Source organism: Sphingomonas sp. BAUL-RG-20F-R05-02 (genome assembly GCF_022662305.1).
Taxonomy (GTDB): domain Bacteria; phylum Pseudomonadota; class Alphaproteobacteria; order Sphingomonadales; family Sphingomonadaceae; genus Sphingomonas.
Map to the genome: position 1 here is coordinate 1 of NZ_JAKNQH010000017.1, position 54,959 is coordinate 54,959.

The following is a 54,959-nucleotide window of genomic DNA, read 5'->3' on the forward strand; positions in this document are numbered from 1 at the left end:
CCACCCGGCAACCCAGATCAAGTTATCGAGCCGGCATCTGTGCGTGAAGTCGTCGTACATCATCGCCCAGAGCCTACGAAACCCTGCGGGACCATGCTTTCCCCACCAGAACCAGTCTCCGCTGAATTCATGGAAAGGTCGCCATAGCACAGGGACGCGTGCATCACGGAGGATCGCCAGTTGCCCGGCGATCTCTGCCATCTGAGACGTCATGAGCCGATGCTGCGGCGTGCCCGGGGTAAGCGCCGCGTCCACGTCGAAACGCGGTTTGGAATTCTCATAGCCTGTGCCGATATCGGGCGCGCCCCAATGCCAACACAGCGGCACGAAACCACCGGCGCGATGTCAGTCAATCGCACGTTGAGCAACGCCCCGCCATTCGGCGGGATCAATGCAATCAAGGTCGAGCAGCGCGGGCTTCCTGCCAGTAGCCCCCACCAGATAATCAAACTCGGTTCTCGGCGGCGCCGGGCACTCTTGCTGACCGGTTAAAGTGCGGCGACCGTAGATCGACCATAGGTATGCGTATAGCGACCGCGCTTCCGCCGAAGCATGCGGGTTGCTCAGCCTACGAGCCCCGGTGACAGCCTTCGCGGGCCCTGACAAAGCCAACGTCGTCGCGCCCGCAACCACTTCCCGCCGAGTGAACATCGTCAGAGTTCCTGATGGAACGATCTGGTCTCACCTATTCCCATGGAACAACATTGGCCGAGCACCGAGCCGCGCCTTCAGCGACTCACGCACGCATTCGAAGGTGACCTCAAGTCGCCTCCATCCGCGCTCCGAGATCGTCCAGCTTGAGCTGTTTGGTCTCCGGGAAGAACCGCCACACGACCAGCAGCTGCACCGCCATCGCACCCGCGAAGATCGCGAACGGCAGCCCGGCGGAGTGAACGACGAGGATCGGGAATATCTGGGCGATCACCGCGTTCATCAGCCAATGCGTGCTTGCGCCCAGTCCGCTGCCCCTCGCACGGACCGGAGTCGGGAAGATCTCCGAAAGATAGACCCAGATCACCGCTCCCTGACTCGTTGCGAAGAACGCGATGAAGCCGATCAGGGCCGGCAGCAGCCAGCCTCTGGCCAGTGCCCCGTACATCACTGCGGCCGCCGCGGCGTGACACGCCACCATGCCCGCCGCACCCGCCATTAACAGGGTCCGGCGCCCGACGCGGTCGATCAGCACCATGCCAAGCATTGTGAAAACGAGATTGGCGAGCCCGATCAGCACCGCCTGTCGGTCGGGCGACAGGCTGCCCGCCCGAGCAAAGATGTCGTTCAGATAGTACAGCACCGCATTGATACCAGCGAGCTGGTTGAACGCTGCCACCAAGATCGCGAGCACGATCGGACGACGATGGCGCGACCACGAGAGTCGCTCGCCACCGGCAGCGCCAGCAGAGCGCGCCGCTGCGATCTCAGCGTCGGCTTGCGAGCGGGAGACGCCGATCCGGGTCAGTACGTCAGCCGCCTCTCGTTCCCGTCCCTTCGCGGCAAGCCAGCGTGGACTGTCGGGGATGCGGAACAGCAGAAGGAGCAGGATCAGCGCCGGCGCCGCCGTCACTCCGAGCTTCCAGCGCCACGCGATGCCGCTCGCCACGAGGCCGCCGACAATCGCATTGCTCAGATAGGCGAACAGGATGCCGAGCACGATCATCCACTGGAACAGCCCTACGAGCATTCCACGCCTAGCAGGTGGCGCGATCTCGGCGATGTAGACCGGAGCGAGAACGGACGAGCCGCCGATTGCCAACCCACAGGCGAAGCGGAACAGCAGGAAGAGTGGCCAGTTCGAGGCCAGAGCGCAGCCAAGGCCCGCCAGAAGATAGAAGAAGGCGAGCAGGCGAAGCACGGTGCGACTTCCGTACCGGTCGCCTGGCGCCCCGGCGCCGACCGCGCCGACAAGCGTGCCCCACAAGGCCGCCGACACGGTCACGCCGAGGGTCTCGGGCGTCAGCCGGAACAACCGGGTGAGATCGGCGGTCACACCCGCGATCACCGCCGTGTCGAAGCCGAACAGCAGCCCTGCCAGCGCTGCGGTCGCGATGCTGGCACCAAGCAGACCCCGCCCGCCGGTCATCGTGCCGCGCCGATCCGCACCGCCGCGCCCCCAGCGCGTGACAGGCGCAACGTCAGCGCGTCGTCACGCGATACGTCACGTTCAGAAATGGCGAGAGCGGCCGGCGTCGCGCCATCGGCCCAGATCCGCGCAGGATGCGCACCCGGGCCGAGAAAATCGAGCGGCACGGTCACGGTGCGCGCCGCATCGGTCATCGCGCCGAGATACCAGCTCTGGCCCTTGCGCCGCGCGATGACGATGCTTTCGCCCGGTGCACCGGACAGGACGCGCGTCTCGTCCCATTGGGTTGGCACCTCCTGAATGAAGTCGAACCCGTCCTCCCAGCCGCCCCCGGGCTTGCGATACACGTCCGGAGTGTCAGCTACACCGCCGAGCGGGCTGAGGAATGCCACGTAGAGCGCGAGGGCCTGGCCGCGGGTCGTCTGCACCTGGGGCGGCGCGTTGGTTGGAACGAACGTCTCCGGGGTCATGTTGCGGAAGCCGCCAGGCGTGTAATCGGCAGGGCCGAGCATCGCACGGGTGAAGGCGAGCGCGATGTTGTGACGAGCGGTCACCCGCCGCGACCACTTGTTGTATTCGGCGCCCATTACGCCTTCCTGGGTGATATAGTTGGGCCAGGTCCGCACCGTGCCGCGCGGCACGAACGCGCCGTGCAGGTCAAGCAGCAGGTGGTGCCGCGCGGTGGCGGAGATCAGCCGGTCATGGAAGGCGACCATCGCTTGATCGTCGCGGTCCATGAAGTCGACCTTGATCCCCGCCACGCCCATCCGCTCGACGCTGGACAGAACGCGCTCCATGTCGCGGTCGAGCAACTGCCAGTTGATCCAGACGATCAGCCGGACTCCACGGGTGCGGGCGTAGTCGACGAGACCAGGCAGATCGAAGCCCGGGATCACCCGCGTGGCATCGGCGCCGGCGAGGACCTGACCTGCGGTGCCACTGTTCACGTACCAACCGTCATCGACCATCATGTACGGCAAGTGCGCGTCGGCGGCGAAGTTGATGAAGCTTCGGATGGTCTCGTCATTCATGCCGGCATGAGCCACCCCGGCCAGCGTCGGGCCGTTCCACCAGTCCCATGCGTACTTGCCCGGCTTCACCCAGCTGAAATCGCCCGCAGGCGCGGGGTTCAGGCTGGTGACGATCGTCGAGGGTACGATTTCTCCAGGCGAGTCGCCCATCAGGACGACACGCCACGGTGTCTCCAGCGCTCCCTTCGTCAGATCAGCCGTAACCGCCACCCACTTGTCGTCCGGATGCGGCGCCATGCTGACGGCGACTCCTAACTCGCCCGTGCCACGTCCTGCCAGGTACATGCCCGCATAATCATGGAGGTTCGCCTCCGTGATCGCAAAGCTGCCCTTCTCCGCGCGGCACATCAGCGGCAGATCGAATAGCGTGTGGCCGCGGATACTTGCGGCGTTGAAGGAGTCGAACTCACCTTCATGGCTGCTGCCAAAGTGTCCGACGTTGAAGCCCGTGCAGTCGTAGGCTGACGGAAAGGCGAATTCGGTCTGCTCACCTGCAAGACGCAGCTGGGTCAGCCCAGGCTGTTTGGCGATCCGGTAGCGAAACGCGGCGCCCCCGTTGTAGGCGCGCATCACCAGGGTCATCTGCCGACCGCTTCCGCTCGGCTCGGCAAGGTCGATGGAAGCCTCGCGGTAACGGTCTTCGACCTCCGAGCGGCTGCCCATCGGCAGAACGTAGCGGTCCACTCCCTCGCGCCGACGCACCGCGAGGATCCGCATACCAGGACCGATGCTGCCGTTCTGCTCGAGCGTGAAGCCAAGTTTGGACTGTGCCAGCACCGCCGAGCCACGCCAGCTAATCCGATAGGTAGGATCGCCGGTCCCATCCTCGACTACCACGGCTGCCCGGCCATCAGGGGAAGTGAGCACTACGCTCTCGGCAAGGGCGGGCGCCGCAATCAACAAGGCCGTTGCGACGGCGACCAGCGTCGTAGCCCTTCTTCGGGCATGCCCGCTTCGTAAGCCCATGCTGTTCCCTCCATGTTACACTGTTTCGACCAGAGAACACGAGCATCTAAATATATTCAATAAAATTCTTTAATTTTTTTCAATGGGGTGTTCATTCCGCTGGAAAATCACGTTACGCGGTGTCGGAGATGCTGACTAAGTGGAGCCCTACGCCAGCGACTGCCTAAGATCGGAACATCGAGGCCGATTTTGTTACCGAGCTGCGATGGATTTGCTCGCACCCGAGGGTGCGCCTAGCGCCGGTTGACCGCTTGAGCGGATGAGCTGGTGTCGCGGCGCTGAACGCATTTACGCTTCATTAAAAATTCAGGAGAGAGATTATGGGCAAGCTGCATCAGGTCATCTTCTTTGCGCTGTCGGGCCTTCCGGTCTCGACGATGGCGCAGGTCCCCTACAAGCGGATCGAGCACGAACGACCAGCAGATCGTTCTCGATGGCCACGCGGGAAGCAAACGGTTCGACGGCATCGGCGTGGTCGATGGCGGGGGTGTCACTTCGGTGCTGCTCAGACCCAGACTTCTCCCGTCGGATCGAGCCTCGTTGCAGCAGATCTTCAGACAGCCGTTACCCACAAGCAACGCGTGATGCGCGTGCGCGGCCCTCGCGCCGATGCATGACCCCATCAAATCCGCCGTTCGCATCCTTGCGGGCGATACAACACCCAAGTGAGAGAACGTCCATGCGCAAACATCTTCTAAACGCCATCTGCTCCCTTGCGCTGCTGACGGCAGGCATGCCTGTGGTTGGGCAGGAGGTTCTTGATCCCGATCCGAACACGCTTGCCCCCTCCAAGGATCCGAAACGTCAAGCCAACGGCCTCGCCCAGACGCCCCCGATGGGGTGGAATAGCTGGAACAAGTTCGCCTGCCGCGTCAACGAGAAGGTGGTCCGTGACACGGCGGACGTAATCGCCTCGAACGGGATGAAAGAGGCAGGATACGAGTACGTCGTCATCGACGACTGCTGGCATGGCTCGCGCGATGCGAACGGCTTCATAACCGAGGATCGGACGCGATTTCCCTCCGGGTTGAAGACGCTAGGCGACTACATCCATTCCAAGGGACTGAAGTTCGGCATCTATTCGGACGCCGGGACTAAGACCTGCGGCGGCAGGCCGGGTAGTCAGGGGCATGAGTTCCAAGACGCGCTCCAATACGGGCGCTGGGGGGTCGATTATCTGAAGTACGACTGGTGTTCTACGGGCACCCGAAATGCGGAAGAGGCATATGCGGTGATGGCCGACGCGTTGAAAGCATCCGGTCGTCCGATCGTCTTCTCGATGTGCGAATGGGGCAATTCCATGCCCTGGCTGTGGGCGAGCAAGATTGGCAACCTCTGGCGTACAACCGGCGACATCACTGACAAGTGGCAAGGCAAATACAACTACAGCTGGGGCGTGGCCTCGATCGTCGATATGAACGAACCCCATTGGCCCTACGCAGGCCCGGGCCATTGGAACGATCCGGACATGCTCGAGGTTGGCAACGGGGGAATGACCGAGGTCGAATACCGTTCTCACTTCTCCCTGTGGGCGATGATGGCTGCACCTCTAATCGCTGGCAACGATTTGGCAAAAATGAACCGGTCGACCCGCGACATCCTGCTGAACCGGGACGTGATCGCGGTGGATCAGGATCCGCTTGGAAAGCAGGGACACCGGGTTTCTAAACAGGGCGATCTGGAAGTGTGGTCCAAGCCAATGGTTGACGGGGGGCGTACCCTGCTGCTGTGGAACCGGGGTGCGACGCCGGCCCGGATCAGCGCGGAGTGGACCGCCATGGGGCTTCCTGGCAGGCTGCAGATGCAGGCGCGCGATCTCTGGACGAAGAAGAATCTCGGCCAGTTCTCCGGACGGTACGACGCAGAGGTCGCGCCGCACGGTGTGGTCATGGTCAGGCTGAAATCGTGATTGATCAGCATCGCGCCTGCCGCAACGCTTGTCCTCGCTGTCTCGGCAGCGTGGAACGTTGATCCGCGAAACGGCGAGCGGTGCGCGGCCTGCGACGATAGAAGCGGAGGTGGGACTCGGGGGTGACAGGCCCGGTCTTCATGATCCGCTGGAGCAGCCACGTCATGCGAACATTTCGATGCGGGATCCAACCCAAGCATCTTGCTTCGAGCAAGTACAAGCCAGAGGAACTCGTGTGGAGGTGATGAAGCATGTTTAAGACGCAAATGGCACGGGTTGCATTAGCCACCATCCTGCTGGCCAGCGCCACGGCGGCACATGCTGCCGCCCCGCCCTGCACCCCTGAAGCGTCCCCTTCAGGCACGTATCCCGCAGGCGTGCGCATCACCAAGGCAGACCACATTCCTGCTTCCTCCGCAGTGCCGAACGCCTCATCACCATCGGCCTTGCCGGCATATTACCGCATGTCGGGCATCATAAACGAGCGTCGCGGCGTCAACGGCAAGACCTATGGCATCGGCTTTGAGGTGGCATTGCCCGACGATTGGAACGGACGCCTGCTGTTTCAGGCGGGTGGCGGTCTCAACGGCGTCATAAATCCCCCGATCGGCGAACAGGTGTCCGGCGGGCGGCCTGCGCTTGCACGCGGCTTCGCAGTCGTTTCCACCGACAGCGGACACAAAGGCGTGGGTGGCTTCGATCCATCTTTCAAGGCAGACCAGCAGGCCGCCTTGGATTTCGCTCACTTCTCCGTCGGGACGACCACCTTGGCGGCCAAGGCGATCGTGCGCAGCCACTATGGTCGGGCTGCGAAGCGCAGCTACCTTATCGGCTGCTCCACTGGCGGGCGCGAGGCGATGTTGGCGTCACAACGCTACCCGGACCTGTTCGACGGGATCGTCGCCGGCGCGCCAGCGATGCGCACGGAGGTCTCGAACATCGCAGCGGCCAACATCACCGCCATTTTCAACCGCGCCGCCGCCAAGGACGCTGCCGGCCGGCCGACGGCGCTGTTCTCACAGGCAGACAGGTCGCTCATCCTCAAATCAATCCTGGCGGACTGTGACGGCCAGGATGGGCTCAAGGATGGCGTGATCGCGAAGGCAGGCGCATGCATGTTCCGTCCGGCGCGGATCGCCTGCATCGGCGGGAAGACAGTCGACTGCCTGACGGCAGTTCAGGTCCAGGCTCTGGTGGCCGCGTTCACGCCGGCCAAGGATGCGGCGGGCGCACAGATCTACCCCGCATTTCCCTAGGACATGGGTATCGTCGCCGATGCTGGTGGAATCCCTGGCATCCTGACGAGCGGTCTGCCAAGCCCGCTCGGGCCGCCGAACGCTTCGACGAGCATCGATCTCGACGCTCGCCTAGGAGGGGTCCGCGCCGACGCGATGCAGACGCTGACCGACACCTACACCTGGACGAACCTGTCCACCTTCCTCGATCCCGGGGGTAAGATCATCTGGTATCATGGGGTGAGCGACCCCTGGTTCTCGGCCAACGACACGCTGGACTACTACGAGCGAGCCGCGGCTGCCAACGGCAAGCGCTTCCTCGACTCATCGCGGCTCTACATGGTTCCCGGCGCAGGTCACTGCGGCGGCGGTGCGAACACCTTCGACCAGTTCGACCTCCTCACAGCATTGGACGACTGGGTCGAAGCGGACAAGGCACCCGGCTCCATCCCGGCACGACGGAAGGCACCGACGCCTGCGGAACGTCCGCTCTGCCCGTATCCGACGTATCCCTTCTACCTAGGCGGCGACGAGAGTCGCATCGAGAGCTTTCAATGCCGATCGTAACGCGGCGCCTGGCTGCGAGCCGCCTTCAGGCGCGGCTTGCGTAACACGGTCTATCGCCAACATCGCCGATCAGCCCCGTCAATCTCCACACTCCGTCATCGGTATCGAAGCGGATTCGATCTTCACTTCGGAGATCGACAAGGCGAGCGTTCATCGATCGCAATCACGGAAAGGCGCAGTGACATGCGCCATGTCGATGTCCTGTCTCGCAAAACGTTGCAGCGGAACGACCATCTGCTGCCAAACGCTTGACGCTGCCCCTAACGTCTCCGAGATCGGTACGGCCACCACCAAGCCATCGTTGCTCAGCGTGCCCAGCTTGACGAGACGGTTCCGGTGACGATCCGGTCGAAATTCAGCTACGAGGTTGAGCCCGCCGCTGCTTTCCCGCGTCAGATTCCAGCGGTCGATCCGCCTCGACGCGGACCCCTGCCCGTCCTCCCGCCGAGATGAAAGAGCGCGGCGTTCACGATCATGATGCGGCGTCGAGAGCTAGCGCAATCGCTCCTAGCGGGCCCGCCTCGTCGCCTAGCGCCGGCGGCACGACGTATTCATCGACCTTCGATGCGATCAGGACCGCCTCACCATAACCAGACAAACTTTCAACGAGCATCTGCCTGATGGTGGCAAGCAGGTGAGGCTGCTTGCTGACGACCCCACCGCCGATGAAGATACGCTCCGGGACCGAGCCCATGACGAGGTTATGGCACAGACCTGCAATAGCATGAGCGACCATCGGCCACACCGGATGATCGGGTGCCAGCGAAGCTCCAGTTTCGCCGGTCCGACATTCCACTGCGTACCCGGAAGCTAGTCCCTCGACGCAGTCGCCATGATAGAGGCACGAGCCTTCCCAATCGTCTCCGGGGAAGCGCGGGATCCGCATGTGGCCCGCCTCCGCATGCCCGAGACCGGCGACAGGCCGGCCGTTGACGATGATCCCCGCTCCGACGCCCGTGCCCACCGTGATGTATGCATACGTCGAGAGGCCGCGCGCACCGCCCCAGCGGGACTCCGCAAGCGCGGCACCGGAAACGTCCGTATCAATGGAGATCGGCACGTCGTACCGACGCCTCAGACGCGGTGCTACATCGGTGTTCCTCCAGCCACGCTTGGTCGTGGCAGTGATGAAGCCGTAATTGGGCGCCTCGGGATGCAATGCGATCGGCCCGAAACAGGCCAGACCCAGTGCCTTGAAGCCATGGTCCTGTTGCCATTCATCGAGGACCTGCTCGATGCCTGCCAGCGTCGCTTCAGGCGTCGTAGTCGGGATCACCCGCTTGGAAACCACCTCGTCGGGACCGCTGGCAAGTATGCACACGCACTTCGTCCCGCCCATCTCCACCCCGGCGAGGAGCACCGGTTCTCGCCCGCTCATCGAACACACCTGAGCAGGCCTGGCTCCGCAATCGCCGACTTCGCTTCCAGCATCAAACCCTCGCACCAACATCTAGGCTCATCCCCCAGGATTCCGCCTCCTCGCCAACTAGGGCGCCTGGAGAAACCCGGAAGACCGTTGCAATCACTTCATTTAAAAAAAAGAAGATTGAAAGAAGTATTTTTTGGCTAAGGTACCGCGATGCGCACGGCGACGGCGTAACCAGTACGAGAACGCACGGGAGAGTACCATGACCATCATCGGAGGCCGGCGGCGGATCAGCCTGATCGCCGCACTCATAACTTGTGCGATGCCGATCTACGGTCTGGAGGCGGCCGACCTGGCGCAACCCTCGATCGTCGACGGCCGAGGACCCTACAATCTCGCGATCCTTCAGGGCGGCGTCGGCGCGACATATCCGTTGACCGCCTCGGCGGCGAAAGCCGCGAGCGAGGGGAACTTCTCGATCTCCGGTTCGATTTCGCCGGACAGTCTTAGCTCGGACTTCGCGCCACTGGTCGTAATCGGCGATCCTGCGGGCGCTTGTCGGAGCCTCGGTCTCGAGAACGGTCATCTCGTGTTCCGATCCGGCAACGCTTCACTTCGTGCGACCGCCGCCATCGCGGCAGGTCAGTGGACAGCGATCGCGCTGGTTGCGGATGGTCGACGTGTCAGCCTTTTCGTCGGTGGGCGCATGATGGCGAGCCGCGTGATGTCGGTCGAAGGCGTGGCTCCGAACGTCGCGATCGCTCCTGTGGTCCCGGGCCAAGCGCACTTCGGCGGGAAGATCGCCGGATTGACGATCCTCCCCTCAGTGCTGACGGCTGCAGACCTGGCCGCGACCGCAGGGCGGAAGCCCGACGCGGAGCTGACCCCCTTCATCCGGCCGGGTCAAGGCTGGGAATGGCAGGAAAGGCAATGGCGCGGAATGTTCCAGCCGCAGGATCCCGCCACGCTGCCGACCGGAAAGACGGGACCGTCAGCGCCCGTCGTAGTTCCCGCGGTCGACACGGCCCCGCTCACCAAGCTCGCCGACGGGCATTGGCGGCTGGGCGGCTGGAAGCTGGGCATCGGGCCCGACGTCAAGGCGAACGCCGCCACCATCAGCGCCAACGCCTTCGACAGCTCCAAGTGGTTTGACGCCACCGTTCCCGGGACAGTGCTGACGACCCTCGTGGATCGCGGCGTCTATCCGGATCCGTCGTACGGGCTGAACAATATGGCGATACCGGAACAACTGGCGCGGCAGGACTATTGGTACCGCACGAATTTCGACATCCCGGCGGGAAGCGCGTCAACACACCGCCGATTGTTGCTCAAGGGCATCAACTACGCAGCCGAGGTGTGGGTCAACGGCAAAAACGTCGGGAGCGTCACCGGCGCTTTCATCCGTGGTGATTTCGACGTCTCCGCACTGCTGCAGCCCGGGCGGAACACAGTGGCGGTCCACATTCTGCCGCCTCCCCACCCCGGCATACCACATGAGGAATCGATCGCTGCCGGGCCGGGGAACAACGGCGGCCAGATGGCGCTCGATGGTCCGACCTTCGTCGCGACCGAGGGCTGGGATTGGATCCCGGGCGTGCGTGATCGCAACATTGGTCTCTGGCAGCCAGTCGAACTGGTCGAGACCGGGGCCGTCCGCATCGGCGATGCGCAGGTGGTGACGAAACTGCCTCTGCCTAATCTGGGTCTCGCCGAAGTGACGATCACGGTGCCGATCCACAATGACGGCGCTACGCCGGTCCCCACCACCGTCACGGCGAGCTTCAAGGGCGTATCCGTCTCAAAGCAAGTGGTCGCGGCGCCCGGCGCGGGCGAGGTCCGCTTCGCGCCGACCGATTTCGCGCAGCTCAGGGTGGCAAATCCGCAATTATGGTGGCCGAACGGCTATGGGCCGCAGAACCTCTATACCCTGAACGTGGTCGCCGCGGTGGACGGCCAGCCGTCCGACCAGAAATCGTTGCGCTTCGGCATGCGCGAGATGAGCTACGGCCTGTCCTTGTTCGACAGCAAGGGCACGCTTCGCCGCGTCGAGATCGAGCCGACGCTGGCACATGAGCGTGGCGAGCAGTTAGTCGCCCTGCGTCACGAAGACATCAAGGAGACGCCCGACGGCTGGGCGGAGTCGTTGACGCCCGCAGGTGAAATCTCGCCCGCCGTTCGTGATATTCCGAAGCTGATGCGTGAGCCGCACCTGACGATCTTCGTCAACGGCGTCCCGATCGCAGCCCGTGGCGGCAACTGGGGCATGGACGATTTCATGAAGCGCATTTCGCGCGCGCGGCTTGAACCATATTTTCGCCTTCACAAGGAAGCAAACGTCAACATTATCCGCAATTGGGTCGGCCAGAACACCGAAGACAGTTTCTTCGATCTTGCAGATGAATATGGCATGCTGATCCTAAATGACTTCTGGGAGTCGACGCAGAACTTCCAGAACGAGGCGCAGGACCCGCAGCTGTTCCTGAAGAATGCCGCAGACGTGATTGCCCGCTATCGCAATCACCCTTCCATCGCGGTCTGGTTCGGCCGCAACGAAGGTGTGCCCCAACCGATCATCAACGAAGGACTGGACGCGCTCGTGTCGAAACTCGACGGTACGCGCTACTACACCGGCAGCTCGAACCAGATCGGCTTGCAGAACAGCGGGCCGTATAGCTGGCAGAACCCCGTCGGGTACTTCACCAATCTCGACACCGGCTTCTCGGTGGAGAACGGCACGCCGTCGCTTGCAACGCTGGAAGCCATAAAGGCGATGGTGCCACCTGCGGACCGGTGGCCGATCAGCGATACGCTCGCTTACCACGACTGGCATATCGGCGGAAACGGCGACGTGCGCAGCTTCATGAAGATTCTCGACGTTCAACTAGGACAAGCCACCAGCCTCGAGGATTTCGAACGCAAGGCGCAGATGCTGAACTATGTGGACTACCGCGCCAACTTCGAGGGCTTCAACGCCCATCTGTGGACCAAGAACAGCGGCCGCATGTTGTGGATGACCCACCCGGCGTGGCCATCCAACCATTGGCAGATCTACAGCTCCGACTACGACACATCGGCCGCTTACTATGGTACGAAGGCAGCGTCTGAGCCGATCCATGTCCAGATGAACCTGCCGGACTTCGCGCTCGCGGTCGTCAACACGACGCGTATGCCGGCGAATGGCCTAACCTTGAAGGCGCATGTCGTCGACCTGACCAACCGCACCCTGCTAGATCGTAGCGAGACGGTGTCCGCGCCCGCCAACCGGACGACGACACTGCCCGCGTTGGCGATCCAACCGCTGCTCAACACGGATGGGCTGGTGCTCGTGGAACTGACGCTGACCGGCAAGGATGGCGCAGTGGTGAGCCGCAACTTCTACTGGCAGGGCAAGGACGACAGCAGTTACCGCCGACTCAACACGCTCGCGGCGCAGACATTGACCGCGACGGCGCGGAAGAGCGGCGTCGACACCGTGATCGACATCGCCAATGCGGGTGCGGTGCCCGTGCTGGCCACGAAGATGACGTTGGTCGATGCCAAGGGCGAGCGGGTGTTGCCGGCGTTCTACGATGATAATTACATCAACCTGCTGCCGGGCGAGAGCCGCAGCATTACGATCCGGACGATGGACGGCGTGAAGGCCGCCGGCAAGCCCGCCGCTGTCCAGGTGCGCGGATGGAACGTGCAGCCGAGCAGCGTGAAGATCGACTGACCTTTCGCAGTCGGGCCTCGGTCGTCTGAACACGACGAGGCCCGATTCCGCTGGTGTCAGTGCCCGCTCGGCATCGCGACCGGAGCAGCATCCGCACCCTTCACACGCGCTGCGGCGACCGCGAAGATCAGGATGCCGACATAACCGACCGCCGGTACGATGAACGCATTGCCGAAGCTCCCGCTCACATCCGCGATCTTGCCGGCAATCCAGGGAAGGACAGCACCGCCGACGATCGCGACGCACAGCAGACCCGAGGTTGCCGAAGACGGCGCGGCCGAGCGTTGGAGCGTCAGCGAGAAGATAGTGGGGAATTGGACCGAGTTGAACAGGCCCATCGCAAGCGCACAATAGGCAGCCGCCGGCCCCGTGAGCGTCAGAGCTGCCACCGACAACACCACGTTGATCGCGACCACGATCGTCAGCAGGATCGGGGCGGGCGTCACCGCCATCACCGCGCTGCCGAGGAAGCGACCGATCAAGGCGCCGCCCCAGTAGTAGTTGGCGAGCAGCGAGCCCGCGGCGAGCAGCGATATGCCAAGCACCTCCGGGCGGTTGAGGAAGTTGATCATGATCGAGCCGATCGACACCTCCGAACCGACATAGAGGAAGATCGCGATCGCGCCGGCCACCGCCCAGCCGGATCGCAGGGCGGCGAACACGGACGATCCTGCGGCGTCCGCCGTCGCGGCAGGGTCACGCGGGACCGCCTGCTCGATGCGGTGCCGCATGACGAAGATGACGAGCACCAGCACGAGCAGGAACGCCGCGATCAACAGGAACGCGTGATCGACCGCGGCGAGACCGGCAGCCCGCGAGGTTTCGTCCGTGATCGTCGCGCCGCCGTTCTTGAAGACGTCGCCCGACAGCATAAGCGTCGCGCCGAAGTGCACGCCAAGCCACACGCCCACCGAGTTGAACGCCTGCGCCAGCGTGAGCCGCAACGCCGATCGCTCGGGCCTACCAAGCGCGGCAGCCAGCGGATTGGCCGCGACTTGCAGCGCGGTGATGCCGGCGGCCAGCGTGAACAAGGCGACGAGCACCAGCACGTACGTCCGCGCGGCCGATGCCGCGAGCACGATCAAACAGCCGACGATCATGACGCCGAGCGCCGCCATGATCGTTCGGCTTGGGCCAAGCCTTCCAAGCACCGCAGCCGCGGGCAGCGAGAAGACGCCATAAGCCAGGAAGAAGGCAAACTGTGTCAACATCGCTTCCGCGGTGGTGAGACTGTAGATGCCACGCAGTGCCGCGATCAGAGGATCGTTGTTGGAAGTGATGAAACCCCAGGCGAAAAACAGGCAGGTCACGGTGACAAAGGCGGGCAGCGCGCCCGACGCAGAACGGCTTCTCATCTCTTCATCCTATTTGGAGCGCGATCGTGGATTGGCCAACGGTCCGGAGCATCGCGTGCATCGATCCCGAAGCTACGCGGCGGACGCAGGTCGTCAAGGCAGCGTCCGGTCCCGGCAGACGACATCCTCCGCCGCCGACTGCGGGTCGGCGACATCTTGCCCGAAGACCATCCGCACAGGGGCGTCGGCATGGTAGCGGCTCCATCGGGGCAGCGACGCCCCATTGGGGTCGCCGCTGCGCGCGAAGTTCAGCCAATAAGTCTGCATGGGCGCCGCGCCGCCTCTGCCGGGCGCTAGGACCGACGTGATTTCAGATCCGTGCGCTACGGGTTTACCTGAATCGCCGACATGATCGAATCGGTAGAGCCAAACCGCTCCGCCCGTTGCGGTTCTGCCGCGAGCCATCACCTCCGCCGGACAACGGAAGATCAGATCGGTCGTGATCGCGAGCGGCGAAGCCAGATCGCGCCCGGACAACTGGTAATATGCGAGAACCTGCGGCGCGCGCGTTCCGAACGATCGATTGATGACGCCACGCGGATCAGCCGAGATGTCGCTTGTGGCAAACTCCTGGGAGTTCGTGCCGATGATGAGTGGACGTCGGTCGGTCGATCGCGCCAGAAGACGCTGCGGTGAAGCAGGCAGGACGGCCCCGTCGACCGTCATCTGCAGCCAGATAAAACTGTCATCGCCGAGATCGGGAACGTGGATGTCGTCGGCGGCGCGCAGTAGGCGTGCGACCGGCAACGTCCGCAGCGTTCGGGCATCGGCGTGAAGCGGGGCACCGGCGAGATGAGCAAGACGGTCCCCAAGAACTTCGGCGGCGCCAAGTGTCCGCGACGGCACGCCGAAGCCCGGCGCACCGCTCTCCTCGATCGCGCGCGCGAAGAGCGCGCGGCTCGCCGGCATCAACAGGTGGAGACCTATGTCCTGCGCACCCGCCGATTCACCGAACAACGTGATACGAGCGGGATCACCGCCGAACCTCGCGATGTTGCGCTTGATCCAGCGCAGCGCCGCCTGCTGATCCATCAACCCGTAATTGCCCGAGACGTGGCTTGGGGACTCGGCGCTCAACGCAGGGTGGGAGAGGAAGCCGAGCGTTCCAAGCCGGTAGTTGAAATCCACGAGAACGAAGCCCTTGGCCACAATGCCGGACTCGATGGCGCCCACACCGCTGCCGGCACGGTTTCCACCACCATGGACCCAGACCATGACCGGCAATGGCGCTAAAGGCGAGAGCATCGGCGTCCGCACCTCAAGCGTTAGACAATCTTCCTGGCCTGATAGGGCATCGTGGTGGTTCCAGTCGCCGTAGTCGCTCTGGGGACAAGGAGCGCCCGGCTCGACCGCCGCTCGTGGCCTGCGCCATCGCATCGACTGTGGTGGCTTCCAGCGTAGATTGCCAATGGGTGGACGCGCATACGGGATGCCGCGAAAGGCGAGAGTTCCGTCCGCCCTCAGCGTACCGACGACAGGCCCTTGCGTCGTGTCGACCTGCGGACCGGCCGATGCCGCGAGGCTCGCGGCGATAAGGATCGCGATCACTGCCGGGTGTCGGCTGTGGGCCGGGGGTTGTGAAGCGCCCGAGCCCGGGCGATCGCGTCCATGGCTACCGGCACCATGACGTCGAACCCCGCCGGACTGGGGTGAACGCCATCGATCGTCCATTCCGGCCGGAAACCGCCCTGCCCGTCGTTCAGGACCGACCAGTAATCGGCGTAGATCGCGCCGGAGCGCGCGGCATAGGCCCTGATCCACGCGTTGATGCGCGCGATCCGGTGCGTCACCTCCAAGCCTGGCCGCCATGCGAAATGCGACGCGGGCGGGATCGAGGCGAGGATAACCCGAATGTGATGCGCATACGCCAACTCGACCATTGTCTGGAGATTGGCCTCGGTCTGCTCGTCCGTCATCGGGCCAGTATTGCTGGCGATATCGTTGGTGCCGGCCATGATCTGAACGACATCTGGTCTAAGATCAATGACATCTTGCCGGAAGCGGACCAGCATCTGCGGCGTGGTCTGTCCACCGATCCCACGATCGATGCGGCCGTCTGTGAAAAAGCCCGACTTGGCGTCGCGCCACATCTGCGTGATCGAGTCCCCGACGAACACGATGCGGGGGGCTGCGCGATCACGGCTCAGCGCAGCATTCTCTGCTTGATAGCGCGTCATCCACGCCCAATCGATCTTGAGCCGCTGCTCGACCAGCGGTTCGTTCTGCTGCGCCGCGACAGGAAACGCAGCGAAAAGCATAAGCGGCACGAGAAATGCTAACTGGAGGTGCTTCACATTCTCTCCTCACGATGTGACCTGCGTTTTCTCATGTGAACGTATCTTGGCCAACAACCGGCGGGTCTCACCAATTTAAGAAAAAATCAATCTTATTTGTTTAATCGCCGGGTTGCCTCGTTTACAATGCGCAACCCGATTGGGCTCTAACAGGCTGCGGAGATAGGCGCGTTTGAGGCGGATCTGACAACTTCGCCCTTTAATGGCAGCTTTTAAGAGTGGCGAGCGCTTCCTGATCACGGCGTTGGTTCGCGGCACCGACACGCTTCTCGCCAGCGCGACGATGGGCAGCTTCAGTTACCAGCGGCAGGACATCCGTCCCGATCATGACTTCGTTGACATGATTTCTAATCACGACGGCGTCCTGCATCTGGACATGGCGCTGCTGCATGACACTCGACCACTACTGGCGACAGGGCCGGTGGGTAACATGAACACGGCCCCCAGAGGTTGACGACACCTCATATCAGATCGTAGCTATTCGGGAAAAATCGGCTCGTCTGCTATGTTTCGGGTCGCTACGGTTTCGAGACCGACCCAATCCGGCAGTTCGCAGCCTCTCTTCGTATCCCCAACTTCGGCGGTGCGTTCACCTCGCTTGAGCGGCGGCATCGGGATGCTGCTCATCACGATCGAAGGACGCTATTTACGACAGACCAGTCTTTCACGCCGAGTTCGCCGAGCGAAGCGTTTCGGCAAGAAGCGGCCAGCTCGGGCGGGTCCAGTGCCCACCACAGTGTAGATGAAAAATCGGGGCGACCAGCCCCATCGACGGACATCGCCGCACCGGTGACAAACGCGCCCAGATCAGCACTCATCCAAAGCACTGCATCGGCAATCTCCTCTGGTTTACCAGTCGGCCAACGGGCTCAAGATCGTTCGCCTTCTAGATGTCGCCGTTAGTAAAGCGATCCATCATCGGCGTCTCGATGTTCCCTGGCAGGATCGCGTTTACGCGAATGCTCTGCTTGGTTAAATCGAGCGCCGCGGCCTTGGTTCGGCCGATAATCGCGTGCTTGGAGGCGCTGTTGGACGCGCCGCCAGAAACACCGCGAACGCCGGCACCCTACGACATGTTGACGATCAAACCACTGCCCTGACGCACCATCTGAATCAGCCTTATGCAGATCATCGTCCGTGACAACAATGTCGACCCGGCCTTGCGCGTCCTCAAGAAGAAGCTGCAGCGGGAGGGGGTTCACCGGGAGATGAAGCTGCGCCGCCACTACGAGAAGCCGTCGGAACGCCGCGCACGAGAACACGCAGCGGCCATCAGCCGGGCGCGAAAGGCAGACCGCAAACGCGCCGAGCGCGACCGCTAATCGGGAATTTGTCGTGCGGCGGATGAGAGTTGTTCGCCCACGCCGCGCCCGATCTGGCCAGCACGATCAACATGGCCGCGATAGGATCACAAGTAGACCAAGGCCGTACGATGATCGGCTTGGATCGCACGCATGTCACGGCCTTCCATCAATCCAGTGGAACGTGATCCACGAAGACGACGCGCGATCGCAGCGGGCTCTCCTGGTCAGCCGCCGGCGAAGGCGCCACGTGTTCGATCTCGGTGATGCGGATGCGTCGCCGCCCGGCTCCCGCAGGCAGCGGCATCGATGCCGCTGCGCCTAGCGCGACCTCCTGGGAGGCACCCACCTGACGCCATCCGGGCAGTGACGCGTCGTCGGACAGGATCGACGGCAAGCCCGCGTCCAACTTGCCGCCGCTAGCCTCCTCCACGACGAACTCCACGGTGTTCGGCACAGGTCCGACCGGCCCGGTCCCATCAAGCCTTGCGTCGGCCCGTCCGTCCGCCCTCGTGACAGTCACGGTTCGGCGCGGCATCAGCGGGACGAAGTCCGTCCGGGCGATCTCGGACAGCATCAGTCCGTCCAGGCTCTCAGGCTGATAGCGAGCGAGCGCCAAACGAACGAGAGGCGCGTAACCCGCATCCGCCCATCCGGCGATTTCGATGTCACAGCACCATCGCGCCTGCGCCGGGTCGAAGAACGGCTGATGCGGAACAACTTGGACGGCCGTCGATGAACCCGGTGGCGTCAACACCGCGACGGAGCCGGCCGCAACCGGAAATTGGTCGGCGGTCGGCCACCGCTTCGTGGCAGCCGTCGCCCAGATCGGATCGCGGCCCGCTTCGCTTAGAATCGGCTGCACCTCCGGAGCTGGTGCATCATCCGCAGGCACGATGACCGCGAGCCGCTCCCCCTCGCCGGTGACGAACCACGGCCGCTGCAACGCGACCCGCAGCAGACCCTCGCGTACATGCGTCACCGTCCCGCCTGCGGTTTCGGAGGTCCAGCGGAACGCAGGGTAAGCCGCAAGGACCTTCAGCGCCGCCGGCCGAGCGGAGTTCGGTATTGAGACCGATTCCGGCGCTCCGACCGCGGCAAACCACTCGTCGGGCTCGTCGGCGAAGAAGCAGTGCCGGAAGCGGCTGATCGCGCGCACGGTGTAGCGGACGATGCGGTGGCGCGTGTCGCCGAACTCCTGGACGATCGGCTCCGAGAAGGTGCGATCACCTCGGTCCACGGTGACGTCCCGGAGGCTGCGCGCCGCGACGACCCGAGTCTCGGCATCGTCCGGCTCGGTCCAGTCTGCGCCGATCTCCACCTTCGCGGTGCTCTCCGGATCTAGCTGGAACAAATCCAGCTCCGGAATCAGCTCCGCCTGTGTCGCGCCCGCCTCCCGCGACGACAGGATGCCGCCTGTCGGATCCCGCAGCGGCTTGCGCGTAGCATGGGTCACCTGAATGGTTATCGCCGGCGTGACGACCGGGTGGCGCCCGACCCGCGCGAGAGCCGCCGCCGCCGGATCCAGGTCCAACTTAGCGGCCATGTGCGCTTCGAACGTCTCACGCAGCGTGGACGAAAGCTCCACCGTCACCGCAGCGGCTTGCGCGAGCACGACGGCGAGATCGTCCCCGCGCCAGCCCAGCTCGGGCTCGAGCGCATCCACCCTTCCCTGGGCGACGATCCGCTTGGCGACGACGTCCGGCCATGTCGGCCATGCGAGCACCGCCGGCGCGGGCAGTCCGATCGCGAAGCCCGCTACCCCGTTGGCGGCAGGGTCCGGCAGAGCCAGGCCCCTCGCCGGATCATCGCCCGTGACGACCGGGGCGATGATCTTCCAGCTCTGCTCCGCCGTCTTGTCGTCCAGCATCTTGTGCTGTTCGGCCATTCCGATGGCCGCACGCGGCGGCTCGATAATGCGTTCGGCAATCTTCGGATAGGCGGGATTTGCGGCGGCGAACTCGGCCGGGGTCATACCTCTGTCGCTACGTACGACGAGATCGGTGACGCTCTCTCCCGGCGCGGCCGGCGCGTCGTCGGGGGGCAGCAGGTGCGGTGATCCGACCGGTTCGTAGCGACCGTAGGAGACGACGCCGGTGACGTGGCGCTCGGCAAGCGGATCATCGAGCGCCAACCCGCCGCCGGCGATGTCTGCGACGCGCAGTCGCAGTCGGTAGCTGGCGCCGAAGCGCAGCCGCGGCTGCGCACCAGGCACCGCGGCGAAGCTCCAGCCGAGCCGTCGCATCGGGTCGGGCTCCGCTGCTTCGACCTCGCTCGCCACGAAGTTCGGACGTCGGCTGGAATGGTTCCAGCCGGTCCAGCGCGCGACGATGTCGTCGGTCCGGAGCACGCCGTCGCCGTAGTCGAGCGCCGCGCCGGCCTTGATGTGACCTTCCTCGACGAGCGTGCCAATGCCCAGTGGCACGCCCGCGATCAGATACGTCGCCTCACGCGAACTGAGCGAACGCCATGCGTCCCCCTCGCGCTTGACGTCCAGGCGGTAGCCGAGAAGCAGGTGCTCGGCATCCAACGGTGCCGCGAACCGATTGGCATTGGCCGCCCGGACCCGCGCGTTGCGGACATTCATAGCCGCGCCCATGTCGAACCTGGCGAGCGCGATCCCGCCCGAGCGCAACGCCGGAAGGACCGGGACAGCGTCGTCGGCCGCTCCCGCGGCTATGCGGGCGCTCAGATCGCGCAGCGCGCCCACGCCTGCGTCTACGTCGACGGTCAGCACGCGCCAGCCGGCCGCGTCTTCGACAAGCCGCTCCACGTCATCCGGCCGCGGAGGCCCGTCTCCGACGACCGCGTCGCCGATCTTCACCATGCCCGCATCGATCGCGCCGCCGGACATCGCCATGAAGCGGCCACCGCTGAGCTCATAGGCTGTCCAGGGCGACATGATCGCCGGCACACCTGCGGGCAGGCCCGTGCATTCGACGCTCACGACCCCGCCGCCTCTCGCCAGCAGTGCCGGCGGAGGAGCGCTGATCTCGACGGTGAGGATCAGCCCAAGCGCCTTCTGCACTGTCGGGTGTTCGCGCAGGAGGCCGACCAGATCATGAAAGTCCAGCACCTCGTCCTCTCGTGCCGCAGCCGCGCGAAACCGGGGCGGGGGAGGCAGCGGAACCGACAAAGCATTGCGTTCAAGAGCGGCGACGAGCGGATCGGCGCCTGCCATCAGACGCTCGCCGTTCGGAGCGGCCGCAGCGGCGACAGCCGCGTGGAAGACCGCCTCCACCGCCGCGCCATCCTCTCCGACCGGTTGGACGAGCACCTCACCGATTATCTCGGGTCCGTTGTCGGCGCGGATGGGCGTGTCAGGCGGAAAGTAGCGCGTCCATAGCGACGGCTCCGCCTCCGGCTTCAGTGTGGCATCCGGAGTGAAATCGGGCTCATCCCCGATCTCCTTCGCGAACAGCAGTCGTATGCGCGCGGTCGCCAGCTCGGCGGGTGGCCATGATGCCATCCCGGCGGATGCGAGCGTAGCGGATTCGAGCCGCGGCGTGACGACCACGTGCGCGCGCAGCGCCCCGGTTTCGGCAACGTGCCCGGCGGGTACGACGGCCCAGATCAAGCTGTCCATGTGGAAAACGCCTGCCAATAGTTGTGCCACTCGCGTTCGGCATCTCCCGGTGCGAGACGCTCGTCCCCTCCACCTGCAATCAGGCGCTGGTGTTCCGCCTTCTTGCTGCCGGCAAGGATCCATTCACCGCTGTCGAGCTTCACGGATCGCGAGAAGAACAGCACGTGTATCTCGATCACTAGAGTAGCCCGGCCGGACAGGATGTTGTCGTCCGGATCGTACTCGAGCATCAGCACCAGCTCGATCGCGACGGAGACGATGCCCAGCACGTCGATGCTGCCGCCAAGCCGCAGGGTTGCCATGAACTGCGAGCCGTTCGGACCGACCTTGAGCTGGACCGCGCCATAGGCGTGGACCTCTCCCTTGGCGATCACGAAGGAGACGGAGACGAAGGCGCCGAACTGAAGGAGCAGGTCCACCGCCTGAATCTCGCCGCTGCCCATGGTGATGAGGAAGTATCCACCGCCGCCGAAGATCGTCACGGCGAGAACGAACGGATTCTCGGGCCGCGCAAAGCTGAGTGTGATCCTGACGGCGTCGCCGTTGAACGGGATGTCTATGTCGATCGACACGCCCATGTTGCGCATCAGGAATACGCCGGCAGCGACCTCCGGCAGCACGAAGGCATAGCCGGCTGCAATCCCGGTCGGCGTTCGACGGACTACGATGCCGGGGTTGCGGGCGGAGAAGTACCGGAGCACCTCCTCCTGCAATGTGCGTAGCAGAGCCAACGCGCCTTCGAGTTCGAAGTCGAAGCCCTCGACCTGCACCGCAGGCGGCCTGCCCTTCTCCTGAACCATGCGGAGCGATTTGAACGAGAGCGTGACGACCGTGTCCGTTGGAGGCAGCGCCAATGCGAACTCACGCACCGTCGCGGTCGTGACGCTGTCCTCCGCGACGACGCGCACCTCGAGATCCAGTTCGCATGAGCCCGCCGTCGCGGGAGGTCGCGCTACGCGCGGACGGAAGATGCCTGCGGCCTTGAGGGGCAGCTTCAGCCATTCCATACGCACGCCGATCGGCCTGACGCCGTCGAGCACGGGAACGATTGTGGGACCGCCGGGGATGGTCACGCCCTGGCGCGCGGAGTCGATCAACTCGCCCAGCGAAAGTCCAAGCAGCCTGGTCTCCTTGTAGAGCGAAGCGAAGTCGGGGAGTTCGGCCTCGTCCAGCACCGAGCGGGCGACCGGTCCCAGGGTTCGCGACAGCGCGTCCGCACCGAACACAGGCGCAACCAGGCCGCCGGCACGATCGGCATGGGCGAGAAAGTTGATCGCGATGGGAAGCGTCGGGACGAGCGGTGACTTCACTGCGTCCGCCGCGGTGTTGTAGGCCAGCGAGATCAGCTTGTCCTCGTTTGGCAGCAGCGCACGCAGTGCGGCAACCTTGGCTTCGATCCCTGCGATCCGCGGCGCGAACTGCTCCACCGCGTCGACCGCCTCGATGACGAGCTTGTGGATCTCATGAACGTCGCCGGGCAGCGGCGCGGCGTCCTGCACGAGGTCGAAGGACACGCCGCCAGCGAGGTCGACGTGGCCCGCCTCGTCGCCCTGCCATTTCGAGCGGAGCGTGCGCGCGATCCCGGGATCGGTGAGCGAGGAGAAGTCGGGCCAGTGAAGATCGCCCACGGTCGTGACGTCGTTGACGAACATCAGGGGGATGCGGACGACCAGGTCCCCGCGCGGCGTGGCCAGCCGGACATCGAACGGCAGCCTGGCGCCGCTCACGTCACCCGGCCAGAACGCGACCACGGCCGGGTTCGCGAGGACTAGCTTGATCGCCTCGATGCGCGCCTTCAGGTCCGCAGACTCCCGAGCGATCGCTCGAAGTCTATCGACGATCCCTGCCGCTTCGGCCTTGAAGTCGGCGATCGCCTCTTTGATCAAAGGCCAGATCTCGCGCTGGCGCTTCAATGCCGCCGCCAACGCCGCCTTAACTGCGGCAACACCGCTCGGAACCTCGTCGCCGGTTGGATTGTCGAGTTCGGATTGCCACTGCTCGATCTGCGCGCCCAGCTCCTCGTATTCGGCCGCGTTCGGATCGCCGAGAACGAGGGAAAGGTTGCCCAGCGGCGCGCTCAGGCCCTGACTGATCTCCTCCCCGCGGGCCTGGAGCGCCTCGGCCTCCTTGCTGAAATCGGCCTGCTGCTGCTCTTCGGGAAGGTCGATTTCGGGCACGGGGCGCCGGGTGACGTTTACCTCGGCGGCATAGGCAAGCTTGCGGGTCAGGATCTCGACCTGCGCGAAGCGGAAATCTTCGCGAGGCGTGCTACGCACCGGCTCGTCGACGACGATGTACCGGAAGGTCCGAATGGCCGCGGCGGCACCCGCTTCGTCGCCGATCGTCCGTTCGCTGATGCTCACGCTGCGGGCGCGGTGGCCGAGGGGATAGAGCAGCCCCTTGGACTCGATCATGACCCGCTGGTCGCGTCCCTGAGCGGTGTGATGCGACCAGCGGAAGGTGTCGCTGGCCAGTTCGGCATCGAGACTAGCACCCAACGCGCCCATGGAGAGAGTACCCGTCACGCCGGTGCCCGATCCGACGATCCGGAGCCGCTCGTCGTACGTGAGCGCGAGCGTTCCGTTGAGGCCGAGATCACGCGCAGCGAGCGGTCGCAGCCGAACCAGGCCATCCACGCCGTGCAACTCGATCTGCCACAGCCCGGTCGTGTCGGTCGCGCCGGCGATCGGGGCGGTCGCAGCGTCCGCGCCGCCGTCCGCAGCGTCGACCGTCAGGATCAGCCCTGCCGGGACCTCGAGCCGCGTGCCGGTGGCATCGTCGGCAGAGCCTGCTGCGACCAGCAAGCCTTGCGAAATGCCGGTAAGCAAACCTTCCGCGGACAGGGCGATGCGGGTGCCGGCCGGCAGCGCGAAGGAGAGCCGGCTTGGACCGGCGAGGCGCGCATCCGCCAAGACGCCCCCCATGAAGGACTGCTCGCCTATAGCCTGCGGCGGTAACGTCAGCGTCAGAGTCGCCCCCTCCCCGGCCACCAGCAGAGGCTCGTCGCCGGCGACATCCACATCGACGTTCGACCAGTGGACACCCACGCGGACGAAGTCCGCGGGACGGTTCAGCAGGAGGAAGGGATCACCTGCCCGGATCACCGCAAGATGGTCCGAAGAGAATAGTCGTGCAATATCTGGATGATATTCATCCAGATGACGTGAAGTAGCGAGCCGGCTCTCATGCTGGACACCCCCTGACGTGCACCGCAACCGCCATGCGGCTGTTCGGCAGACCTCACGACTATCGCGGATCTTCGCGACCGGCCTCCTCCTTTTGGGGGAGACACTTGCCGAATTCTTCAATCGCGATAATCTCGACTTCCCGAAACTTGGCGAAGGACGTCGCGTGACCTCGCATATCGATCCGGACCGTCTGTCGTTGCTGATCGGACTGATCTACGACGCCGCCCTCGACACGGCATGCTGGCCGGTGGCGATGGAGGCCATTCGCATCGAACTGAACTGCGCCAACGCCGCCCTCGCGCTGCAGACGATGCCGGACGGCGCCTTCATCCTTCACCTGAACACAAACATTCCGAAGCACTACGAGAAGCGCATGGCCGGCTACGCGGCGGATGTGATGGAGCAGTGGGGCGGCGTCGAGCGGATGATGACGCTGCCCATGGACGAGCCGCACATTCTGTCGCGGATTAATCCCGCCGCCATCGACCCAGAGCGTACCGTGAACCGATACACGATCGAATGGGCCCTCCCGCAGAACCTGCACGACGTTCTCGCGATCGGGCTGGCGCGCGACGCCGCGGCGATCGGGTCGCTGGCGTTCGGTCGCAGGCGAGACGCCGGGCCGTTCGAAGCGCGCGAGCTGGCCATCGCGCGCCTGCTGATCCCGCACCTCCAGCGCGCCGCGACCATCAATCGGCTATTGGAGGCCGCAGCCCTCGCACGGGCCACCCTCGAAGCCACCATAGACACACTGAGCGTCGCGATCACCCTGGTGGACGAGCGGATGCGTATCCTCTTCGCCAACGCCGCGGCAAGGACGATGCTTACCCGCGGCGACCCCATCCATAACCACCAGGGAAAGCTCGGCGCCACCGGCCAGCCGGCGAGCCGGGCGCTGCAGGTGGCGGTGGCGCAGGCCTCGACGGATGCCGGGGCGCTCGGCCGACGGGGCTTGGGCATTCCGGTCTACCGGAACAGCGAGGCGAGCGTCCTATACGTCCTACCGCTCAGGACGTGTTCCGCCTCCCCCTCACACGCGTCCGTGGCCGTGTTCGTTTCCGACACCGCGACCCCGTTCGTGCCCCCCACCGAACTCGTCGCCGCGCTGTTCGGCTTGACCCCGGCGGAATCGCGGGTGTTCCAGCGCATCGCAGGCGGCGAGAGCCTTGCCGAGACCGCTGCCGCGCTCGAAGTGCAGTCGAGCACGGTGAAGACTCATCTCAACGCGGTGTACGAGAAGACGGGCGTGCGACGACGTGCCGGCCTGCAGCGGATCGCATCCGCGCTGGTGCTTCCGGTCGCGGTCGGGTGATCGGCCGAGACGTGGTAGTACGCGAAGGGCCCGTCGCGGTTCGCCCGAGGCGCAAGTCCGCTTGCAATTAGCCCGGAGCGCTGGCGCGGGGCGGATCCGCTTGGACCCCCATGAGCTTCACCAGTACAGTTGCGACCTCGCGAAAGTGCAGCAGAATGCTCTTGGCGCCCGAGGCGAGTGGCCAAAAGCTCCGTCTCACCCAGATCAAACCGCCCCCCATCGCCACGTCACCAAAAAGCAAGCGGGGTCGCATGAACCGGTTCGAAGCCGGTAAGACCTCAACATCGTCAGAGCGCGTAAGCGCACCTGCTGTGCCGGTCGCGGCTTCAATAACGCTCGACCGTCTCAATCGTGCGACCGTATCCAGCTCGGAGCAATCTCCTCACGCTGCGTCAGCAGCCTCGTCCACGCCAACCCATTGGTCAGTTGGCACCCTCAGAAAAACTCGGCGCCATCGTCGATCTCGTCGGAGGAAGGTGGCAAGATCTACAGCTTGTTAGCTCCTGTCAGGCATCGTGATCTGCGGTCCAAATCCTACAGGGGAAAATTGAATGTTCCGGGAAAGTCAAAGCCAGTTTGAAACGACACGCATTCCAGCGTGCTACCGCCATTTCGTTATGGGTAACGGCACGTCCGTCGCCGACGCGCTCTCGTCTGCACTCGACCTAGACCTCCGCATCAGCGGTCGCTTGGACGGTGCGGAGGTTCTGAACGCGCTTAGAGAGGAGGAAATCGACAAGCTCGCCGCCCAGCTGCAGGTCGTGTTCGAGGTGAAGCACTTCGAGTTCACCCTTCCCCTCGGCACCATCGTCAAGTCCCATGCCATCGGGGAGGTGCGGTTCGGGGGCGAGGCATGGGCGCTGGACGCAGGCAGGCCCGGACTGCATCCGGCGGAAACGATGCGTCGCGACGCTCATGGTCCCAACTTCGACCTGCTTCTCGCGGAGATCAAACGCGCGACCCGCAAGCTCGCATGCCGGCGTCTCGGCTTCCCGCAGCCGGTCTTCATCGTCGACAGTGAAGCTCGCCATCTCCTGCAGTTCCCCCCGTGCCAAGAGGCCGGTGGCGTTGTTCTGCAACTATGGGCGAACGGCACGGAAGCGCCGCGCTTCGCTGCGGCGTCATCGGCGCAGATCATCGAGTTCGCCGAGTCCGTTGTCGCCGACATGCGAACGTTTTGGAAGCGGCGCAAGGCGATCGCCATTCGCGCAAAGGAGGTCCGCGATCTCGTCGATGCCGTCGCGGTCGAACATGATGCCGAGATACAACTCGTCGCGGTCGATCTCAGCTATCAGCGCGAAGACGAGAATATCGACATGTACGTCCAATACCTCGCGGTCGACGAGGCAATGCGCACCGGTCCAGTTCTCGATTTTCTGCCGTGCCGCGATCACATCACCTCGGAGTTCTACTTCGGGCCATTCGGCGTCACCCGCCGGCCCGAGGATCTTGCCAAACTGCGCTCGCTAGGGGCAGACGGACGCATCGACGACATGGCCGCCGCGGTTGCCACCGTGGCCCCCGGCGGGGCCGCCGCAGTGTTCGCGAAGCTCGCCACGGAGTACGAGACGACCTTCGAAGTTCCGACAGGTGGCGCGCCGATGTTCGTCACCCTCTACTGGCGAGACGGCACGATCAAGGCCGAGATCTCCATGGCCGGCTCGCTGGACTGGTGCCGCACGGAACTCGAGATCCTGGGCCATTCCCTTCCCGAGACCGTGATCGACACGTTGCCGGGACGAACCGTCGAGAGAATAGCGGAACTGCCATTCGCCTGCCCGTGCAAGGTGGAACGGGCGGAGAGCCTGACCAGGGGATTGCGTCTGAGGCTGCAGGTCGGCGAGCGCCTCATCCACCTGTCCAGCGGACGGATCTGGGATGAACCGATCCGGAAACGCTGATGATCCAGGTGCCGCGGCGGCTCGGATCGGCCGGCTGCGGCACTTGCCGGAGGGAACGCGGCGCTCCCCGCCGAAGCCCGGCCCGGATCGCAATGCCCTGTCGTTGAACGCCAGAACACTTGCTCGTCGGCACTGAACGATACGAGCCGGAGCGGCATTTTCTGGTGAAACCGTCGCGCACGCGCGGCGAACGGCAACGGCGGCCCTCTCCGGAAGCCGAAGCGACACAAAGGAGTGACCAACATGCCTCTATCGCACCTTCCGATAGATACTTCGGGGCTTACACCGAACATCCTGATCGCGGCGGCCAGGATCATGGAGCGACTCGAGGAGATGCGCGCAGGCGAGTATCCAAGGCTCAGCCGACTTGCCGTTCGCGTCGTCGACGACGACATGGAAGGAGCCGAGATCGACTTCATCTTTGAAATCGAACCAGGCCCTTTTCATGGAGACACAGCTTGAGCCGGTCGAGTTCGAGCTGTCGACCGGAGACCCCGCGGATTAATACGCCGCGCAGGCGTGCAGCTACGTCGGCGCGATCCGTGACAACCTGACGGCGAACAGGACGCATCTCGAACTTATCCGCGACAGGGCGTCGGCGCTCGTCTCCGGCGCCGGCGAATACGGATTGCCGATCAGGCTGCTCGATGGGCGCATCAGCGAGTTCGGTGCGTGGACCGGCCCCGCGTCGACCCACTGCAGGATTCTGCTGGAGACGCTCGCCGACAACCTGACCCCCACTATCTCTAGCCTGCATGCGGGGAGCGTGGACGAGCTGGAGCGGCAATTCGACGACGTCGCCGCCGACGTCGAACGGAGATGGGCGGCGAAGCAGACGCTAGACCGGATCGGGTCGCACGGCACGATAGACGCGCTAGCCTTGAACGCGATCCGGCAGCAGGTCGAACTCGCGCCCTTCATGGCGACGCTTCGCGGCCGCTGCCGCGCCTGGCTTCCAGACGAAACGGCGCTGATCTGGCAAGACGGCCACATAAGCTCGGGCGGCGACCCGCTGAACCCGAAGTTCGACTGGACGGGCAACCGCTTCACGATCTGGAACGCCACGCTTCCCGAAGCCAGCAAGATAGCGGCGATCGGCAGGCCTGCGTCGAGCGTCTTCCCCCACCCGCCCTTCAGTCCGGAGATCGTGGTGGAGGACGTCACCGATGGGGTGGACGACCAGGACCATTCCTGTCTGAACCTCCTCCTCGCGATGCCGAGCTTCCACTTCACGGTCGAGGACGGCTCCGTCGATCTGCGACCGGTTTGACGTCAGGCGCGCCGGAGGTAGCAGCGTAGCGCTGACGCAATGTACCCGCGACGATGCGCACCACGCCACCATCGAAGCGAGCTGGCCCATCGCCTTCAACGACGCGTCCCAGGGCGTGGTCGAGCCCCGGCCGAAGCCCGCCTTCAGCAAAGCGTCCCGGTAGCGGATCAGGCCGGCCCATGCGTGGACGTGCTCATGGTCCTCGCGCGCAGTCAGCGTGCGGATGACGACCCGGTCGCACCAGATACTCCTCGGAAAAGGTCAGTTTGGCTCGGCAGGCCGAGGGGAAAAGCCTTCGGCAGAGCCTAACGGCAAGGAGAATACAGATGAATGATTCGATTCGGACGACGACCGGAGCCCGTATCCTGCAGGCCGCCCGGCGTCTTGTCGAAGGCGACATGGCCGACGCTGCAGTGGGCCGTTTCTCACGGACGGTGTTCATCGCCAACCGGAACGGCGACGAGACGCTCGAGAAGTGCACCTTCGAGGCAGCGCTGGAGGAGGGCCTCGGCGCAATTGTCCTGCGGTACGGACGTGATGCGAACTCGACACCCCGCCGGGCGAACCTGGCGTTCATGCACGAGGGTGAACGTCTGGAGATGCGCAACAGCGTGCTCTGGTCGGACGACGACGGACCCATCCTGCTCGTGCCGTTCGACGCCCGTGAGGACTTTCACGTCGGCATCGGGCCGAACGGCCTCGAACGGCGACCGGGCCGACCGGCAGCGCTCCTCGGCCGAGGCATGTCACGTGCAAAGGAGCGTCTCGAACGCACTTCACGCGACCTGCGCGAAAGCGAGCTCGGTCAGACCGTGACGATCCTCACGACGGCCGATGCCGCGTGATGATCCGGGACGGGCTGCCGCCGAGCGATCCGGCTCCCGCGACCTGCAACCCGTTCTCCCGGTTACGCGGTTCCCACGAAACCCGAGCAGCACTCTGAAGATCGAAGTAGCTCCTAATGGGGGAGCGGAAAAGACCGCGACGGTCGCGGTCGGAAAGGAAACGCAATGGACGAGACCATCGAACAGCAGCAGCGGCGCGTGGCCGGCTACATGGCGGCGATCGCGCAGACGCTAAGCGGTCGGCCCGGGCTCCTTGAGGCCTTCATAGACAACGTCGAACTCATCGTAGCCGGATCGGCAGCGAACGTGCTGACACTCCTGCGGTGGGGCGAGCGCATCAGACGGAGCGGGGTGCCGATCCTGCTATTCTCCCCCACCCACGAGCCGACTGTGCCGCAGATCACCCTGATCGCGCACACCGACGGCCGGACCTACATAATCGAGAGCTGCATGCTCTGGATGGGTCGCGACGACGATCGGGCGCGCCTCGTGCCGGCGAACTGCGAACTCGGAGCATTCGTGTTCGGTGACGACCTGACGATCCGGCACCGGAAGCGGGCGCCGGCCCGCAGCCTCTATGCCGCGATGTCGGGCATGAAGCGGGCGTACGGTCGACTGCTCGACCTCGAGATCGAGCAGCGGAGCCGCTGCGCCGAGCTTCCGCTTCCGTCCCTCCTGCCGATCGCGGCCTGAGCCGCGATACGACTGATCGGCACGTCGGTACGGCGGGCCGATCAGTTCGCGTCCGGCGTCCTTGACCGTGGCGTCCGGCCGGTCACCTCGCCAATGGTGGCCGCCGGTGCCGTGCGGTAGTAACGACCGGACTTCTCCAGAAGTCCGGCAGCCGCCAACCTGTCCAGATGCCAGTTGATCGCTCCGGGCCGAGCCGGCAGCTTTCCGCCTCCGGAAGCGGAGGTGACGAGCGAGGCTCGGCCATCGGTCGCGCGAAGCCCGGCTACAACTCTCGTGAGCTGGTTCGCCGACACCCGGCGCCCCGGACCGGAACCGGCGTACGTCTCGGTCACGAGCTCCCGAACGAGGTCCGTGCCCGGGGCCAGCCCTTCCGGAACGAGCTTTGGACGTCCGGTTCGCGACGCGCGAGCGGCCCGGTGCGGCGCAGGACCGCGCCCGGATCGGGCTGTCGGGTCGGTTCCGGCCGGACTCTGATCGGACGAGACGTCATCGCCGGCGCGATTTGGCCGGAAGTCCAGGACTCCGCTGTCGAGCACATCGTCCGGTTGCCCGGTCACATCTGCGAAGGCGCCGCGCGGCAGGCGGACGAGATAGCGCTCGTCCCTGCTAGCTCCCTTGAGGTTCGCCTTCGCCACGTAGACGACCAGCAGATCCTCCCGGTCGACGCGGCCGCCGAGCCAGGCGCGCAGACCGGGAGCCTCCAGATGGACCCTGCCGCGCTCCCGCCACTCCTGGATCAGTCGAACCTCAACCGTGAGCCTCGGAGCGGTCGTCCACATCGCCACGCCTCGAAGCCGCGACGCGGCAGTCGCTCGGGCGTTCGTCCTCGGAACGGACGTCGTCTTCGGAGTATGGCCTATCACGGCCCAGAAGATCCGAAGCCGCTCGCAGAGGCGGCCGAGATAGAAGAAGAAGTTGGTCGTCGCCTGCGCGTCCAGGCTGTCGAAGCCCGCCATGCTCGTCGCGGAGTCCATGACGACGCCCACGATCCTGTCCTCTACAGCCGGATGCAGCCGGTTCCATTCGGCTATGTAGCGTCGGATCTCCAGGAGCACCTCGCTCGGCCCCCAGGGCTTGTCACGGGCCTGCTCGAGCAGACTCGGATTGGGATGCTCGAATTCGCCCTCGGGCATGCTGAGGAACGGCATGACGTGAAGCCTCGCGCACGTCCGCAGGCGTGCGGCCTCGTCCTGGTTCAACGAGTGTGTGACCACGTCCCTAAGCCGCCCGATGATCTGCTCGCGGGTGTCCTCGGCGGTCAGGATGAGGACGTGTCCCGTGCCATTCACTCTTCCGCCCAGCCAGGTCTGCTCCGGCCGGTCCCGTGGATGGCTCGCGATCATCGCGGCCATCCAAAGCATCAGCTGCGTCTTTCCCGTGGAGCCGGCACCGAACCACACCGATGTGCCGCGCTCGGCGAGCCAGCCCTGGATACGGTAGGCAACAGTGGCGTCCGCCGTGGAAAGATGCCGGTCCGCCAGCCACTTGTCGGCCTCCGGCTCGGAGTTCCACTTCAGACTCCCGGGTTTGGAGTTCACCTCATCTTCGGAATCGTCCGTAGCGGTGGAGTTGAGCGAGGCGTCACCAGCAGCGGCATCCTCAACCACCAATCTTCTGAGTTCGCTTTTCCAATCGTGACCGAGATCCACTTCGCTTGCCTCCGCTGCCTGCATCCGAAGTATGGATCGGCGTCGGAGTTCAGCTTTCAGCCTGAATTCCTTCTATATAGTATATATGGATCAGAAGCTGGCTGAAGTATCAGCCAGCTTCTGATCCAGCCTGGCGCTGAATTGGGAAAGCCGTCGGAGGTTACGCCTACGGGGAAGCCGCGGCGGTCTTCGCTCGAGCTCTACTCGACTTACCTGCTGAGTGGCTTGGATCGCTTCACGCCGGCAATCGGCTCGCGTCTTGCGCATACGCAAGAGTATCCGTCGCTACTTTCTAACGCCGGGCAGACGCCTGGTACGCAAGAACGCCGGCAGCGCGCAGGCGGTGACACAGTGGCACGCGACAAACGCCTCGGCTCGCGCTCTAGTTCAGCCAGAAGTGCTTTTCGCTAAACCGCCGTATGCGCAAGGACGAGCCCGCCGACTGACACTCGGCCGAGTAGGTACCGAACGCGACACCTCCGATCGCTCAAATCTCCAGCAGCCGAAAGGTACGCGGTGTGCCTTCCGCCATTATTAGCTCCTCGTCCGGGTGGCGGTACCAAGCCAACTTGAGCTTCATGCCCGGAGAAATCCCTTCATCAGCGAAGCGATCAGCAGCAAAGAATATGCCATCCCCCTCTCCGCCGACGGCATCACCCCGAAAGGACAGCGACGGTCCAGCCATAGTCGGACGTTGCGTTTTCAGGAAAGGCGCGTCAGCGCCACCGACACGCTGATGTGGGTGCCCAACATCGTAGCAGCACCCAGCATCATACAGAGCAGCGCGACCGCCACACACAGCCCGAAGTCCCAACGAGCTCCAATGATGCGCTCATTTTCCTCGGCAGGGCCCCGGCGTCGGTAGAAAGCTCCTCGAAGATGGTTAATCATCGGAAAGACCTTGTCATAGGCATCCACACGCTTGGCGTAGCCGCCGAGCGCCGCCTCCAGGCCTTTGCCATCAATGCCCCTTTTCGTCAGCTGACGCTCCACCTCCTCGATTCGGCCGGCCGCTTTATTAAGCTTCGGAACCAACTCTTCCACGCGCTCGGCGGCAGTCTTCTCGGCCGCCGAGCGACCGTTCAAGATGCCCGCAACCTCGTCGATGAGCCGCAGGTGAACTACGAGAAGCTGGCTTAGCTCGTCATCACGCGCCAAGCCCATGACCCGCTGCACAGTATGGAGCGTCTCGCGGGTGAACACCGACGGCTCCTTGCTGAACATGGCAACGTAGAGCTTTTCGGTTTCAGATGGGTCCACCATCAGAAACGCCCCTCGAATGCGGCCGCAACTGCCTTCTCCCACATACCGAGCTTCATACGATTTCCGAACGAGAAATTGGCCTGGCTCGCCATTCGATCCGTGGCAATCTGGTGCACGCGAAAGAGGTCGTAGAGGTGCTTTGGCATCGCGGGCGTGACGAAGACGTCGCCTCCGCTCGCAAAGATGCGGTCGACAAGCTCCTCATCTACCAGAGAGTAGTCCTGCTCCTCCCCGTGCCACCGAGGCAGGTTCAGGTGGACGGGGCCTGGCAGATCGCATTCGAGCAGGGCGAGCAGCGTCGTCTTTGAAGCATGGTCGAGGCCCATCGTCCAGATGATATTCGTGTTGAAAAGCTCGGGCATGTGCTCGCTGGCATAGGCTACCACCGCATGCACCTCGTCAAGTGCAGAGAGGGAGCCGCCCGGGATGTTCGCCATGATGACCGCGCCCTCTGGCGCACTCACGACCGCATCTATCAGCATGTCGCCGGCATCAGACAACGTGAGATCGATAAGCTTGACCTCGTGGTGCTTACCATAGGCATTATAGACATCGCGCTGCGTGATGCTCGCCTCGATGAACGAGACGGGCGTTCCCGCAAGGATATGATGGTGTGCCAGTGTGATCAGAGAGCCCGTGGCGCCCACGCCGCCCTTTTCCTTTTCAAACAAAATCAATGTTTTAGGCAATACCGTGCTGTTCTTGAGTTCGTTCTTCATGTCGTGTCTTTCATTCTATATTCTGCATTCCAAATGGCTAGTAGCGGCCAATAGATGCGCCGGTCTCGTTGTCTCGTTCGGCGGCGGCCCCCGCGCGCAACCCTGAAGCCTCACTGCGGACCTGCCTCAGCGGCATCGTGCTGCTGCGCCACCATGTCTGCGAGCCTTCCGTAGGTTGGCGGGGCGGCTTTGGTCCGCGCGCTCCAGTTGCGAGTCAAAGAACTTGTGGATCCAACCCCACCCTTTTCTTTTACAAACAAGATCAATGTTCCGGTCGATGCCGTGCTGTTCTTGAATTCGTTCTTCATGTCATATCTTCCATCTTAAAATGTGTATTCGAGGAGCCGTCAGCGGCCACTAGATACGCCGGTCTCGTTGTTCCGGTCGGCGGCGGCCGGCGCGCGCAACCCTGAGCCTCATCGCCGACCTGCCTCAGCGGCATCGTGCTGCTGCGCCACCGCGTCTGCGAGCCTTCTGGGGGCGGGCTTGGCGGCCTTGGACAGCGCACTCCATTTGACAGATCTTTCGGGTGCCCCGGACGGACCAGGTTCGTTCACAACGGAGGCTTTGGACGGCGTCTGTTCGGCTGCCGCAGCACGGGAGACGCCGCCGGGCCGCGCCAAGACGTTTGCGGGCCCGACATTCTCGACTTGAGCCGGAAGCACGCTGGCGGATGCGGTTGCGTCGGCTGCATCGCCGCGGTCAGCATCATACGTCGGTAGCTGCTGCGGCTCACCGCGCAGACTACGCGCATGAACGATCCGTCCCGCGATCGTGATGATGTGCTGGTCGCCGTTCGGAAGCGCCGCGAGTGCCAACAGCTTGCTGACCAGCCCGGCGACGTTCAAGGCGCTGGCTTCGAGCGGCCTGAGGCGCGCGGACGCATTCTCGGCCGGCCTATCACTTGCAGCTGCAAGGGCTAGCGCCTCCGCGACCGTGGCGGGCACGTCCGCAGCCGTGATCTCGCGACGCCGCAGTCTGGGCCCAGTTCGTCCGGTCCCCCCTTTCTCCTTTGAAGGGTAAATGCACTTTGGGCCCACCGCAGCCGTGATGGCGCGTACCCGGATCGACGCCAGCTCGATCTGCGAGAATGCCGATGGCGAAGGGCTCCCTTGTGCAAACAGCACTGCGGTATTGATAGTGGCGTCAGCCGCCTCCCCCTCATCGATGAGCGGCTCACGGCCGAGGCGGGGGTGCGACCGGTACATGCGAAAGCGTTCTGCCGTTTTGCGCTCCACCCCTTCGCCAGTGGCTTTGAGCAGCGCCGCCAGTTCGGGTCGAATGACCGCTTGAACGAGTTCACCCTCGCGAAACTCGCGAGCGCGATCCCGCATCACACCGTGGCGCCGGGCGTCTGCCGCGAAGGCCTCGCAGATCCAGTCCGCGAGGACATCGGTCAGGCGGTCCAGCGATGCGGTAAGGTCGTCCACGGCATATCTCCGCATCGGGAGAAATGCGCATCACGACCACCGTGCCGCTACACTTCCCGAGCGGCTAACCAGATACACACATGACGACCCATGATCTACAAGAGACGATACTTGCGCAGGCGGAAATGTCCGGCCGCAAGGCACCAAGCATTACGTCTGGGATACGTAAGGTTGTTCTGCCGATCTCCTTACAAATAAAATCTTTCGGTACGGGCCTATCTCCAGAACCTTACATCCGCCTTGGCGATGTAAGGACCGCGCAGACGGAACGTACAAATCAGGGATCATGACAGCCAACGAGAATTTAGGCGCAATACCGCAAACGTGGTGCATAGCATCACGTTTGCTGCGCCGCCCCGGGTCGGGCGGGTGTCCGCGCGTAAGCGCGCGGGAGTCGGCGCTGACGCTCCTCTGATCGGACACGACAGTGTCCTCGGGCGGCGCCACTGTGTCGTTGACCACAGTGGCGCCTTGGTGCGGCTTGCCGCCCCGCCTATAAGTACGGGCAACTTGGAGAACACCATGGACGACCTGATTGACGCCCTCAAGCTTCTCGCCCGGCGGTATAATAGCCGCTGGCAATCAATCGACGACGCACTCAAGCGCATCCGCGCCAGTGACGGCGCGTTCAAGACGGGTAAAGGCGAACAGACACGACGGCTGCTCGCTAACGCGTTCCGTGTACAAAGTTACCCAAGCGCCACACGAGAACGCCTCACGACCGACCGAAACAATGCTTTGCGAAAGCTTGGAGCGCCGCTTGCAGAAGCGTTGGGGCACATCATAACGCTCGAGCTTACCGAGCAGATGCTTACCGAACTCGACCGCGCCGAGAAGGAGCGCAGCATCGAAGACGACCTTGCCAAGGCAGATGAGGAATCGGCGAGCGTATACGGTCCGCTGATCGCCGAGCTCAAAAACCATGGAGTGTCGCGTGGCAGTTACAGCACGCTAAGAGCCGCAGAGATCGCCGCCATCGCGAAATACATCAACCGCAAGACGGAGCAGAGGCTAGTAGAGTTACCCCCCATCCGGACCGACAAGGAAACGCGTGGGCCAGATGGTCGTCGGCACCCGTTCTGGAATCCATATCATCTGCCGAAGCGCTAAATGAAAGGGGGGCCGTCAATCGGACTTGCTGCGCTTGGATCCACCCAGCACTGCACGGTTTCGCATGTTCAAGCATCTCCCCCCCCCCCGGTTGACGTAGAAGCGCGGGGTCAATTTGAGTACGTAATCGACGCGGTGATCGAGATTGTCACCGGCTTCGCACTTCTGGACGGCTTGGTCCCCATGAGACGGCTCCTAACTTCGTCTGCAACATGAGAGATTTTCGGCGCGGGGTACGCGACTGCGCACCGGCTCTTGCGCTGGCTGGATGAAGATGAGGCGATCATCTCGCGGTCGCGGCCTGCACTCTTCATCGCGTCGGACGGGCTCAGCCTGTTCCGAAAGCCGAAGAAACGGAAGTGACGAGGGGGGGACAAGCGCGACGACGCGGTCTCTCTGATCTTGTCCTTGCTGACGGCCGAAGTGCTTCGGCGGGGGCGATAAGGTATCCATAACACGCCGGCGCTCGCGCCAATCATCATGGTCGACCTCCAGGAGGTCGCGATCTGCATTCGCCCAGCGTTGCCCGGTTTGAGATCGAGCAGATCGACGGCTAAACGCCTTCTGAAAATCGCCAGGCCGCTGGTTCCGCTCGTCGAAAATGCGGTATTGGCGCGGATCTGGCTTTGGAAGGACCGGCATCCGGCTCAACCATGAAACGCATTCCCGATGAAAATTAGGTGCTGCCGCGTACCGTTTGGATAGGTCACGACATGTCCGACACCCCAGGCGGTCACGGGACCGCGCGCATATCGAAGTTCCGACTGGCATACCCCGCTGCAATAGATGCCGTCGCGGCTGGTTGGTCGATGCGTATGCCCGAGTGTCGCCTTGATGGCGAGCCGCTCAAAGAACCGAACGTCGCCCTGCCGGCCGTCGGCGCCGAGGTGGCCATGGATGCCCGTCTCGATGCCAGCGATCCGCAGGCTTTCACCTGTCTGCAGGAAGCGCACCCCAACCAGGCCGTCCGCGGACATCGTGCGCAAGGTCTGCTCGAAGAACCCGTCGATAGACCTGCCTGCGGCAAGCCGCTTGTGAAGCTCCATCGAACACTCCAGAAACATGATAGCGTTCTCCGGATCCTCCCTGAAGTCCGCCTCCGCGAGCCAGCGCTCGAGCGCACCATCGTGATTGCTGCCGACCACGATGCTTTGCGCCCATTCGCGTCGGGTCTTCCGGAGGAAATCCGCCGTGGCGGTTAATTCAGCACGAACATCACCACCGCCGGCAACCATCTGTGCGAAACGACGGTGATGGTCCTTGCGGTCGTGATGATTCCTCGCATCGAAGTCGCAAACGTCGTGGAAGACCATGTACTTCGGGCGGAGCCGGTCGACCAGCGAGACGCTTTGAATTGGCCTCTCTTCGCTCGAACCCCAGGTCGCCGCGGCCACTGCAGGATCGAGGTGGGCGTGATGGATGTCACCGAAGGTCAACGCCTCGACCCTGCAGCCCCGCTGAACGGATCCGTTGGACACATGGACGTCGAGGTCATGGAATGATCCATCACCATCGACATCGGCAAGGATGTGACGGCAATATACTAACCCACCGGCAGTCACCTCAATGATGACTGCACCGAGTTCGCGGCGCCCCGGCGTCGTCCGGTTCAATGGCACAGTCATGGCGCCGGTCGTCAGCTGGGCCTTGTAACCGTCCACCCGCAGACGAGGCAGCGTTTCGAACTGCACGGCCGGATGCACGATGATGGTCCAGCAAGCTGACGAACGGTGCCGTACCGTCTCGAGCGGGCGCGTCAGGCGCGGGAGCACGCGCTCGTCCAGCGCGACGTCGAGCAGACCATCAATGCCAAACTGTTCGTTCGCGATATGATCCGCATGGTCACCACGCACGGGGCGCTTCGGCGATACCCAGCCCACCCGAGCTACCGCCAGCCCCGCGCCGCAGGCGGACGCGTAGGCTTTAAGATTTCGCCAGAAGCCACCGTGCACTCGCGCGTCCGGCTCCACCGACGTGACGATGAGGCGGCTCACGCCGTACGCCGGTATGGAGATCATAGGTGAACCATCGCGATCGGATCCGGTGGGCGCGATTTTCGTAGAATAGCTACCATGCTGCTTATACTTCGCCGGCCTGCCGCCGGCCTCCTTGCGCGACACGCCGAAGCGCGTCGTCACGTCGCCCTTCAGCATCTCGCGCAGCGGAGGCACCTTCATGCCGGCATCCCGCATCACGTTCCGCTCATGCTGGACCAGAGCCTCACGGACCCTGATCATCGTGATGCCGAGGGCGCGGCCCACCACGGACATGCTACGATGCTTGACGAAGAGCGCGTGGATCACCGCCTGCTGGGTCGTGACGTAGGTCGATTCAGGAATGCGCGCCATCAACCTGTGCTCCTGCGACATCGAGCGAAGTTACATCCAGCGGATCGAATGACGGCACGCGGATATGAGCGTTTGGTGTGATCATTCATCGATGTTCTCGTTAGTGAAGCTGGAGAGCCGCCTGCGGTGATTTCCTGGTTCGCCGCAGCCGGGCTGCAACCCGGAAGCCGGGTGATCGGCGTTTCCAATCAGGGGCGCGGTGGCGACATCGTCGGGCCAAGGCATTACGACCGGGAGCTCGCCGACATCGAACAGGATAATCGATCGGCCTGCCATCTGCAGAACGTCGGCAATGACATATTTCCTTCCGCGCAGGATCGGGTGGTCGACGACCGCATCGAGGTCGAGCCCCTCGCAGTAGAGCGCGACGGTATCCGGTAGCGGCTGTGGAAGGGCGAGATAGGCGGTCCCTGCTCTGGTCGCCAGTTGGAAGCCTTGGCCATGCAGATGGATCTCGACGGAAGACCCCAAAACGACAAGCATGACGAAATCGCCGACGCTGCCGTCCTGGAGGAGGGCTTCACCGGTAGGATCCGCCGGATTCTCGCTCCACGGTTCGCGCGAACAAGCGTGTTCGGAATGCGTGCCGAGCGCTGTGGGCGCGTGTCGCGTGTGGAAGAAACGGCGGTCCGTATCCGGAGCCGAGAGCCAGTTCTTCGAGGGCCGGAGACTCTGGAGCGCCTGCCCGACCTCGAAATCCGCCGCCTCGAGCACGAGGCCGGCAAGCGGCGACATCGTGACGACCGTCGCCTGCAGATATGCGCGGAACGAGGTCAGCCGGAGTTCAATCGCTTCGCGTTCGATAGCGTATGACTCCCGCTGGGCACGCTGCCTCGCCGTCTCTCTCGGTTCGGGCGCGCAAGGCTGCGTGCCCCGCCGGAGCTTATGCTCCCCGCTGCTTGCGTCCATGACAGGAACTCCCTTTTTCCGTTGAAATTCTGGGATAGGGACGGGCGGGAACCGTCGCGCAGCGGGTGTGAACCCTCGCCGCAGCCTTCGGTCACCGGCCGAATTGGCGATGAGCCAAGTGAAGGTCCATCCGACTTTTCGGTTTCGGCAATACCTGCGACCGATCACGGCGACTGACACGGTCGGTGCGCTCTGTTTGGACACGAAGCCATCTGGGCAGCGCGTCTCGGTCAAGCCATGGGTCGGGCTGAGACAATGAAATCCGGCACCAAGCGCCGGCGCGGTCAGTCCCGGAACTTTCACGTTTCGAAGACGGCCACGGCTCGGAGCATTCCGCAGATCCACGTCTCGGACGAGGACATCACCTGAATTGGACACTGTCCGCCCATGGCTCTACTTGATCGTCGCAGCCACGCCTGGATGCGCGCCTCGTCCCCAAGAAGCGCGTCCAGACCAACGGCAAGTTCGATCAGGAGCTGCATCCGCCGTTCGAGGCGGAACGCGCACCAACTCGCCGCCTCGCCGGCGGGGCCGGCGAGGCCGCCACCTCCAAGAAGATCCGCCTCCTCAATCGCACTGAGTTCCCAGTGTTCCCGCACATTCTCCCAGCACGCGAGAGACGCCTTCAGGCGGGGTGGGCAGTTATCGACCATCTATCGCTCCATTGCAGATGATCGCGTACCCCACGGACTATAGGGACGGATCGGGTGTATACTTCCGGTGCCAGTGTTCCGCCTTGGCGGTGCGCCAGTTCCGGACGACGTACCGAGCACTCGACAATCAGAACGCACGAAGCTAAATAAGTTTCATATTATGGAAGTTAATTTCGTCGTGGAGCCTAGTACGTTCGTCCGCGCGTCGCCTCTGTAGGTACTGGGCGCCGTGCAAAGCGGTACGGGGCCACTGCCTAACTGAGACCGCTGACACTGGCTCAGCGTAGGCCACGCTGCGTACCGCACTTCCCGCTGGCACACCGCGATTCTTGGCGTGCTGCGGCCGGGCGAAGCCCAAAGGATGCGCGCACTTCGCAACAAGATGCTTCCGATTGGTGATCCGCGAGCAGAAGACAGGTTTCCACGTACATGCGAAACGACAACACTGCGGCTCAACCGGCGAGTCCGTACATCAAAGAGCCTTGGATAGACCCGGTCTCGCACCGGGCAGAGGTCGAGCACGTAATCGCCGCCGCGATGGCCGCGATTACCGCGCCCATTCTGAAGCGGTTGAAACGGCTTCGCATAGTCGAAGCCACCGGGGACTATGGCGGTGAGAATCATCTCCAGATCGGGTCGGACGCGATTGGCAGATCCGGCATCGAGTTCCGGTTCGCGATGCCGGCGTGGCGAACGGGTGTTCAGCAACTCGGACCCGTGATCGCAGATCTGGTCCGGAGCGCGACACGCCTCGCGAACACGGCCTCGCGGCTACGAGAGTTCGGCGAACTGCTTAGCGATATTGCGGCGGCGGCCATCGCGCCGGCTGCCAGCGGCATGGCGCCGATGAGCGTCGTTGCCGTGGGCATTTACCCCCGTCCCGACCGATGGCTCACGATCACCGTGGATGTCAGGATGCTCGCTTGCGATCTTAGCGTCGGTGTCGAACGCGTATCGGGTGGCAGTACAACATTCATAGGCGATCAGCTGGCGGGGCTCGTCGCGGCCCATCTCCGACGCCGATCCGCCTTGGCTCAGGCGATTGTCGCGGGCGGTTCCGGCTGGATAGATGATGTCGCGGCGCGCCTGCTCGATCTTTCAGGTATCGATCTTGCGCACGCATGCGAGCTGCTGCGTTGCCGGTCTGACTTAGAGTTCGGCTATGGCGGCGTAGGGAGTTGTAGATCGATTGGTTCGGTGCACTGGTCGGACGGCACGATCAGGGCCGATGTCGCAAGTCGGGGCGCGCAGGACTTCTTCAGGGTGTACCACGACGTTCTTTCGATCGAAGCCGAGAAGCTGCCGGCCACGGTCGCGGCCAGCCTCGCCAAGCGGCGGCTCCGAGATGTCATCGACTTCGACATCATCCCTGCAGACGCCCTGATCGTGGACGTGCGCGAGGCGGACGGTCGGCTTCGGCTCACGCTTCAGATTGGGCGACGGGTGATCCAACACGCCTGACAATTCGGAGCTCGGCCGGCTAAAAGGGAACGTGCTCGAAAGAGTTAGCGCGATCAGTAGGATCGATGCCGCCGATGACAACACCCCGATGCATGACTGCGAATGCCGGACGTGCGCTCGAACCTGAAGGTAAAGGGCATCTCCCCTTTCGCCGCTATAAATGAGAGCAGCCGCGATTGTCGAACTCGCCGCAATCTCGATCCCGCACGCGGGCGACAGCCGGCTCAATCATGCACGGCGGAGTCGCGATCCGACCGGCACGAGAGGCGGCCTGCCCAAGCCGCCGGCGGGCGACCGCGGGCCACCCGCGCAGGCCGTGCGCCTAGCTTGTACCTCAACCGTGGGCGAACTCCTCCTGCATCAACGTTCCTTCAGCCGTGAGTGAGTACAGTTCCTGGTCAGTTTAGAAATGTCGAGGCACGTCGACGAGTTAATACTCGCAAACCGCTGGGCGGTTCCAGCGGGCTGACCGACGAAGCCCATTGGCCAGCTCGGAGCCTTCGGCTTTCGCTCCGCTCGAAGTACAAGAGCGATACTTCCCGTTTGCGCTCGTCCTGCTGGATGCGTGACGCTCTCCACAAGCATGAGCGCGACAGCGCGACCTGGCAGTCTTTCCTCCAGACGCTTTGTCTCTAGCAGCCCACGGAACTAGCCCCGCCGACTATGCTGAAACCGGAGTGTCAGCATCGACGTACTGACAACGTTTTTTTCCGAACGTCGCGTTTTTCTCACGAGTGCGGGCGTCACTCGGAAAAGCGCAGCCTGTCGAGCTCATGCGAAAGTTCGGACACGGTAGCCATCGTCGCTTGGGCGAAACCGTTCACGATCGCCGGCATGTAAGTCGCCGTGTCCAACAGAATCGCGGCCCCGCCCAGACTCTTCATCGCAGCTGATAGGGCTGTGCGATCCGACACGACCGCATCGCCGATGTCACCGACATAGCGTTCGCCGTGCTGCCCGCGCTGTCCCATGTCCGCCAACGCGCTGCCCTGGATCACGATGATGGTCCCCTCCTCTAGGGGACGGCGAGCAACATAGTCTTTCGGCAGCGCCGTACGCGCTCCGGCCAGGAGCGCCGGAACCAGCGTTCCCCACCGTTCCGTCACATGACGCGCGGCAAGCGACGGCACCATGAACGCCGCCATCAGCCGCATGGCGGTCGCGAGAGCCGCGAGTTCGAGGATCCCGTAATCGAGCCGCCCCGCCGCACGCACCCCTTCGTCCCGGAGCAGCCCGAGGCGTTGCAGCTGCCGGACCCGCGCTTCGAAGGCGGTCAGCGCCGACGGACCAATCCCGCACGCCCGCATCAGCAGCGGCACCGCGTGTGCGAATCGAAGCGCGACGCCTGAGCTAGGTCCGGAAAGTTTGGCCACCGGCGACGCATTCCCCCGACGCAACACCAAGAGCAAGCATAACCATTGACATCTTCGCTATACGATCGTATCTCGTTTTTACCATGCAGAACATGACCGACAACGCCGACGCACTCCCGGCCTTCCGCATTGGGCTGAACTCCAAGCGCAAGCGCGCCATAGATCTGCTCGTCGATCCACCTGGCAGCCAGATGGAGCCGCTCACGATCTGGACTCGTCAGTTCGCGACGGACGAGGACCGCGACGCACTGCTAGAAGGAATGGACGAGGGTAGGATCGACCCCATTTTCCTCGGCCGGCTCACCATGACGTTCGGCGGCGCCGCACTCGACGATTTGGCTGACGGATTGACTGCGGCGGCGCGAGCGCGACGTCTGGAGGAGGAAAAGGCGGAGGCGCAGCGGGCACGCGAACATCTCGTCGTCGACCTATACACCCGCGAGGGCAAGCATGGACGTCATCTGCTCGAGCTACAGCGCATGAGCTGTAACAAAGCGGACTGGAAAGTGGCATACGACCGGGCGATCGAGCGCGACCGTCTGTGCGACTGGCTGCGTTGGCAGAAAAGTCGATTTCTCGAATTCCTCGATCATGCCGCGCAGCACGGCGACGAAGCGCTCGCCAGGCTGCTCGTCGACGAGATGTTCGCCACCGAGCGCCGCGTGAAGAAAGAGGGCCGCGGCGCAGGCGGCTCGCGACCGCTGCGCATGTGGAGGGGCGACTGATGGACGTGATCGCTCCCTTCCAGCCCGCGACGCCGGCGATGATCGTCGGACATGCGGGACCCGGCGAACCGCTGCCGCTCGAACTCGGCGAGCCATTCGCGCTGCTCGGCGGTGACCGGCTCGGACCGGAGGGCATCCCGTTTCTCGTCATGCACGAGCATCAGCCGGACTTCCTGCGCTGGGTCCGCGAGTGCTGCGCGGCAATGCTTGCGGCGGAGCGGCCATGGTTCGGCGGCGGGAGGCTGGTCATCGGCGGAGCAGCCGGTGCGGGGCGCACTCATGCGGCGCGCTGGCTCGCACGTGTCGTCGGCGTTCCGCATGGAGTGCTCAATCTGACCGATCCCGTGATCGCCGCCAACGTCGCCGCGTCCGGCGAGATCAGCGAGGCTCTGGGCGCCTCGCCCGTCACCGTCGCCATGGCCACGGCCCGCTGCGCGAACCCGATCGTCACGGTTGTCGGTGCGGACCAGGTCGGGGACGACGTGCTCGCTGGCCTGAACGCGATGATCGACCCGGAGCGCTGCCGCCGGTGGCGCGAGGACCGGCTCGGAGTGGACGTCGACCTCGGCGAAGTGACGTGGATCCTCCAGAGCCACGGTGCGCGAGCGATCCCCTCCTGGGTCGCGCCCGGCGCGGCGGAAGTCACCCTGCAGGCCAGCCCGTCCCGGAAGAACACGGTACTGGCGCTGTCGATCTGCCTCGAGGCGATGGGCGATCTCGGCATCGACCCTCGCGCCGAGCGCCTCTCGTGGAACCAGATCAGCGAACAGCTGCCGAACGACGGGCTGCGATCCGCGAAGATGATCTACGCCAACATGGTCAACGCGCTGCGCATATGCCTGCGCGCCACACGGACGACGCCCTCATCAACCCTGCCGTCCAACCGCATCGCTTTCCAAGGAGAATGACTATGTCGCCGATCAACGATCTCGCCTCCGCCGCCGCGACCGTCGCCCCCCCGGCCATCGTGCAGTCACCGACCGCGCCGCGCGCTCGGACCTTCTATCTCGTAGACGAGGCGGAACGCTCCACGCCCAAGCCTGTCGCGGCCGAAGGACGCACGATGATCTCCGTCAACGGCCGCTGGGTCGGTCTGCGCGGTCGCACCGCGAGCCATGCGCAACTGCTGCGCATCGCCTATCCCGACCGGGAGGGCCAACTCCCCGGCTCGGCGTCCGTCTCGTATCGTCGCCGTGGCGCAGAGGGTCTGGCCGGGCTGCTGACGCCAGGCGACGTCGTACCGCTCGCAGACGGGCTCCTCGTCAACGTGAACGCAACCTATGCCAGCTGAGCCTGAGAGCGGCGCGGCCGAAGGTTTGGCGGCTGGCCCGTTCGTCTACGCCGACACGGGGTCGACCCGCGCGGGCATCGACGCGGTGTCGCACCGGCTCGCGGGGGGAACGATCGCGATCATCGGCCTCGGCGGCACCGGATCAGTGGTGCTGGATCTCATCAGCAAGACACCGGCGGAGCGGATCTTACTGATCGACGGCGACCGCGCCGAACAGCACAATGCGTTCCGCTGGCCGGGCGCGATGCCGATCGAGGACATCGCCGCAGCGTCCTCGAAGGTCGATTACTTCGCGCGCGTATATGGTCGCATGCATACCGGGATCAGCCCCCACATGACGCACCTCGCGCCCGACACGATCGATCTCGTCGACGATGCGGACTTCGTGTTCGTCTGCGTCGACAGCGTGGAGGCACGGGCGTTCATCATCCCCGCGCTCGAGGCGCGCGGGCTGCCCTTCATCGACTGCGGGCTCGGCCTCAGTCTCGTCGATGACCGGCTGATGGGGTTGGTCCGCGTCACCACCAGCACGCCGACGATGCGCGCGCACGTCCACGCGAAGGACCGCATCCCGATGCTGGGCGACGCCGACGACGAACTCTACCGAAGCAACATCCAGGTAGCCGACCTCAACATGCTCGCAGGCACCTTAGCGGTGATCCAGTACAAGCAGCTGCGCGGCTTCTATCTTGACACTGAGGCCGAGTACCACGCCATCTATTCGACCGACGGAAACACCATCATCAACGACGACCGCCCGTAGCACGGGCCCGTTCGCGTGCCTCCTCGATCAAACGGTCGAGCAGACGCCGCTCGCTGGCGGTCGCACGCCACGGCGACACCGGATCGGCGTCGGAAGGCAGTACGGCCCACGCTGGGTCGGGCACCGGCTCAAGCGGCGCCCAGCTGCTCCTGACGGTAAAAACCACCGATGAACCCTCGTCCGAGATGCCCTCGATCATGAGTTCGGCAGCAGCGAAGAAGGGGTGGCTCACCACATCCGCAAGCGGACGCAGCGCGTTCCGCTGTGGATCCTGCCGCAAGGCGGTCATCAGCGTCTCGGGAAGCTGATGCCGTTCGATGCGGACAAGGGCGATCTCACCGATCGAGGCGACGCATCGCGGACGGCCGGAAAGTTCGAGCCTCTCCAGGACCGCCGTTCCGCCTACCACCCGTATCCTAGCACCGCCCTGGCCGAGTTCGCGGCGGGCGCGTCGGTCCAAGTAGCCGACAACCGGCGCCTGGCCGACTTTGTCGGTAAGGGTCAGCACCTTCCGCAGCGCATTCGCAGCGCCTGCCCAGGCGAGCCAGGCGGCGAGAACATCGGACCCGCGTACCAGCCACAGCGGCAGCGGCTGCGACGCCAATCCGCAGGAGTTGATCATGCGGCTCACCCGTTCGGCAGAAACGCGAGCCTCGATTGCCGCCCCGAGCTTTTCGAACGACAGACCGATCGCAGTTCGCGAAGTGTCGAAGTGGATCGGCTGTCCACCAACCGCCACCCGGAATCTCCGCTCGCTGCCGATAACGGTCGGAAGTGGTATGTCGAAGCTCGTCAGCATTTGCTCAACTAGGTCGCGCATTGTCTTCGTACATTCCTTGAGCCATCGATGTCTATCCAGCAGGCATAAAACCGATGCGATCGTATGGAAGGTCGAAGATCAGTTAGGTACGACTCTGGGGCGCGGTCCACCTGCTATTGGCGTGGATTCCGCATATCCGATTTGAACGCTGAAGGATAAAGCGGACTCACCCTAAGATATACATGTTCGTCGATACCTTCGGCCGCTCACTGGTTTGAGCATAAGCCCGCGGCGAGCGACATCACGCTCGCGCCCGACCTCCTCGCAGGCTTGAAACATGTGTCGCGCTGGTTGAATGCGTATGACGGCAGCGGATTGCGGTGCTCATTGCCGCCTTGGACGCTGTGGCGGTGATCCCTTCCAGACGCAACCGCAAGGTCTGCATCTCGCAAGATACTGTCATCTACAATCCTCCACGAGCTACAACCAGCCTCCAATCCAGGCGGGATCCGACATTCGGCACACAGGTCGCCATCGTCACTCCGCTAGTTCTTCCCGCAGGCGCCGGAGTAGGAGCGGCAACGTCTCTCCCGATGAGATCAGAGACGCGAGCAGCGTCGTCCCGGCAGCGTCGTCCGCCTGCCGTATCAGAACCTCGGCGTCTTCGCGGAACACCGCGATAAGAAGATCGCACGTCTCCTGTAGCTGGCGCAACCTGGTCTCTTGGTCATGTCCGAAAGGCTGCCATTGGCGGGAGACGGGTATTGGCCAACCAATGTCTTCTATCCCCAGTATGGCGATCACCTCCGAAGGCCGGACGTCGAGGATCCGCAGACTTCGTTCAAGCCTGGCGATCACCGCCCTGAGCTCCCTAGCATCGTCATTCATGATGTCGCCTCCTTTGCCACGAGTTTCATTTCTCACCTCGATCCGCGACATGCTTCCGTCCCGTTCCCATGGGCAATTGTCTCTGAGGCCAGTGCTCCGGATGGTTTACCGCTAGGAGCGTCATTCGGTCGAAGACCGCCATTCCGGCGGTGCAATCGTCCGAGCTACAGCTGCGGCCGGCCGCACCCGCCGATGTTTAGCATCGCCCCTGCTCCTGCCTCAGAATGTTTCGTAGGGTGATGAGCGCGTCCATGCCTCGCAACATGAAGCATACTGGCGAGCAACCCAGGCCGGGGTTGTACCTCCGCATCCAAAGTCGGGCTTCGATACCCATCAGCGAAGCGGCACTAGCGCACACCTCAGACAGGGACGTGATGCGTTCGAATTGTTCATCACTGGGCCACCAAAGCTCGAGCCTCGCCGCCGCGATCGGCCAGAGACCGCCGTGAATGCCGATGAGCTGTTCGACCTCGGTTGTCCGGATGTCGAGATCGGTGGCGAGAATTGCCAGTCCGTCCAAGAGATCCGGCACGGTGCGCCGCACGGATGTCGATTTCACCATCCGATCGTCCCCTCCAGGTCTGTGGCCGTCGGTAGCCGCCAAGTCACCAGGCCGGTCTCGAAGATGATCGCCGTGGCCCCAATCCGCTTTTCGCGAACGGAAACCACCGGCCAATCCGAACCGGAGAACCAGCGATGTTCGACGAGCTGCGAAATGCTTCGTCCTGGCATCGCTATTGCGAGTGTTCGCGGCAACGGGCTTTCGAGCCATAGTCGCGCAAAGCCGTCGAAGGTGTCGAGCATGAGTCCGCCATCGACCACAGTGAGTTCGATCGAGTCCTTGATAATCCTGACTCCGAGGACGTTGCCGCCGGCACCATCCCACCGAGCGATTAGACCGCCGCGCCGATGCCGCCGGAAGATCGCTCCTGGTTCGAAACCGAAGTCCCACTCCAAGCCGAGCATTTCGGAACGGAGGTTGGTCGAGAGCGGCACTCGCGGCCACGATAGCGGCGGCCGGATCCGCTCGATCATCGCGGTGAGGTCGATCCTCTCGGATCGTGAGATGATGTCCAAGAGCGGCGTCGCAGTCCTGACGTTCAACTCGAGATGCCGCCGGAACAGCGAACTCCTAATCCCGGCGATGACATGCGGGAGGATCCGCAGATCGCTCGCGAGCGCCTGCCGCGCCGCCGCCTCGTCGTCCAGGCCGTACGAGCAGGAAGTCACGCGACGGTTTCCGACACGACCCAGTCGACTGGCGGCCGCCCGTTTAGCGGGAGCGTGACCCGGAAGACCGTGCCCGAACTGTCGGAATCACGCTCGATACGACCGTCTCCCATCCTAACGAGCTCGTCTACGATCCCGGCCCCAAGGCCAGTGCCGCTCGTATCACGGGAAGCCGCAATGCCGGGTCCGTCATCAGAAACCACTAGGATTACATGATCGTCCAGCAGCGCCACGTCGATGTCGAGACATCCACAACGACCGACGAGCGCGTGACGGATCCCGTTGAAGATCAGCTCGGCGGCGATAAGAAGCAGGCGCTGCCCAGGACCGCCCGGAAGAGGCGGCGTGGTCACGGATATGTTGACCCTTGTCCGGTCGAGCCCCTCCCTCCCCGCAACGAGACCGCGGCATAGACGGTGGAGGCCGGCGCCCACGTCAACCAGGCGGGAGGGCCGCGCGGCAAGGACGCCATGAACCTTGCCAAAGCCTTCCAGGCGTTCGACCGCCCGCTCGAAAAGCGCAATCCGGGGGCCCTCGAAGCCCGCGTTGCCGGCGAGGCGCATCGCCGAGATCGCGCACGCCACCTCGTTGGACACCCTGTGCTGCAACTCAGCAAGCAGCAGCGTCGCCTCGCTCGCGACCGGACGCCCTTCGTCCCAGTCGATCTCCTCCCCACGCCGAACCGACATTCCGTTCCCCTTCTCGATCATCATCGAGGCCAATTTAATTTCCACATCGTGAAAGTAAATAGGGTAGGAAAAATATATTGGGTCTTAATGTCGGACGTGATCCCGGCCACGGCTTGATCGCCGAATAAGGTCTGTGCCGTCACCCGAATGACGGCGAACGCCAGGCTCGGTCGCGCGCCGGCACGGGTGTGATTACCGGTTCGCAAAGCCGGTTCGAAATAGTTTAAGCTGATGTCGGTGTCTGCACCGAAGCCGCGAACCGGTCCGCACCCGTTCCGGCCATGGGCTTATCCAACAGAGGCCATCGTCCCGATTACGGTGCCGTCCTCATCCATCCGCGCACGCAGCGATCGCGTTTGGAGCGGCCGGTCGAAAGGCGACGACCGCCGTCGCGCAAACGGCAGCCTTGCGCTCAAGACGCTCAGCGGCGATGAGCATTTTCAGGATGGACGACGATCTGAAAGGCGCAAGCGATCCCGCGACCCGTTTGGGCGGTGCCCAGGCGGTGGCGCGTGCGCTCGACATCCTTGACGCCATTGCGGAACGGCCGATGAAACTTCCTGAACTCGCCGTGCAGGTCGGGCTCAGCACGACGACGTGCTACAGGCTCGCCAACGCCTTGGTCTCCCGCGGCCTGCTGTCGACGTCCGGCCGCAGCGGCTATGCGCTCGGCGACCGCGTTGCTGAACTGGGCGCCGCGTTAAAGGCGCAGCGGTCGAAGCGCGCGAAGGGCTAAGGAGTCCGCGCCGGGCCTACGACCGCCCGGACGCGTGAGCACGGTAAGCCCGCCGGCATCTCCGATATCCAAAGGTCCCCCGTTCCGCATCCGGGAGGGCGCGGTTCGAACGCCGCATTCCCGCGACGCGTCGCGGCAAGAAGCGGCTGAGCCGTGATGCCGGTCGTTGCGCGAAACGGCAGGTTCAACATTGCGGAGCCGGTGTTCCGATCTCCAAGTGGGTTGGGAAAAAATGGAACAGTCTCGGCTTCAACCGCTCCAGACTTTGCGGAACGGGTGTCGAGGTCCCCGTCGAACGAGCCATCGTCGCCTTCCAGTCCGACCCACGAGATCAGCGGAGTTCAGAGCCCATCGATCCGCCATGCGGCCGTAGTGCTTTGGACGGCATCCAGATGCACAAGGACAACGGTGCCAACTTCGTACGCGAAGTCTGCCTTACGGGAAGCGCCATGTTCGTCACCGCGGCGGTAACGTAGTCAAGTCGATTGCGGTACCGATCGCCGTGACGGTCGCATGCCGAGATGGGGAAGTAGCGACAGCCACCACGCCATGCCACGATCGGGTGCGAACCCGCGGACCGACATCGTTACGACACCGGCGGCTACTCCGACATCCGGCGAAGCGTGGGATCTTTGAAGCGGACGCGTCGATACGCCTTCTCCTTCATCGCATCGTCGGGATGCTCCTCATAGGCGCGGCTGTGATGCCCCTCTCCGCGCTCCAGGCGGGAGAGTTGGGACGCCGAGATGCCGCAGCGGTTGCCCAGTGCGCGAAGCGTCAAAGCCTGCCGCCGGCGAGCGCTGCGGACAGCTCTGCCAAGCTCGAGACGTAGGTCTCCGCACCAGCTGCCGTCGAACGGCCTCGCTACGCGGTCAGTCGTGCCGGCGACCGCAACCTGCGACCAGTCGAGATCAAGAATGCGCATCAGTGCGTCGATCGTGTCGGGACGCGGCAGCGCCGTTCCCTTCTCGATCCTGCAGAGCGCTACGCGGCTGATCCCCGCCGCATCCGCAAGCGCCTGCTGGCTTCCACCGAAGTGATCGCGGCGCCGACTACCCAGAATGCCGCCCAGGTCGTTCCTGAAACCAACAAATCCAAGAGGAAGCTTTGACCTGTTCGAAATTTCTTTTTGCGACACGTTACGAATGCATCGTTGTTGCATATGCGGTCTTCCGCCATCCTACCAGCGCATTCGTGAATGCCGCTCCATCATCCTCGCCGCCCGCAACCATCGCTCGCCGCGTCAACGCCGGCCGGGGACGACGCGTGCATTCGCCTGCCCCCGCCTTACGGAGACCGCCACATGGCTGACGAGCTTCCGGATCTGGCGCGACGCTGGTCGCGCGCGATCGAACGCGGGCGCGGCATCCGCATCGAGGCGGCCGATCTTGATCTGCTCACAGGCATCGGCGTCAACGAACTCATCCAAACCGCATCGGCAGAGACACTGAAGGAGCGAGCGAAATGGCGGGCAGACCAAAGAAACGCGGGATCTACCAGCGCGGAGAATACTGGCTCGACTGGGACAAGCGGACCGACGGTAGTCTACGATCCCCCTTCCTCACGATCTTCTGGCACGACAGAGAACGAGGGCGCGCTCGCTCTGCTAGCACACGCACAGGAGATCTCGCGGCCGCCAAGACGGCGCTAGATCGGCACTACCTCCAGCACACGGAGGGCGAACTGATCTGCCCGACGTGCGGCCAGCGGAAGAACGGAGCGGCGGACATGCTCGCGCTGCGCGCGATCACGGATTATCTCACGACCCATGAGGATCTGCCCTCGATCAAGGCAGTGCGACCGCGGCTAAACCACGTGGTCCGCTACATCGCAACTCTCGAGACGCCCGATGTCCGGTGCTCGAAGATAGACGAGGTTTGAATCGGACGCTTCCGCGACTGGTTGGGAAAGCAACCGGTCATCACAAGTTCGGGCAAGGAACGGGCGGCCGCGAGATCGCTGTCATCAGTCGAGAACTCGGTGCTACAGTTTGCTGCGGCGATCAACGCGGCCAAGAACCGCGGAGACATCTCCAGACCGTCGCAGTTCAAGCCGATCCCGACCAAGGAGCTCAACCGCACGCCGCGGCGTCGGCTGTCGGTCAAGAACTGGCTGACGCCTTCGTCTATGCGACCGACCCGCGATATCCGACCAAGCGGTTCGGTCTCCACCGCTTCCTTATGCTGAGCGTCGGGACGAGCGCCCGGCCATACGCCGTCCACGACTTCTCGACGAAGGCCGATCGCCGCCAGTGGAATTCAGAGCGGAAGGTGATCGCGTTCAATCCCGCAGGCCGCCGGCAGACCCGAAAGCGGAGGGCGATCGTCATCGCGCCGAAACAACTCGCCGAGCGGATCGAAGGGGTCGACGACTTCTTCGTTCCGTTCCTTTCGATCAAAAGCGCGTGGGAGGCGATGATCCAGAAGCTTGGTTGGCCGATCGATGGCGAAGGCGGCATGAAACCTGTCCGGCGATCGATGGGCCAATTGCTCCGCGACGCGGGAACGCCTCGGGCATGGTCAGCGGAATGGAGCAATCCGGCGCGCAAGGTGCCAACCGAGCAGATCGAGGTGCAGCTCGGTCATCGCGTCATCGACAGCGTCACCGACCTCTATGCGGGCTTCGATCCCGACTACCAGAACGAAGCGACCGCGGCGCTCGAGGCCATCATCGACGCGATCATCCGTCTCTGCCCCGGAGCCTTTTCCGAACTCAGCGAAGGTGAGAAGTGACCTTGGACCGGGACGGCGAGTTGTCTCTGTAGCGACGGGGCCACTGCCTAAAGCCCTTCTGAGCTCTTTTCAGGCGCGGTGGCAAGGATATGGCGAGATGACGGTGGATTACCCGCTGAGAGGCAGCTGCCTGTGCGGGCGCGTCGCCTATGAGGTGGCCGACGCATTCAAATACGCGATGAATTGCCACTGCTCGCAGTGCCGGCGTTCGACTGGATCGGCGTTCAAGCCGCTGGCTGGTACAAAGGTCTCACGGCTGGCGATCACAATCGGGGATGGCGAACTCCTGCGCTACGGCGACGAGCACGGCTATGACGCCCATTGCCGATCCTGCGGCTCACTTCTCTACTCGCTCGTAGGCAACGGACAGTATGTGCATGTGGCGATGGGCACGCTGATCGATGAGCCGTCGGTCAGACCGACAATGCACATCGTTGTCGGCTCAAAGGCACCTTGGTTCGAGATTACGGACGCGATGCCGCAATTCGACGGGTTCCCCGACCATGGCTGACGATCGCCGGCCGCTGCTGACCTTCGCGAACGCGGCGTCGCTGGATCGGTGGCTCTATAAGCGGGGGCCACATCATGGCGAGACCAGGAAGGCTGACAAAGCGCGAACTATGGGCGCAAGCTGCCGGGCAGCTCTATCAGCCTCAGTTGTAGACGTTCGTGGCCCTCCTTTCGCATTCCCGTCTTCTACCGTTGGTTCATCTTGCTTGGCGACGTATTGTTTAGCGAATGAACGGGTCGGTCGAATGACAAGGGCGGTGGCGAACGTGCCGTCGATTTCGACTGGCTCTTTTGAAGCCGACGATGGCAGTGGTCCCTTGGCGAAGCGGCCGCGATCTTGGTCCCAAGGGCGTCAGGTGATTGCACGGGCAAGCTTAAGGAACAACTGGATCACGGCTTCGGCAAGCGGCCCGATCAGGCGTGGGACAATGTTGGCATGGGGAAGCGACATCCGCAGTAGCACCAGCAGTCCAATCACCAGCAGGAAACCGAACCGACCGAGCTTGGCGTAATGGTAGGCGAGCCGACGTGGCGGGATACCTTCAACTACATGACCGCCATCGGATGGTGGCAGCGGCAGCAGATTCAACAGGCGACTGCGGAAGGGCAGGTTTTGAGCTGTGACGGGGTTTTGCTGCCCTTCCCTGCCCTTCGACGCAACGACCCATAACTCGCGGTTCAATGCCCTCCGCGGCATTCCTAACTGCAGACGCTCATCAATCTTAGCCACACGGGCGTTCGACCGGCCACCAAGCCAGCTTCTGAGGGCAACAAGTGGGACGAAGCGGCCGTAGCCGCAACGGGCGCCGTACGGCAGATATAAACGGAAGCGGACGTTCAGCGGCTGGAGCCATTTTCGCCTTCTACGCCCGCGCCTGGTGGAGAGCTGCCGTAGGATTTGCCTTAGCTATCCCTGCTCGGCTCCTGATCCATGTATGCCCGAAGATCATCTTCGTCATGGATATTCGCGAACAAACCAAAGCGGCGCTCAAGAAATCGAGAAACCCGAACGGCATCAGCCTTGCTTTCGACGTAGACATCACTCAACGACAAGGACGGCTTCCCTCCCACATGCTGGATATGTTCAATATGAACTCGGCCGATTAATC

The 54,959-nt window shown here is 63.7% G+C and carries 50 protein-coding genes and 1 pseudogene; 22 read left to right on the plus strand and 29 right to left on the minus strand.

Going from position 1 to position 54,959, the window contains the following annotated elements:
• The 3 genes and pseudogenes from L8F97_RS19415 to L8F97_RS19425 all read right to left on the minus strand — a co-directional run.
• Nucleotides 1-330, minus strand: a pseudogene (locus L8F97_RS19415) (glycosyl hydrolase); the annotation flags it as partial.
• A gap of 430 nt (nucleotides 331-760) precedes the next feature.
• A complete protein-coding gene (locus tag L8F97_RS19420) occupies nucleotides 761-2,080 on the minus strand; it encodes a sugar porter family MFS transporter (protein WP_242153985.1) in 1,320 nt (439 codons plus the stop codon).
• Complete coding sequence (locus L8F97_RS19425; RefSeq protein WP_242153988.1) at nucleotides 2,077-4,077, minus strand: glycoside hydrolase family 97 protein; 2,001 nt, start codon at nucleotides 4,075-4,077, stop codon at nucleotides 2,077-2,079. Before L8F97_RS19425 ends, L8F97_RS19420 begins: the two co-directional genes overlap by 4 nt.
• Before the next feature lie 679 nt (nucleotides 4,078-4,756).
• On the opposite strand from L8F97_RS19425, the gene L8F97_RS19430 reads away from it, so the two are divergent.
• From L8F97_RS19430 to L8F97_RS19440, 3 genes are all read left to right on the plus strand, one after another.
• Entirely contained in the window at nucleotides 4,757-5,986 is a 1,230-nt protein-coding gene (locus L8F97_RS19430; protein WP_242153989.1) for a glycoside hydrolase family 27 protein, read from the plus strand.
• Between the two features lie 251 nt (nucleotides 5,987-6,237).
• Nucleotides 6,238-7,242, plus strand: coding sequence for a tannase/feruloyl esterase family alpha/beta hydrolase (locus tag L8F97_RS19435; protein WP_242153992.1), 1,005 nt, complete (start codon nucleotides 6,238-6,240; stop codon nucleotides 7,240-7,242).
• A gap of 3 nt (nucleotides 7,243-7,245) precedes the next feature.
• Nucleotides 7,246-7,788 carry a tannase/feruloyl esterase family alpha/beta hydrolase gene (locus L8F97_RS19440; RefSeq protein WP_242153994.1) on the plus strand — a complete coding sequence of 181 codons (543 nt, stop codon included), beginning with the start codon at nucleotides 7,246-7,248 and terminating at the stop codon, nucleotides 7,786-7,788.
• A gap of 150 nt (nucleotides 7,789-7,938) precedes the next feature.
• Here the strand turns inward: L8F97_RS19440 and L8F97_RS23000 are convergent, their stop codons facing one another.
• Together L8F97_RS23000 and L8F97_RS19445 are read right to left on the minus strand one after the other, a co-directional pair.
• Nucleotides 7,939-8,199 (minus strand): putative glycoside hydrolase, encoded by a 261-nt coding sequence (locus L8F97_RS23000; protein ID WP_409929065.1) that lies wholly within the window; start codon nucleotides 8,197-8,199, stop codon nucleotides 7,939-7,941.
• A 61-nt stretch (nucleotides 8,200-8,260) separates the two neighbouring features.
• Nucleotides 8,261-9,166 carry an ROK family protein gene (locus tag L8F97_RS19445; protein ID WP_242153996.1) on the minus strand — a complete coding sequence of 302 codons (906 nt, stop codon included), beginning with the start codon at nucleotides 9,164-9,166 and terminating at the stop codon, nucleotides 8,261-8,263.
• A gap of 250 nt (nucleotides 9,167-9,416) precedes the next feature.
• On the opposite strand from L8F97_RS19445, the gene L8F97_RS19450 reads away from it, so the two are divergent.
• Complete coding sequence (locus tag L8F97_RS19450) at nucleotides 9,417-12,866, plus strand: glycosyl hydrolase 2 galactose-binding domain-containing protein (protein WP_242153998.1); 3,450 nt, start codon at nucleotides 9,417-9,419, stop codon at nucleotides 12,864-12,866.
• A 56-nt stretch (nucleotides 12,867-12,922) separates the two neighbouring features.
• On the opposite strand, the gene gluP is transcribed toward L8F97_RS19450, so the two are convergent.
• The 3 genes from gluP to L8F97_RS19465 form a co-directional block, all read right to left on the minus strand.
• Complete coding sequence (gene gluP, locus L8F97_RS19455) at nucleotides 12,923-14,221, minus strand: glucose/galactose MFS transporter (protein WP_242154000.1); 1,299 nt, start codon at nucleotides 14,219-14,221, stop codon at nucleotides 12,923-12,925.
• A gap of 93 nt (nucleotides 14,222-14,314) precedes the next feature.
• Nucleotides 14,315-15,769, minus strand: coding sequence for a carboxylesterase/lipase family protein (locus tag L8F97_RS22890; protein ID WP_242154002.1), 1,455 nt, complete (start codon nucleotides 15,767-15,769; stop codon nucleotides 14,315-14,317).
• Nucleotides 15,766-16,479, minus strand: coding sequence for a GDSL-type esterase/lipase family protein (locus L8F97_RS19465; RefSeq protein WP_242154056.1), 714 nt, complete (start codon nucleotides 16,477-16,479; stop codon nucleotides 15,766-15,768). Before L8F97_RS19465 ends, L8F97_RS22890 begins: the two co-directional genes overlap by 4 nt.
• A gap of 238 nt (nucleotides 16,480-16,717) precedes the next feature.
• Here L8F97_RS19465 and L8F97_RS19470 point away from each other — a divergent pair, with 238 nt between their 5' ends.
• Nucleotides 16,718-16,969, plus strand: a complete 252-nt coding sequence (locus tag L8F97_RS19470) for a hypothetical protein (RefSeq protein ID WP_242154004.1) — start codon at nucleotides 16,718-16,720, stop codon at nucleotides 16,967-16,969.
• A 432-nt stretch (nucleotides 16,970-17,401) separates the two neighbouring features.
• Here L8F97_RS19470 and L8F97_RS23005 read toward each other — a convergent pair whose 3' ends face one another.
• On the minus strand, nucleotides 17,402-17,524 hold the full coding sequence (locus tag L8F97_RS23005; protein ID WP_409929066.1) for an SDR family oxidoreductase: 123 nt from the start codon (nucleotides 17,522-17,524) through the stop codon (nucleotides 17,402-17,404).
• A 112-nt stretch (nucleotides 17,525-17,636) separates the two neighbouring features.
• On the opposite strand from L8F97_RS23005, the gene rpsU reads away from it, so the two are divergent.
• Nucleotides 17,637-17,837: a 30S ribosomal protein S21 gene (rpsU, locus tag L8F97_RS19475; protein WP_242154007.1), complete on the plus strand. Its 201-nt coding sequence runs from the start codon at nucleotides 17,637-17,639 to the stop codon at nucleotides 17,835-17,837.
• Nucleotides 17,838-17,985: 148 nt separating this feature from the next.
• On the opposite strand, the gene L8F97_RS19480 is transcribed toward rpsU, so the two are convergent.
• Nucleotides 17,986-21,402, minus strand: a complete 3,417-nt coding sequence (locus L8F97_RS19480) for a hypothetical protein (RefSeq protein ID WP_242154009.1) — start codon at nucleotides 21,400-21,402, stop codon at nucleotides 17,986-17,988.
• Nucleotides 21,390-24,506 carry a hypothetical protein gene (locus L8F97_RS19485; RefSeq protein ID WP_242154011.1) on the minus strand — a complete coding sequence of 1,039 codons (3,117 nt, stop codon included), beginning with the start codon at nucleotides 24,504-24,506 and terminating at the stop codon, nucleotides 21,390-21,392. The genes L8F97_RS19480 and L8F97_RS19485 overlap by 13 nt, the downstream gene beginning before the upstream one ends.
• A 100-nt stretch (nucleotides 24,507-24,606) precedes the next feature.
• Here L8F97_RS19485 and L8F97_RS22895 point away from each other — a divergent pair, with 100 nt between their 5' ends.
• From L8F97_RS22895 to L8F97_RS19515, 6 genes are all read left to right on the plus strand, one after another.
• Nucleotides 24,607-25,902: a helix-turn-helix transcriptional regulator gene (locus tag L8F97_RS22895; protein WP_242154012.1), complete on the plus strand. Its 1,296-nt coding sequence runs from the start codon at nucleotides 24,607-24,609 to the stop codon at nucleotides 25,900-25,902.
• Between the two features lie 551 nt (nucleotides 25,903-26,453).
• A complete protein-coding gene (locus L8F97_RS19495; protein ID WP_242154014.1) occupies nucleotides 26,454-27,803 on the plus strand; it encodes a hypothetical protein in 1,350 nt (449 codons plus the stop codon).
• Between the two features lie 243 nt (nucleotides 27,804-28,046).
• Nucleotides 28,047-28,265: a hypothetical protein gene (locus tag L8F97_RS19500; protein ID WP_242154016.1), complete on the plus strand. Its 219-nt coding sequence runs from the start codon at nucleotides 28,047-28,049 to the stop codon at nucleotides 28,263-28,265.
• A 166-nt stretch (nucleotides 28,266-28,431) separates the two neighbouring features.
• Complete coding sequence (locus L8F97_RS19505; RefSeq protein WP_242154018.1) at nucleotides 28,432-29,073, plus strand: hypothetical protein; 642 nt, start codon at nucleotides 28,432-28,434, stop codon at nucleotides 29,071-29,073.
• A 326-nt stretch (nucleotides 29,074-29,399) separates the two neighbouring features.
• On the plus strand, nucleotides 29,400-29,918 hold the full coding sequence (locus L8F97_RS19510; RefSeq protein WP_242154020.1) for a hypothetical protein: 519 nt from the start codon (nucleotides 29,400-29,402) through the stop codon (nucleotides 29,916-29,918).
• 165 nt (nucleotides 29,919-30,083) lie between these two features.
• Nucleotides 30,084-30,611, plus strand: coding sequence for a hypothetical protein (locus L8F97_RS19515; protein ID WP_242154022.1), 528 nt, complete (start codon nucleotides 30,084-30,086; stop codon nucleotides 30,609-30,611).
• A 41-nt stretch (nucleotides 30,612-30,652) separates the two neighbouring features.
• Here L8F97_RS19515 and L8F97_RS19520 read toward each other — a convergent pair whose 3' ends face one another.
• The 6 genes from L8F97_RS19520 to L8F97_RS19545 all read right to left on the minus strand — a co-directional run bounded on the left by L8F97_RS19520 (nucleotide 30,653) and on the right by L8F97_RS19545 (nucleotide 35,672).
• Complete coding sequence (locus L8F97_RS19520; protein ID WP_242154023.1) at nucleotides 30,653-32,284, minus strand: AAA family ATPase; 1,632 nt, start codon at nucleotides 32,282-32,284, stop codon at nucleotides 30,653-30,655.
• A gap of 463 nt (nucleotides 32,285-32,747) precedes the next feature.
• Complete coding sequence (locus tag L8F97_RS19525) at nucleotides 32,748-32,945, minus strand: hypothetical protein (RefSeq protein ID WP_242154025.1); 198 nt, start codon at nucleotides 32,943-32,945, stop codon at nucleotides 32,748-32,750.
• Between the two features lie 17 nt (nucleotides 32,946-32,962).
• The gene (locus L8F97_RS19530) at nucleotides 32,963-33,523 is read right to left on the minus strand and encodes a hypothetical protein (protein ID WP_242154027.1); all 561 of its coding nucleotides are present in this window, start codon (nucleotides 33,521-33,523) and stop codon (nucleotides 32,963-32,965) included.
• Complete coding sequence (locus L8F97_RS19535; RefSeq protein ID WP_242154028.1) at nucleotides 33,523-34,242, minus strand: hypothetical protein; 720 nt, start codon at nucleotides 34,240-34,242, stop codon at nucleotides 33,523-33,525. The genes L8F97_RS19530 and L8F97_RS19535 overlap by 1 nt, the downstream gene beginning before the upstream one ends.
• 110 nt (nucleotides 34,243-34,352) lie before the next feature.
• Entirely contained in the window at nucleotides 34,353-34,550 is a 198-nt protein-coding gene (locus tag L8F97_RS19540; protein WP_242154029.1) for a hypothetical protein, read from the minus strand.
• Between the two features lie 108 nt (nucleotides 34,551-34,658).
• The gene (locus tag L8F97_RS19545; RefSeq protein WP_242154030.1) at nucleotides 34,659-35,672 is read right to left on the minus strand and encodes a hypothetical protein; all 1,014 of its coding nucleotides are present in this window, start codon (nucleotides 35,670-35,672) and stop codon (nucleotides 34,659-34,661) included.
• A gap of 522 nt (nucleotides 35,673-36,194) precedes the next feature.
• Between L8F97_RS19545 and L8F97_RS19550 the strand changes: the two genes are divergently transcribed.
• Nucleotides 36,195-36,782: a hypothetical protein gene (locus tag L8F97_RS19550; protein WP_242154031.1), complete on the plus strand. Its 588-nt coding sequence runs from the start codon at nucleotides 36,195-36,197 to the stop codon at nucleotides 36,780-36,782.
• Between the two features lie 647 nt (nucleotides 36,783-37,429).
• Here L8F97_RS19550 and L8F97_RS19555 read toward each other — a convergent pair.
• From L8F97_RS19555 to L8F97_RS19565, 3 genes are all read right to left on the minus strand, one after another.
• Nucleotides 37,430-39,133 (minus strand): hypothetical protein, encoded by a 1,704-nt coding sequence (locus tag L8F97_RS19555; RefSeq protein WP_242154032.1) that lies wholly within the window; start codon nucleotides 39,131-39,133, stop codon nucleotides 37,430-37,432.
• 78 nt (nucleotides 39,134-39,211) lie between these two features.
• Nucleotides 39,212-40,039 (minus strand): hypothetical protein, encoded by an 828-nt coding sequence (locus tag L8F97_RS19560; RefSeq protein WP_242154033.1) that lies wholly within the window; start codon nucleotides 40,037-40,039, stop codon nucleotides 39,212-39,214.
• Between the two features lie 299 nt (nucleotides 40,040-40,338).
• Nucleotides 40,339-40,692 (minus strand): MbcA/ParS/Xre antitoxin family protein, encoded by a 354-nt coding sequence (locus L8F97_RS19565; RefSeq protein ID WP_242154034.1) that lies wholly within the window; start codon nucleotides 40,690-40,692, stop codon nucleotides 40,339-40,341.
• 429 nt (nucleotides 40,693-41,121) lie between these two features.
• Between L8F97_RS19565 and L8F97_RS19570 the strand changes: the two genes are divergently transcribed.
• Nucleotides 41,122-42,153, plus strand: coding sequence for a hypothetical protein (locus L8F97_RS19570; protein WP_242154035.1), 1,032 nt, complete (start codon nucleotides 41,122-41,124; stop codon nucleotides 42,151-42,153).
• A 743-nt stretch (nucleotides 42,154-42,896) separates the two neighbouring features.
• Here L8F97_RS19570 and L8F97_RS19575 read toward each other — a convergent pair.
• Nucleotides 42,897-43,472, minus strand: a complete 576-nt coding sequence (locus L8F97_RS19575; RefSeq protein ID WP_242154036.1) for a hypothetical protein — start codon at nucleotides 43,470-43,472, stop codon at nucleotides 42,897-42,899.
• A 146-nt stretch (nucleotides 43,473-43,618) separates the two neighbouring features.
• Here L8F97_RS19575 and L8F97_RS19580 point away from each other — a divergent pair, with 146 nt between their 5' ends.
• From L8F97_RS19580 to L8F97_RS19595, 4 genes are read left to right on the plus strand one after another with little or no spacing between them, the layout of a single operon-like run.
• Nucleotides 43,619-44,251, plus strand: a complete 633-nt coding sequence (locus L8F97_RS19580) for a hypothetical protein (RefSeq protein ID WP_242154037.1) — start codon at nucleotides 43,619-43,621, stop codon at nucleotides 44,249-44,251.
• The gene (locus tag L8F97_RS19585) at nucleotides 44,251-45,159 is read left to right on the plus strand and encodes a hypothetical protein (protein ID WP_242154038.1); all 909 of its coding nucleotides are present in this window, start codon (nucleotides 44,251-44,253) and stop codon (nucleotides 45,157-45,159) included. Before L8F97_RS19580 ends, L8F97_RS19585 begins: the two co-directional genes overlap by 1 nt.
• A gap of 2 nt (nucleotides 45,160-45,161) precedes the next feature.
• Nucleotides 45,162-45,542: a hypothetical protein gene (locus L8F97_RS19590; protein ID WP_242154039.1), complete on the plus strand. Its 381-nt coding sequence runs from the start codon at nucleotides 45,162-45,164 to the stop codon at nucleotides 45,540-45,542.
• Nucleotides 45,532-46,305, plus strand: a complete 774-nt coding sequence (locus L8F97_RS19595; protein ID WP_242154040.1) for a ThiF family adenylyltransferase — start codon at nucleotides 45,532-45,534, stop codon at nucleotides 46,303-46,305. The genes L8F97_RS19590 and L8F97_RS19595 overlap by 11 nt, the downstream gene beginning before the upstream one ends.
• Here L8F97_RS19595 and L8F97_RS19600 read toward each other — a convergent pair.
• The 5 genes from L8F97_RS19600 to L8F97_RS19620 form a co-directional block, all read right to left on the minus strand.
• Nucleotides 46,286-47,125: a hypothetical protein gene (locus tag L8F97_RS19600; protein WP_242154041.1), complete on the minus strand. Its 840-nt coding sequence runs from the start codon at nucleotides 47,123-47,125 to the stop codon at nucleotides 46,286-46,288. The genes L8F97_RS19595 and L8F97_RS19600 overlap by 20 nt on opposite strands.
• Before the next feature lie 477 nt (nucleotides 47,126-47,602).
• Entirely contained in the window at nucleotides 47,603-47,953 is a 351-nt protein-coding gene (locus tag L8F97_RS19605; protein WP_242154042.1) for a hypothetical protein, read from the minus strand.
• Nucleotides 47,954-48,149: 196 nt separating this feature from the next.
• On the minus strand, nucleotides 48,150-48,515 hold the full coding sequence (locus L8F97_RS19610; RefSeq protein WP_242154043.1) for a hypothetical protein: 366 nt from the start codon (nucleotides 48,513-48,515) through the stop codon (nucleotides 48,150-48,152).
• Nucleotides 48,509-49,183 (minus strand): hypothetical protein, encoded by a 675-nt coding sequence (locus tag L8F97_RS19615; protein ID WP_242154044.1) that lies wholly within the window; start codon nucleotides 49,181-49,183, stop codon nucleotides 48,509-48,511. The genes L8F97_RS19610 and L8F97_RS19615 overlap by 7 nt, the downstream gene beginning before the upstream one ends.
• On the minus strand, nucleotides 49,180-49,896 hold the full coding sequence (locus L8F97_RS19620) for a sensor histidine kinase (RefSeq protein ID WP_242154045.1): 717 nt from the start codon (nucleotides 49,894-49,896) through the stop codon (nucleotides 49,180-49,182). The genes L8F97_RS19615 and L8F97_RS19620 overlap by 4 nt, the downstream gene beginning before the upstream one ends.
• A gap of 421 nt (nucleotides 49,897-50,317) precedes the next feature.
• On the opposite strand from L8F97_RS19620, the gene L8F97_RS19625 reads away from it, so the two are divergent.
• The gene (locus L8F97_RS19625; RefSeq protein WP_242154046.1) at nucleotides 50,318-50,608 is read left to right on the plus strand and encodes a helix-turn-helix domain-containing protein; all 291 of its coding nucleotides are present in this window, start codon (nucleotides 50,318-50,320) and stop codon (nucleotides 50,606-50,608) included.
• Between the two features lie 601 nt (nucleotides 50,609-51,209).
• Here L8F97_RS19625 and L8F97_RS19630 read toward each other — a convergent pair.
• Nucleotides 51,210-51,770 carry a helix-turn-helix domain-containing protein gene (locus L8F97_RS19630; RefSeq protein ID WP_242154047.1) on the minus strand — a complete coding sequence of 187 codons (561 nt, stop codon included), beginning with the start codon at nucleotides 51,768-51,770 and terminating at the stop codon, nucleotides 51,210-51,212.
• A 141-nt stretch (nucleotides 51,771-51,911) separates the two neighbouring features.
• Between L8F97_RS19630 and L8F97_RS19635 the strand changes: the two genes are divergently transcribed.
• The 3 genes from L8F97_RS19635 to L8F97_RS19645 all read left to right on the plus strand — a co-directional run bounded on the left by L8F97_RS19635 (nucleotide 51,912) and on the right by L8F97_RS19645 (nucleotide 53,851).
• Complete coding sequence (locus tag L8F97_RS19635; RefSeq protein WP_242154048.1) at nucleotides 51,912-52,259, plus strand: hypothetical protein; 348 nt, start codon at nucleotides 51,912-51,914, stop codon at nucleotides 52,257-52,259.
• A gap of 205 nt (nucleotides 52,260-52,464) precedes the next feature.
• A complete protein-coding gene (locus tag L8F97_RS19640; protein ID WP_242154049.1) occupies nucleotides 52,465-53,340 on the plus strand; it encodes a hypothetical protein in 876 nt (291 codons plus the stop codon).
• A 97-nt stretch (nucleotides 53,341-53,437) separates the two neighbouring features.
• Nucleotides 53,438-53,851, plus strand: a complete 414-nt coding sequence (locus tag L8F97_RS19645; protein WP_242154051.1) for a GFA family protein — start codon at nucleotides 53,438-53,440, stop codon at nucleotides 53,849-53,851.
• A gap of 351 nt (nucleotides 53,852-54,202) precedes the next feature.
• Here the strand turns inward: L8F97_RS19645 and L8F97_RS19650 are convergent, their stop codons facing one another.
• Complete coding sequence (locus tag L8F97_RS19650; RefSeq protein ID WP_242154053.1) at nucleotides 54,203-54,580, minus strand: hypothetical protein; 378 nt, start codon at nucleotides 54,578-54,580, stop codon at nucleotides 54,203-54,205.
• A 173-nt stretch (nucleotides 54,581-54,753) separates the two neighbouring features.
• Nucleotides 54,754-54,959 (minus strand): hypothetical protein (locus L8F97_RS19655; protein ID WP_242154054.1); only part of this gene is annotated, 206 nt, incomplete at its 5' end.

Bases quoted from the DNA above. Each gene is read 5' to 3' on its own strand.
- L8F97_RS19420 (WP_242153985.1), bottom strand. From the start codon at position 2,080: ATGACCGGCGGGCGGGGTCTGCTTGGTGCCAGCATCGCGACCGCAGCG.
- L8F97_RS19425 (WP_242153988.1), bottom strand. From the start codon at position 4,077: ATGGGCTTACGAAGCGGGCATGCCCGAAGAAGGGCTACGACGCTGGTC.
- L8F97_RS19430 (WP_242153989.1), top strand. From the start codon at position 4,757: ATGCGCAAACATCTTCTAAACGCCATCTGCTCCCTTGCGCTGCTGACG.
- L8F97_RS19435 (WP_242153992.1), top strand. From the start codon at position 6,238: ATGTTTAAGACGCAAATGGCACGGGTTGCATTAGCCACCATCCTGCTG.
- L8F97_RS19440 (WP_242153994.1), top strand. From the start codon at position 7,246: ATGGGTATCGTCGCCGATGCTGGTGGAATCCCTGGCATCCTGACGAGC.
- L8F97_RS19445 (WP_242153996.1), bottom strand. From the start codon at position 9,166: ATGAGCGGGCGAGAACCGGTGCTCCTCGCCGGGGTGGAGATGGGCGGG.
- L8F97_RS19450 (WP_242153998.1), top strand. From the start codon at position 9,417: ATGACCATCATCGGAGGCCGGCGGCGGATCAGCCTGATCGCCGCACTC.
- gluP (WP_242154000.1), bottom strand. From the start codon at position 14,221: ATGAGAAGCCGTTCTGCGTCGGGCGCGCTGCCCGCCTTTGTCACCGTG.
- L8F97_RS19465 (WP_242154056.1), bottom strand. From the start codon at position 16,479: ATGCTTTTCGCTGCGTTTCCTGTCGCGGCGCAGCAGAACGAACCGCTG.
- L8F97_RS19470 (WP_242154004.1), top strand. From the start codon at position 16,718: ATGGCAGCTTTTAAGAGTGGCGAGCGCTTCCTGATCACGGCGTTGGTT.
- rpsU (WP_242154007.1), top strand. From the start codon at position 17,637: ATGCAGATCATCGTCCGTGACAACAATGTCGACCCGGCCTTGCGCGTC.
- L8F97_RS19480 (WP_242154009.1), bottom strand. From the start codon at position 21,402: ATGGACAGCTTGATCTGGGCCGTCGTACCCGCCGGGCACGTTGCCGAA.
- L8F97_RS19495 (WP_242154014.1), top strand. From the start codon at position 26,454: ATGTTCCGGGAAAGTCAAAGCCAGTTTGAAACGACACGCATTCCAGCG.
- L8F97_RS19500 (WP_242154016.1), top strand. From the start codon at position 28,047: ATGCCTCTATCGCACCTTCCGATAGATACTTCGGGGCTTACACCGAAC.
- L8F97_RS19510 (WP_242154020.1), top strand. From the start codon at position 29,400: ATGAATGATTCGATTCGGACGACGACCGGAGCCCGTATCCTGCAGGCC.
- L8F97_RS19515 (WP_242154022.1), top strand. From the start codon at position 30,084: ATGGACGAGACCATCGAACAGCAGCAGCGGCGCGTGGCCGGCTACATG.
- L8F97_RS19520 (WP_242154023.1), bottom strand. From the start codon at position 32,284: ATGCAGGCAGCGGAGGCAAGCGAAGTGGATCTCGGTCACGATTGGAAA.
- L8F97_RS19525 (WP_242154025.1), bottom strand. From the start codon at position 32,945: ATGGCTGGACCGTCGCTGTCCTTTCGGGGTGATGCCGTCGGCGGAGAG.
- L8F97_RS19530 (WP_242154027.1), bottom strand. From the start codon at position 33,523: ATGGTGGACCCATCTGAAACCGAAAAGCTCTACGTTGCCATGTTCAGC.
- L8F97_RS19535 (WP_242154028.1), bottom strand. From the start codon at position 34,242: ATGAAGAACGAACTCAAGAACAGCACGGTATTGCCTAAAACATTGATT.
- L8F97_RS19540 (WP_242154029.1), bottom strand. From the start codon at position 34,550: ATGAAGAACGAATTCAAGAACAGCACGGCATCGACCGGAACATTGATC.
- L8F97_RS19550 (WP_242154031.1), top strand. From the start codon at position 36,195: ATGGACGACCTGATTGACGCCCTCAAGCTTCTCGCCCGGCGGTATAAT.
- L8F97_RS19560 (WP_242154033.1), bottom strand. From the start codon at position 40,039: ATGGACGCAAGCAGCGGGGAGCATAAGCTCCGGCGGGGCACGCAGCCT.
- L8F97_RS19565 (WP_242154034.1), bottom strand. From the start codon at position 40,692: ATGGTCGATAACTGCCCACCCCGCCTGAAGGCGTCTCTCGCGTGCTGG.
- L8F97_RS19570 (WP_242154035.1), top strand. From the start codon at position 41,122: ATGCGAAACGACAACACTGCGGCTCAACCGGCGAGTCCGTACATCAAA.
- L8F97_RS19580 (WP_242154037.1), top strand. From the start codon at position 43,619: ATGACCGACAACGCCGACGCACTCCCGGCCTTCCGCATTGGGCTGAAC.
- L8F97_RS19585 (WP_242154038.1), top strand. From the start codon at position 44,251: ATGGACGTGATCGCTCCCTTCCAGCCCGCGACGCCGGCGATGATCGTC.
- L8F97_RS19590 (WP_242154039.1), top strand. From the start codon at position 45,162: ATGTCGCCGATCAACGATCTCGCCTCCGCCGCCGCGACCGTCGCCCCC.
- L8F97_RS19595 (WP_242154040.1), top strand. From the start codon at position 45,532: ATGCCAGCTGAGCCTGAGAGCGGCGCGGCCGAAGGTTTGGCGGCTGGC.
- L8F97_RS19600 (WP_242154041.1), bottom strand. From the start codon at position 47,125: ATGCGCGACCTAGTTGAGCAAATGCTGACGAGCTTCGACATACCACTT.
- L8F97_RS19605 (WP_242154042.1), bottom strand. From the start codon at position 47,953: ATGAATGACGATGCTAGGGAGCTCAGGGCGGTGATCGCCAGGCTTGAA.
- L8F97_RS19610 (WP_242154043.1), bottom strand. From the start codon at position 48,515: ATGGTGAAATCGACATCCGTGCGGCGCACCGTGCCGGATCTCTTGGAC.
- L8F97_RS19620 (WP_242154045.1), bottom strand. From the start codon at position 49,896: ATGATGATCGAGAAGGGGAACGGAATGTCGGTTCGGCGTGGGGAGGAG.
- L8F97_RS19625 (WP_242154046.1), top strand. From the start codon at position 50,318: ATGGACGACGATCTGAAAGGCGCAAGCGATCCCGCGACCCGTTTGGGC.
- L8F97_RS19630 (WP_242154047.1), bottom strand. From the start codon at position 51,770: ATGCAACAACGATGCATTCGTAACGTGTCGCAAAAAGAAATTTCGAAC.
- L8F97_RS19635 (WP_242154048.1), top strand. From the start codon at position 51,912: ATGGCTGACGAGCTTCCGGATCTGGCGCGACGCTGGTCGCGCGCGATC.
- L8F97_RS19645 (WP_242154051.1), top strand. From the start codon at position 53,438: ATGACGGTGGATTACCCGCTGAGAGGCAGCTGCCTGTGCGGGCGCGTC.